The organism is Psychrobacter immobilis (assembly GCF_904846185.1).
Taxonomy (GTDB): Bacteria; Pseudomonadota; Gammaproteobacteria; order Pseudomonadales; family Moraxellaceae; genus Psychrobacter; species Psychrobacter immobilis_B.
In genome coordinates, this window is the sequence record NZ_CAJGZQ010000023.1 from 1 (window position 1) to 57,671 (window position 57,671).

Annotated in this window: 46 protein-coding genes, 1 tRNA gene and 1 other RNA gene; 20 read left to right on the forward strand and 28 right to left on the reverse strand. The window is 43.1% G+C overall.

What is annotated here, in order from left to right:
• Window positions 1-108 precede the first annotated feature (108 nt).
• The 4 genes from JMW94_RS11880 to JMW94_RS11895 form a co-directional block, all read right to left on the reverse strand.
• Window positions 109-1,515, reverse strand: a complete 1,407-nt coding sequence (locus JMW94_RS11880; RefSeq protein ID WP_201604553.1) for a hypothetical protein — start codon at window positions 1,513-1,515, stop codon at window positions 109-111.
• Between the two features lie 87 nt (window positions 1,516-1,602).
• Window positions 1,603-3,948: a TonB-dependent receptor gene (locus tag JMW94_RS11885; protein ID WP_201604554.1), complete on the reverse strand. Its 2,346-nt coding sequence runs from the start codon at window positions 3,946-3,948 to the stop codon at window positions 1,603-1,605.
• 759 nt (window positions 3,949-4,707) lie between these two features.
• Complete coding sequence (locus JMW94_RS11890; RefSeq protein ID WP_265088322.1) at window positions 4,708-5,148, reverse strand: helix-turn-helix domain-containing protein; 441 nt, start codon at window positions 5,146-5,148, stop codon at window positions 4,708-4,710.
• A 324-nt stretch (window positions 5,149-5,472) separates the two neighbouring features.
• Window positions 5,473-5,549, reverse strand: a tRNA-Val gene (locus JMW94_RS11895).
• 308 nt (window positions 5,550-5,857) lie between these two features.
• On the opposite strand from JMW94_RS11895, the gene JMW94_RS11900 reads away from it, so the two are divergent.
• Complete coding sequence (locus JMW94_RS11900; protein ID WP_201604555.1) at window positions 5,858-6,835, forward strand: glutathione S-transferase family protein; 978 nt, start codon at window positions 5,858-5,860, stop codon at window positions 6,833-6,835.
• A 104-nt stretch (window positions 6,836-6,939) separates the two neighbouring features.
• Here JMW94_RS11900 and hemB read toward each other — a convergent pair whose 3' ends face one another.
• The 5 genes from hemB to JMW94_RS11925 all read right to left on the reverse strand — a co-directional run bounded on the left by hemB (window position 6,940) and on the right by JMW94_RS11925 (window position 16,305).
• Window positions 6,940-7,947: a porphobilinogen synthase gene (gene hemB, locus JMW94_RS11905; RefSeq protein WP_109589282.1), complete on the reverse strand. Its 1,008-nt coding sequence runs from the start codon at window positions 7,945-7,947 to the stop codon at window positions 6,940-6,942.
• A 241-nt stretch (window positions 7,948-8,188) separates the two neighbouring features.
• Complete coding sequence (locus JMW94_RS11910; RefSeq protein WP_201604556.1) at window positions 8,189-10,000, reverse strand: efflux transporter outer membrane subunit; 1,812 nt, start codon at window positions 9,998-10,000, stop codon at window positions 8,189-8,191.
• A complete protein-coding gene (locus JMW94_RS11915) occupies window positions 9,997-13,227 on the reverse strand; it encodes an efflux RND transporter permease subunit (protein ID WP_201604557.1) in 3,231 nt (1,076 codons plus the stop codon). Before JMW94_RS11915 ends, JMW94_RS11910 begins: the two co-directional genes overlap by 4 nt.
• Window positions 13,228-13,261: 34 nt before the next feature.
• Window positions 13,262-14,659, reverse strand: coding sequence for an efflux RND transporter periplasmic adaptor subunit (locus tag JMW94_RS11920; RefSeq protein WP_201604558.1), 1,398 nt, complete (start codon window positions 14,657-14,659; stop codon window positions 13,262-13,264).
• Between the two features lie 620 nt (window positions 14,660-15,279).
• On the reverse strand, window positions 15,280-16,305 hold the full coding sequence (locus tag JMW94_RS11925; protein ID WP_227685506.1) for a polyprenyl synthetase family protein: 1,026 nt from the start codon (window positions 16,303-16,305) through the stop codon (window positions 15,280-15,282).
• Window positions 16,306-16,856: 551 nt separating this feature from the next.
• On the opposite strand from JMW94_RS11925, the gene rplU reads away from it, so the two are divergent.
• The 3 genes from rplU to lolA all read left to right on the forward strand — a co-directional run bounded on the left by rplU (window position 16,857) and on the right by lolA (window position 18,657).
• Window positions 16,857-17,168 (forward strand): 50S ribosomal protein L21, encoded by a 312-nt coding sequence (rplU, locus tag JMW94_RS11930; protein ID WP_010199185.1) that lies wholly within the window; start codon window positions 16,857-16,859, stop codon window positions 17,166-17,168.
• A 91-nt stretch (window positions 17,169-17,259) separates the two neighbouring features.
• Window positions 17,260-17,517: a 50S ribosomal protein L27 gene (rpmA, locus tag JMW94_RS11935; RefSeq protein WP_055123782.1), complete on the forward strand. Its 258-nt coding sequence runs from the start codon at window positions 17,260-17,262 to the stop codon at window positions 17,515-17,517.
• A 453-nt stretch (window positions 17,518-17,970) separates the two neighbouring features.
• A complete protein-coding gene (gene lolA, locus JMW94_RS11940; protein WP_201604559.1) occupies window positions 17,971-18,657 on the forward strand; it encodes an outer membrane lipoprotein chaperone LolA in 687 nt (228 codons plus the stop codon).
• A 165-nt stretch (window positions 18,658-18,822) separates the two neighbouring features.
• Here the strand turns inward: lolA and scpB are convergent, their stop codons facing one another.
• The 8 genes from scpB to mrdA all read right to left on the reverse strand — a co-directional run bounded on the left by scpB (window position 18,823) and on the right by mrdA (window position 26,793).
• A complete protein-coding gene (gene scpB / locus JMW94_RS11945; RefSeq protein WP_413786198.1) occupies window positions 18,823-19,368 on the reverse strand; it encodes an SMC-Scp complex subunit ScpB in 546 nt (181 codons plus the stop codon).
• A gap of 136 nt (window positions 19,369-19,504) precedes the next feature.
• On the reverse strand, window positions 19,505-20,311 hold the full coding sequence (locus JMW94_RS11950; RefSeq protein ID WP_201604582.1) for a segregation and condensation protein A: 807 nt from the start codon (window positions 20,309-20,311) through the stop codon (window positions 19,505-19,507).
• Window positions 20,312-20,469: 158 nt separating this feature from the next.
• Window positions 20,470-21,570 carry a tryptophan--tRNA ligase gene (locus JMW94_RS11955; RefSeq protein ID WP_201604561.1) on the reverse strand — a complete coding sequence of 367 codons (1,101 nt, stop codon included), beginning with the start codon at window positions 21,568-21,570 and terminating at the stop codon, window positions 20,470-20,472.
• Between the two features lie 155 nt (window positions 21,571-21,725).
• Window positions 21,726-22,817, reverse strand: a complete 1,092-nt coding sequence (locus JMW94_RS11960; protein ID WP_201604562.1) for a lipid A biosynthesis acyltransferase — start codon at window positions 22,815-22,817, stop codon at window positions 21,726-21,728.
• Between the two features lie 231 nt (window positions 22,818-23,048).
• On the reverse strand, window positions 23,049-23,435 hold the full coding sequence (gene rpsI, locus JMW94_RS11965) for a 30S ribosomal protein S9 (protein ID WP_045451158.1): 387 nt from the start codon (window positions 23,433-23,435) through the stop codon (window positions 23,049-23,051).
• Between the two features lie 10 nt (window positions 23,436-23,445).
• Entirely contained in the window at window positions 23,446-23,874 is a 429-nt protein-coding gene (gene rplM, locus JMW94_RS11970) for a 50S ribosomal protein L13 (protein ID WP_045447009.1), read from the reverse strand.
• Window positions 23,875-24,084: 210 nt separating this feature from the next.
• On the reverse strand, window positions 24,085-24,771 hold the full coding sequence (rsmD, locus tag JMW94_RS11975) for a 16S rRNA (guanine(966)-N(2))-methyltransferase RsmD (RefSeq protein ID WP_201604563.1): 687 nt from the start codon (window positions 24,769-24,771) through the stop codon (window positions 24,085-24,087).
• Between the two features lie 36 nt (window positions 24,772-24,807).
• Window positions 24,808-26,793 (reverse strand): penicillin-binding protein 2, encoded by a 1,986-nt coding sequence (mrdA, locus tag JMW94_RS11980; protein ID WP_087815528.1) that lies wholly within the window; start codon window positions 26,791-26,793, stop codon window positions 24,808-24,810.
• A gap of 478 nt (window positions 26,794-27,271) precedes the next feature.
• On the opposite strand from mrdA, the gene JMW94_RS11985 reads away from it, so the two are divergent.
• The 6 genes from JMW94_RS11985 to adk all read left to right on the forward strand — a co-directional run bounded on the left by JMW94_RS11985 (window position 27,272) and on the right by adk (window position 34,265).
• Window positions 27,272-28,606 carry a hypothetical protein gene (locus JMW94_RS11985; RefSeq protein ID WP_201604564.1) on the forward strand — a complete coding sequence of 445 codons (1,335 nt, stop codon included), beginning with the start codon at window positions 27,272-27,274 and terminating at the stop codon, window positions 28,604-28,606.
• Window positions 28,607-28,859: 253 nt separating this feature from the next.
• The gene (locus JMW94_RS11990; RefSeq protein WP_201604565.1) at window positions 28,860-30,890 is read left to right on the forward strand and encodes a heme lyase CcmF/NrfE family subunit; all 2,031 of its coding nucleotides are present in this window, start codon (window positions 28,860-28,862) and stop codon (window positions 30,888-30,890) included.
• Between the two features lies 1 nt (window position 30,891).
• On the forward strand, window positions 30,892-31,551 hold the full coding sequence (locus JMW94_RS11995) for a DsbE family thiol:disulfide interchange protein (RefSeq protein ID WP_201604566.1): 660 nt from the start codon (window positions 30,892-30,894) through the stop codon (window positions 31,549-31,551).
• Window positions 31,552-31,616: 65 nt separating this feature from the next.
• Window positions 31,617-32,111 (forward strand): cytochrome c-type biogenesis protein, encoded by a 495-nt coding sequence (locus JMW94_RS12000; protein WP_372862127.1) that lies wholly within the window; start codon window positions 31,617-31,619, stop codon window positions 32,109-32,111.
• Window positions 32,108-33,388 (forward strand): c-type cytochrome biogenesis protein CcmI, encoded by a 1,281-nt coding sequence (gene ccmI / locus JMW94_RS12005; protein WP_193008326.1) that lies wholly within the window; start codon window positions 32,108-32,110, stop codon window positions 33,386-33,388. The genes JMW94_RS12000 and ccmI overlap by 4 nt, the downstream gene beginning before the upstream one ends.
• A 220-nt stretch (window positions 33,389-33,608) precedes the next feature.
• Window positions 33,609-34,265 (forward strand): adenylate kinase, encoded by a 657-nt coding sequence (adk, locus tag JMW94_RS12010; RefSeq protein ID WP_055123793.1) that lies wholly within the window; start codon window positions 33,609-33,611, stop codon window positions 34,263-34,265.
• A 241-nt stretch (window positions 34,266-34,506) separates the two neighbouring features.
• On the opposite strand, the gene secB is transcribed toward adk, so the two are convergent.
• The 4 genes from secB to rsgA all read right to left on the reverse strand — a co-directional run bounded on the left by secB (window position 34,507) and on the right by rsgA (window position 37,457).
• Window positions 34,507-34,959 (reverse strand): protein-export chaperone SecB, encoded by a 453-nt coding sequence (secB, locus tag JMW94_RS12015; RefSeq protein ID WP_045446997.1) that lies wholly within the window; start codon window positions 34,957-34,959, stop codon window positions 34,507-34,509.
• A 168-nt stretch (window positions 34,960-35,127) separates the two neighbouring features.
• Entirely contained in the window at window positions 35,128-35,391 is a 264-nt protein-coding gene (gene grxC, locus JMW94_RS12020) for a glutaredoxin 3 (protein ID WP_045446994.1), read from the reverse strand.
• A gap of 318 nt (window positions 35,392-35,709) precedes the next feature.
• Complete coding sequence (locus JMW94_RS12025; protein WP_045446990.1) at window positions 35,710-36,165, reverse strand: rhodanese-like domain-containing protein; 456 nt, start codon at window positions 36,163-36,165, stop codon at window positions 35,710-35,712.
• 188 nt (window positions 36,166-36,353) lie between these two features.
• The gene (gene rsgA / locus JMW94_RS12030; RefSeq protein ID WP_201604567.1) at window positions 36,354-37,457 is read right to left on the reverse strand and encodes a ribosome small subunit-dependent GTPase A; all 1,104 of its coding nucleotides are present in this window, start codon (window positions 37,455-37,457) and stop codon (window positions 36,354-36,356) included.
• A 219-nt stretch (window positions 37,458-37,676) separates the two neighbouring features.
• On the opposite strand from rsgA, the gene orn reads away from it, so the two are divergent.
• Window positions 37,677-38,264, forward strand: a complete 588-nt coding sequence (gene orn, locus JMW94_RS12035; protein ID WP_045446983.1) for an oligoribonuclease — start codon at window positions 37,677-37,679, stop codon at window positions 38,262-38,264.
• Window positions 38,265-38,397: 133 nt separating this feature from the next.
• Here the strand turns inward: orn and JMW94_RS12040 are convergent, their stop codons facing one another.
• Window positions 38,398-39,252 carry a UDP-2,3-diacylglucosamine diphosphatase gene (locus JMW94_RS12040; RefSeq protein ID WP_201604568.1) on the reverse strand — a complete coding sequence of 285 codons (855 nt, stop codon included), beginning with the start codon at window positions 39,250-39,252 and terminating at the stop codon, window positions 38,398-38,400.
• Between the two features lie 35 nt (window positions 39,253-39,287).
• Window positions 39,288-39,803, reverse strand: coding sequence for a peptidylprolyl isomerase (locus JMW94_RS12045; RefSeq protein ID WP_095849316.1), 516 nt, complete (start codon window positions 39,801-39,803; stop codon window positions 39,288-39,290).
• 273 nt (window positions 39,804-40,076) lie between these two features.
• On the opposite strand from JMW94_RS12045, the gene JMW94_RS12050 reads away from it, so the two are divergent.
• From JMW94_RS12050 to JMW94_RS12070, 5 genes are all read left to right on the forward strand, one after another.
• Window positions 40,077-41,816, forward strand: a complete 1,740-nt coding sequence (locus tag JMW94_RS12050) for a glutamine--tRNA ligase/YqeY domain fusion protein (protein WP_201604569.1) — start codon at window positions 40,077-40,079, stop codon at window positions 41,814-41,816.
• A gap of 146 nt (window positions 41,817-41,962) precedes the next feature.
• Window positions 41,963-42,724, forward strand: coding sequence for a phospholipase D family protein (locus tag JMW94_RS12055; RefSeq protein ID WP_201604570.1), 762 nt, complete (start codon window positions 41,963-41,965; stop codon window positions 42,722-42,724).
• Between the two features lie 240 nt (window positions 42,725-42,964).
• The gene (locus JMW94_RS12060) at window positions 42,965-43,603 is read left to right on the forward strand and encodes a peroxiredoxin (RefSeq protein ID WP_201604571.1); all 639 of its coding nucleotides are present in this window, start codon (window positions 42,965-42,967) and stop codon (window positions 43,601-43,603) included.
• A gap of 234 nt (window positions 43,604-43,837) precedes the next feature.
• Window positions 43,838-44,500, forward strand: coding sequence for a glutathione S-transferase family protein (locus tag JMW94_RS12065; protein WP_109589253.1), 663 nt, complete (start codon window positions 43,838-43,840; stop codon window positions 44,498-44,500).
• Window positions 44,501-44,807: 307 nt separating this feature from the next.
• Window positions 44,808-45,788, forward strand: a complete 981-nt coding sequence (locus JMW94_RS12070; RefSeq protein ID WP_201604572.1) for an META domain-containing protein — start codon at window positions 44,808-44,810, stop codon at window positions 45,786-45,788.
• A 129-nt stretch (window positions 45,789-45,917) separates the two neighbouring features.
• Here the strand turns inward: JMW94_RS12070 and ruvC are convergent, their stop codons facing one another.
• Window positions 45,918-46,502 carry a crossover junction endodeoxyribonuclease RuvC gene (gene ruvC, locus JMW94_RS12075; protein ID WP_045446965.1) on the reverse strand — a complete coding sequence of 195 codons (585 nt, stop codon included), beginning with the start codon at window positions 46,500-46,502 and terminating at the stop codon, window positions 45,918-45,920.
• A 259-nt stretch (window positions 46,503-46,761) separates the two neighbouring features.
• Between ruvC and JMW94_RS12080 the strand changes: the two genes are divergently transcribed.
• Complete coding sequence (locus JMW94_RS12080) at window positions 46,762-47,370, forward strand: FxsA family protein (protein ID WP_201604573.1); 609 nt, start codon at window positions 46,762-46,764, stop codon at window positions 47,368-47,370.
• A gap of 140 nt (window positions 47,371-47,510) precedes the next feature.
• Here the strand turns inward: JMW94_RS12080 and ssrS are convergent.
• Window positions 47,511-47,706: non-coding RNA, 6S RNA (ssrS, locus tag JMW94_RS12085), on the reverse strand.
• A 260-nt stretch (window positions 47,707-47,966) separates the two neighbouring features.
• On the opposite strand from ssrS, the gene gpmI reads away from it, so the two are divergent.
• Window positions 47,967-49,625, forward strand: a complete 1,659-nt coding sequence (gene gpmI, locus JMW94_RS12090; RefSeq protein ID WP_201604574.1) for a 2,3-bisphosphoglycerate-independent phosphoglycerate mutase — start codon at window positions 47,967-47,969, stop codon at window positions 49,623-49,625.
• A 352-nt stretch (window positions 49,626-49,977) separates the two neighbouring features.
• Window positions 49,978-51,480: a S41 family peptidase gene (locus tag JMW94_RS12095; RefSeq protein WP_201604575.1), complete on the forward strand. Its 1,503-nt coding sequence runs from the start codon at window positions 49,978-49,980 to the stop codon at window positions 51,478-51,480.
• 75 nt (window positions 51,481-51,555) lie between these two features.
• Here JMW94_RS12095 and JMW94_RS12100 read toward each other — a convergent pair whose 3' ends face one another.
• From JMW94_RS12100 to JMW94_RS12110, 3 genes are all read right to left on the reverse strand, one after another.
• Window positions 51,556-53,271 (reverse strand): sigma-54-dependent transcriptional regulator, encoded by a 1,716-nt coding sequence (locus tag JMW94_RS12100; RefSeq protein WP_201604576.1) that lies wholly within the window; start codon window positions 53,269-53,271, stop codon window positions 51,556-51,558.
• 100 nt (window positions 53,272-53,371) lie between these two features.
• Window positions 53,372-55,165, reverse strand: a complete 1,794-nt coding sequence (locus tag JMW94_RS12105; protein ID WP_201604577.1) for a sensor histidine kinase — start codon at window positions 55,163-55,165, stop codon at window positions 53,372-53,374.
• A 194-nt stretch (window positions 55,166-55,359) separates the two neighbouring features.
• A complete protein-coding gene (locus tag JMW94_RS12110; RefSeq protein WP_055123802.1) occupies window positions 55,360-55,995 on the reverse strand; it encodes a response regulator in 636 nt (211 codons plus the stop codon).
• A gap of 427 nt (window positions 55,996-56,422) precedes the next feature.
• Here JMW94_RS12110 and JMW94_RS12115 point away from each other — a divergent pair, with 427 nt between their 5' ends.
• A complete protein-coding gene (locus JMW94_RS12115) occupies window positions 56,423-57,511 on the forward strand; it encodes a serine hydrolase (protein WP_045451193.1) in 1,089 nt (362 codons plus the stop codon).
• The last annotated feature ends 160 nt before the right edge of the window (window positions 57,512-57,671 follow it).

A 57,671-nucleotide genomic window follows, 5' to 3' on the forward strand; every position in this document is an offset into this window, starting at 1 on the left:
CTGATCTAAATCCTATCGAGAATAAGTGGGCACAGGCTAAATTTCTACGCCAAGGATGGATGGAAAATAATCTGCCTAAACTATTTCATGATATGGGCTGTATCGATTTTATATTAAACTGACTATATGTTCATCATCATGCCCAGCTTTCACACCAAACCAAGTCACATGAGAGGGTGTGAAATTCAGTGTTATTTTTGACTCGATTTTACCATCATGAGGATCAATCTCGATAATTTGCTGGTTTGAGTCATCCATCATATAAACCATTTGCGTGTTTGGGTTAACAATAAATGAGGGAACCGCTTTGCCTTCGATGCCATTAGGGAAAACATTTAATACGGCGGTTTGCTTATAATTTTGTGCAACATCGAGTATATATAGTTTGCCGGTATCATCGAGTAGCATTAAATGCTCTCCATGGGCATCAAAATCATAGCTGACAATACGGCGACTGCTGTCTGTTGTCCAGACAATCGGTGTCATGTTTTTACTGACAGGATCAACACGGTAAGGCTGTCCACAAGCAGTGCCAATGACATAGTCATGATGGTGGTTAGTGATGAATGAGCCAATTCGAGCAGGACTACTGCTTGTACTATCACATTGAATATTGGTTAGGCTGCTGGGATAGGTAATTTTTTCGGCGCTGAAAATGTCTCCGGTTTGTTTGACGCTTAAGACGCCATCGCTACAGGCAAAGATGCTGTAATCGGTCATGCTGCCACTGCCATGCAACCCCATGCATTTTGTCTCAAAGGTTTGGCTTATATGATAGTCATCACCATGCTGTTCAAATACAGAGAGCGTATCAGCCAGTGAGCTACCGGTTGTCTGATAACGCTGTGAGGCAATCACATAATTGCCTCTAGGTTCCGCTGTACCGTGCATGCTGGTATTAAGCTTTTGATAAGGCAGTGTACCGTCAGCTATACCGGTATCTGTTACAAGTACAAATCCAGCTTCTTGTACAGGGTTTTCTATGGGATTGCCTGTCGCACCTAAGCCGTCAAAAAACAGCCCTGCTTGTTCTCCAAAAGTTTGAAAATGTACTGGGCGGGTATAGTTGAGCTGTAATGGCATTTTTGCCGCATCACGAGCATATGGGTGATCATGATCGCCATGGTTTTCAATATCAAGCCCACTATGATAAAAATTGACCGCGTTGTTAGTACGATCCATGATGACGGCGTAATGACCATCTGGACTACTTTGTACGGCATCGGCTTGACCTGTCAAAGGTAGGGTTTGTATCACTTTATCTTGAGCAAGGCTATAAATGTAAGCTTGACTGCCATCTTTTGCAGTGATGAATAAACGACCTTGTTCCATTTCAGTGCTGACAGCAGATTCATCATCATGGTCATGATCGTCTCCATGGTCGTGGTCGTGTTCTGAATCTATGATTGGTGTTTTCCTATCATCTGATGATCCGCAGCCGCTAAGTGCTGAAACGGCGATTAAAGAAGAGAAGGCGAGCGCGATGGCACGGCTCAAAGGATTTATTTGATTCATAAAGGACTCCAGTCATAAGTTATGAGGCTTATGACAATTGATTAAGGATTGCTAGTTACAAGTGACTAATGAAAAGAGAGTAGGCTGTTAGAAGTTATAGGTGATACCTGCGTTTAATGAGCGTTCTGGCATTGTCACTTGTTCAGCCAAATAAGAGGCATGATTATAAGCAAGCTCGTTCAGAATATTTTCGACTTGAAAAAAAGCGGTGTAATCATGAGCGCTCGAACTGTGATAGACAAGCTTGGCATCAACCATGTTGTAGCTAGGCGTATTGGTTTCAAAATCAGCAATGTGATCTTGCTCAAAACGATGGTATCCAGACAGCACCAAGTCAAACTGACCAAATTGAGAGGTAATATCACCACCAATACGGGGCGCTACCAATCTTGGTGCGTATTTCCGTGTAAGGCTTGTATCATCTAGCGTGATGAGCGCAATGTCGGCAAAGCTGCCAATACTAATATTGTCATTAAGATAATAGCGTGATTGAATTTCACCACCATAATGTTTGGCATCGCTTTGGACATAATCCACTAAACGAAAACCAGCAGACTCTCCTTCAGTGGCAATGTCTTGAGTTTTGGCATAAATATAATTTGTACTGTCGTTATAAAAGACAGAAATACTACTATCAAAACGATTGCCATTGTCGTAACGCAAAGTGAATTCTACGCCATCAGTAGATTCTTCCTCTAATTGCCCATTGCCACGCTCCCAAGTATTGGTTGCAAGATGGGCGCCATTAGAAAATAACTCTTGTGGAGAAGGCAATCTTTCAGAATGACTGATTCTGGCTGACAACTGCGTATTAGGCGTAAGATATTTGCTACCTTCTAAACTGACAGATGTTCCGGCATGTGTTTTTTCGATGTTATTGTCGTTATCTATTAGATTTTGAAAATCTTGACGACCGCCAAACTCAATATACCAAGGACTTTTGCCTTGTTTTCTTAAAATACTAGACGTATCGAGGGGAGCACTGGTGGTAGCCGTTGTCTCACCATGATTATGACCAGCATGGGCATCACTTGCAGATAATGATTGACCTGCAAATTTATCAGAATTCTGTATTTTTGCGCCAAAATAATCTGGCGTGAGTCGTTCAATAAAGAACAAACCGACCTGTGTACGATCAGTTTGCGGCAAATAACCTTCTAGCCCAACAGCAGAAAACCGGCTGTTTGTGTAATCTAGACCGACCACACCTTTCATAAAGCCTAGATTGCCTGTTTTATACGTGCTATGTGTGGCTTGAGCTTGAGCACTAATGGCTTTGTTTTCAAAAGTTGTGCCCACAGCGCCTTCATCTATTTCATCGTGACGATAATCGGTATAGCTGAGTTTCGTATTGATGCTATCGACGCCTATCATGGGTAATTTTCGCTCTGCATGGAGCTGATAGACGTTTGACATCATATCGACATAGGGCGCTTCACCATGATCGTGGTCATGTTCGTGATCCGCCTCACAGCTCAGTTGGTTGGTCAGTACGCTATCAGGTGAGCATTCATTATGCACATGAAAGGGCAAGCCATATTCTGAGGATAGGCGCTGATATGATGCACCGATATAGCCCATATCAGTCACATAAGACAAGACAATGCTACCATTGTCTTGCGTGTACCAACTGTTGGCAATCTCATCGGTATCCAAATGTGGTACTTGGATATTGCCTTTATCCGTCTTTTGGTAATACCCACTCCATAGCCAGTTTTCACCGATACTGCCATTGAGTTCTGCATAACCCAAATAACCGTCTGTGGCTTGTTGACCAATCAATGCCAATTTTCCGCTGATGTTTTTTTGTCGCCTCTCCTTAGGGATAGTGTCATTGACGATATTGACCACACCGCCTATAGCACCGCCGCCATACATCAACGCTGACGTGCCTTTGATTACTTCAACTTGTTTGGCACCTAGTACAGGTACCGCCACTTGATGGTCTGGTGAGATTTGTGACGCATCTTGTACGCTCAAACCATTTTGCATGACTTGGACGCGCGGTGCGCTTTGCCCTCGAATAATGGGTTGGCTCGCACCTTGCCCAAAACTATCAGTAGACACGCCAACTTCATTTGCTAGTGCATCACCAAGCGTACTGCTTGTCTGAGTAGTGAGCGCATCGCCAGTAACAATACTGGTTGCGGTTGCCATTTCATTCGCTTGTGGCAATAAAGGGTTAGACGTCACCACTATGGTGTCTAGAGTCACCGAAGGGTGGGTCGTATCAGGAGAGTTTAGGTGAAAAGATGAGGATGTCATAGGTTTGATATCTACCATCGTATCCTTCGCATTTACTGACAAACTTGCCATACCTAAAGCTGTCGTTACTGAGAATACAGTCGTTACCCGGCGAATACTAAAATTAACTGAAGACACAGAAGTATAATCAGGTTCTCTTAATCTGTTGATATGAAAAATTGGAGACATGAGATTACCAAAATAAGAAGTTATATAGGGATAAATAACGATAAGAGTAAATATTTTCGTTATGTTATAATATAACATAAAGATATACAAACTTTATATTTTAGTAAGGTGTGCATATTAGCTATGCTTGCACGAGGTAACTTCAATATTTGACTTTCTTTGTGAGTGATAAATGTGACAGTCATTCAATGAATGTGTTGGTACTGACATAATAATGAGTATGTCAAAAGTTAGAAAAATGAATGTGTTAAGAACTATGGTTCAGGAGAATATCAATCATAAAAAGCCTTATAGATCTCTGGTCAATGAATTGATACGTCTGAAATATAGAGCACTTTGTAAGCCAGTCTCTGAAGAAACAAGAAATAAAAAGTAAGAACGGTAGGCAATAAATCAACAATAGATCGTCTGGTCTAATGACAGTTTGCAGGGATTCAGCACCAGAGTTTAGGATTTCATATGGCTGAAGATGTTATGTTTTGGAAGTTTAAAATCAACTTTGAGTGATAACTTGAATAAAAAATAGCTAGTTTAGCTTTAACGGCAGTTGCGAAGAACAAACATCGTATGAAGGGGCAGGCTTTAGAGTAGGTTTGTCTTTATTTACGAATGCTATTCTATACGTTTGGCGCAATTGAATAGCTGGCTGTAGGCTATTAATATCAGTAATCTAGATTTTTTGGATAATCGCAGTGTATTTGTTAAGCAGTTCAATATTCTTTGAGTAGTCTAGTCACCTAGTAAAATCGGCTCTATTGCTTATTTATGCAAGGTGTTACCTTTAATAGCGCCAGTGGCTGCTAGATTCATTAGACGTCGAAACCTCGGACACTCTAAGTGGCTAGGCGCTGTACAAGTTGCCGCATGTTGCAGTCCAACACGCATGGCGCTTAATTTTTGAATCGTTTCATCCAGTTCAGAGGCTTTGTTCAGCAACAAATCTCGATCAACATCTAGGGTTTTTCCAAACCCTAATATCCCAGTAATCTCATCCAATGAAAACCCTGCAACACGTCGTAAAGCAATCAAGGACATACACTCTAATATATCTTTGCTGAAAACTCGGCGGATACCGTGCCGACCAACAGAGCGAATTAGGTATTTTTTCTCATAAAATCGTAACGTTGAAGCAGGAACACCAGACTGTTTAGCACCCTGCGAAATATCTATAATGCCCACTTGACTTAAAATTGTATGCAATCATCACATTGATATTGAAACTAGTAAGAGAGTCATCATGGATAACGTCGTTTTTATAATATTAATCGGTATTGGTGCTACCGCTGTGATGGACTTATGATCATTACTCAGGAAGTATTTATTTAATATTCCACTGAGCAACTGAGCAACTGAGCAACTGAGGAATGTTGAGGCGTTGGATTGCTTACATGGGTCAAGGGCAGTTCCGTCATGACGCTACTGCAAAATCTAATACTATTCATGGTGATCTTTTTATTGGGTGGAGAGCCAATATTTTACAGACAAAAAAAGCCCCAATCTCACGATTGGGGCTTTCTAAATATTTGGTAGGCATAAGCAGACTCGAACTGCTGACCTCTACCATGTCAAGGTAGCGCTCTAACCAACTGAGCTATACGCCTATTTAGGTTGAGTATTCTATCAAGTTTTTGAGACTTTGCAAGCTTTATTTCTAATAAATTTTTTTATTAGCATAATAATGATTATCACACTTTATACTAAATGACTTTTAATATTTTTTTTATGTAGTTATATTAAATAGTGATTGAAATCGGTTTATTTTTTTATTGTCAGTAGAACTACAAACCCTAATAGCTAGGCAGTATATAACTGGTATCATTCTCAAAATAAAGTGAGGATTGTGATAATAGTTTCACAGTACTCATAGTTCACAAAAATTATATCAAAATAGAATGTTGAGGAGAGCGGAATGGGTCTATTGGTTGATGGTCAATGGCAAGACAAATGGTATGACACAGAGGCGAGCGGTGGACGCTTTGAGCGAGAAGATGCCGGTTTTAGAAATTGGGTCACGGTCGATGGCAGCGCCGGCCCATCAGGTGCTGGCGGTTTTAAAGCCGAAGCTGATCGCTATCATTTATATATCTCGCTTGCATGTCCTTGGGCACATCGTACCATTATTTACCGTCAGCTCAAGGGTTTGCAAGACCTGATTTCGTTGTCAGTGGTGCATCCATTTATGGGCGATAAGGGCTGGACGTTTGCAGAGGGCGAGGGCGTGATTGCTGATCCTATTGTAAATGCTAATTACTTATATGAGATTTATACGGCGGCAAAGCCTGACTATACAGGACGCGTGACGGTGCCCGTATTATGGGACAAAAAAACCAATACCATCGTCAGTAATGAGTCCTCTGAGATCATTCGTATGTTTAACTCAGCTTTTGATGAGGTTGGGGCACTAGCAGGTAATTTTTTACCAACCGAATTATTAGCAGAAATCAATGCAGTTAATGAGCTCGTTTATTCTGCGGTTAATAATGGCGTTTATAAAGCAGGATTTTCGACCACACAAGAGGCTTATGAAGAAGCGGTGACGGAGCTATTCGATGTATTAGAGACGCTAGAGGCACGTTTGACAGACCAGCGTTATTTGCTAGGCAATACGATTACTGAGGCGGATTGGCGCTTATTTACTACGCTGGTGCGTTTTGATGCGGTATATGTCGGACACTTTAAATGTAATATTCGCCGTATTGTTGATTATCCCAATCTTTGGGGCTATCTGCGTGATTTATATCAAGTGCCAGGTATTGCAGAGACGGTAAGCATCGATCATATCAAGCAGCATTATTATACTAGCCATGCCAATATCAATCCCACGCGTATCATTCCTGTTGGTCCAGTGCTTGATTTTAATGAGCCACACGAGCGTACACGTTTATAATTTTTAGTGAAGTTTTAATATAAGGCAATAAAAATCGCGCCAGCTGCTTGATCACAGTTGGCGCGATAGATTGACGGTATAAATAAAAAGCTGCTTAATTTATATTACGCATTATTCAACTGACGAGCGGCTTCTAGCGCAAAATACGTCAAAATCCCATCAGCGCCTGCACGGCGGAAACCAATCAACGATTCTAAAATCACCGCGTCGGTTAGCCAACCATTTTGAATCGCAGCCATATGCATCGCATATTCGCCAGACACTTGATAAGCAAAGGTCGGTACGCCAAAGGTATTTTTAACTTCACGAATAAGGTCTAGATACGGCTGACCCGGCTTAATCATGACCATGTCTGCACCCTCGGCTATGTCCATAGCCACTTCATGCAGCGCTTCAGCACGATTACCGAAATCCATCTGGTACTGTTTCTTGTGTCCGCCTTTTAGGTTGCCAGCACTGCCGACTGCATCACGGAACGGGCCATAGTATGCAGAAGCATATTTGGCAGAGTAAGCCATGATAGCGGTATTCACAAAGCCTTCGGCTTCAAAGGCGTCACGCATGGCTTTGATACGGCCATCCATCATATCACTAGGCGAGATGATATCAGCACCAGCGCGAGCGTGTACCAATGCTTGTTTGACCAATACTTCAACCGTTTCATCATTAATCACATAGCCTGAATCATCCAGCAGTCCATCTTGACCGTGCGAAGTATAAGGATCTAACGCCACATCGGTCATTACTACCATTTCAGGCACAGCATCTTTGATCGCTTTTACGGTACGAGCAGTAAGGGCATTTTCATCATAAGCTGATTTACCGTCGGGTGTTTTTAAGGAATTATCAATAACAGGGAAGATGTCGATGGTAGTGACGCCTTCGCTTAATAATTCTTTGGCATAGTTGATCAGTAGGTCAATCGATAAGCGTTCAACGCCTGGCATACTAGCGATTGCTTCGCGCTTGTTTTTGCCTTCTAGTACAAAGACAGGGGCGATAAAGTGCTTAGGATGCAGCTCAACTTCACGAATCATCGCGCGTACGTTATCGTTGTAGCGTAATCGGCGTAGACGAGTTTCAGGGAATTGACGGTTAAAGGTATAAGTCATGATTTGTCCTCATTAGATTTTAGTCATTGTTATTTATCAGCTTGATTAAATAAGCTGTTTTGAAGCATATGTTTTTTTATATCACGGACATTAATAAGTGGATAAAAGTATGTGTAAGCTAATTTGTCTACTATAACTAAAAGCGCCTTACAAAAGCAAAAAGCCCTACCAAGTCGGTAGGGCTTTTTGTACTTATCGACTATCAATGTGAAGGAATTCACCTCACACTATTTATGAGTGTTTAAGGCTCAACGATCTGCGTGACCGGTACTTGCTCAACGCTGGTTTCGTTATACGTCGTCTGTTTGGTAACGACTCCTATGGCAGCATCTTTTTTGCCATCATTATTGACATCAACGACAGCGGTTGGCTCAAAAGTGGCCGTTTCCGATGGTTGCGCTTGTTTAATGGCATTTGCTTCTTGTGCAGAAGCAACTCGCGCTGAGCTAGCCGCATCGATAGCATTTGCCGCTTTTGCTTTATTGCTATTGGCAGGTAGATTCACTAGTTGCACTAAGTTTTTATGCGGTACAGGAATCGCCGTTGGTACATCCAGATTGGCACCGCCACCCAGCACTTGGTATAGCTCGACTTGGCTCACAATTTTTTGTAGCTCTAAATCCAAAATACCTTGCTGCGTTGAGAACAATGAACGCTGTGCATCTAGTACATCTAGATAGTTGGCAATACCTGCTTTAAAGCGTGCATCTGCTATCTGGAACGTTTGTTCAAAGTTATCTTGTAGACGGTATTGTGCTTCGAGCTGCTCACCCAATGTGGCTCGTGTCGCGAGTACGTCTGACACTTCACGGAATGCGGTTTGGATAGATTTCTCGTAGCCTGCGAGCGTTTGTTCACGCTCAATTTTAGCCACATCGTAATTGGCATCTAAGCGACCAGCGTCAAAGATAGGCACGCTAATGCTTGGACCAAACGACCAACCGACAGCGCCGCTTTTGAATAAGTCATCTAAACTGCCGCTACTAACCCCAATGCTACTGGCTAAGCTGATAGACGGGAAATAAGACGCGCGTGCCACTTCGATATTGGCACCAGCGGCTTTTAGGTTGTATTCTGCTTGCAGTACATCTGGGCGATAACGTAGCAACTCACTTGGTAAGCCTGCACTAAATATCTGCTGGCTAGTGATGTTGCTGACTGCTGGTGTTGGAATTAGATTGGTTGGAATCGGTCCACCCACCAAGAACTGCAAGGCGTTACGTGATTTTAAAATGCTGCTTTGTGCCCGTAGGACAGCAAGTTTGGCATTTTCTAATGATGCACTGGCTTGCAAAGATGGCAGCTTCGGATCAATGCCTGCTTCAAAGCGTTTATCAGCAATAAACAGGGACTTTTCACGACTTTCAACCGTGGCTTCTGCCAGCTTTAACTGCGCTAAGCTATAGCTCAAGTTGGCATAGCTCTGAGCGATATTACTAATCAAGCTGATTTGGGTCGAATCTTTGGCCGCTGTAGTGGCTAAGAAATTCTGTAGCGCTTGATCTTTTAAGCTAGCAATTTTACCCCAAAAGTCCAACTCGTAATTAGCCAAGCCTAGGTTGACGTTATAAGAGCCACTGGAGTTTTTATTTTTTGCGTTTTGTGCTGAGCGAGTGTATCCACCACTACCATTAATCGCTGGTAGATCATTAAGATCGGTAATTTGATACTGTGCGCGTGCTTTCTCGATTGCTAAACGAGCACTCTCAAAATCTTTGTTGTTCTCTAGCCCTAAAGCAATCAAGCCCTTTAAGCGCTCGTCACTATAAAAATTCTGCCAGCGTTGACCCGCAATACTTGCTTGATCAGCGCTACTAACCGTTTCTTTATCGAATGCCCCATAGGTTTGTTCGATAGGGATATTTGGCTCAGCAAGCACAGGGCGCATATCTGCTTTTGGAATCGTGTTACAAGCAGCCATGCTCATCGCTAAAACGGTCAAGCCGATTAGGCGACCAGCATTTCTGCGCATATGTGAGCACGCTGGTTGCGCAGTGATAGCAATATTTGCTACCGCTGCTGAGTTGGTGTTATATGTTTTCTGAGCACTCATTGTGTATTGTCTCCAAAGCTTGCAGGCTGATAATTCTCAGAAGGCGTTGGGTTTTGCGGGTCAGGCGTACTATTATCATCATCTTTATCATTTGGTTTATTATTCTCGTATTTGTACGGGAACATACTACGTACCCAAATATAAAACATGGGAATAAAGAAGATACCTAACAATGTCGCGGTCACGACGCCACCTAGTACACTGGTACCAATGGCATTTTGACTGCCTGAACCAGGACCTGTGGCGATAAATAATGGCACAACACCCAGTCCAAAGGCAAGCGAGGTCATGATAATCGGGCGCAAACGTTGACGCGCGGCTGTCATGACGGCTTCTCTCAGACTATAGCCTTCCTCTTGGTGCTCTTTTGCAAACTCAATGATCAAGATAGCATTTTTAGCGGATAGACCAACGACTGTGAGTAGACCTACCTGCAAATAAATATCGTTATTAAAGCCACGTAGCCAAGTAAAGATGACTGCACCTAACACCCCAAGTGGAATGACCAATAGCACAGAGAAGGGGATAGACCAGCTTTCATACAAGGCTGCTAGACATAAGAATACCACCAAGATTGAAAGCGCGTATAGCATCGGCGCTTGAGCACCTGACTTTTGCTCTTCAAGTGACATACCCGTCCACTCATAGCCCACACCTTCGGGCAGATTCTCCATCATTGCTTCCATTGAACTCATCGCTTCACCCGTACTTAGACCGGGTGCAGCACTACCTTGAATATTCATCGATGGTAAGCTGTTATAACGGGTCAGACGCGGTGAGCCAGATTGCCATTCGCTGCTAGAGAAAGCATCAAATGAAATCATTTCACCTATATCGTTACGCACATACCACTTGCCGATATCTTCAGGATTAGTACGACTGCTCGGTTCACCTTGGATAAAGACGCGTTTAATACGCCCACGATCGACGAAGTCATTAATATAACTTGAGCCCCAAGCGGTAGAAATAACGCTATTAATACTAGCAAGTGACAAGCCATAAGCAGCAGCTTGCTCTTGATTAATATTCACTTTTAACTGCGGTGCATCTTCTTGACCATTTGGACGAACGCCTGCGACTTTGTCGTTTTGCGCAGCCATGCCAAGCAGCATATTACGTGCTTCGAGTAGACCCTCATGTCCAAGGTTACCCGTGTCTTGAATCATTAAGTCAAAACCACTGGCGTTACCAAGTTCGGTAATGGCTGGCGGTACAATCGCAAATACTTGGGCTTCATTTAATTGGGTAAAGAAGTAACCCATGGCGCGATCAGCGACAGCCTGTGCAGTGTTTTCTTCACCGGGACGATCAGCCCAATCCGATAAACGTACAAAGGCCAGTCCCATATTCTGCCCTTGTCCTGCAAAACTAAAACCTGCAATCGTAAAGACTGAAGCGATATTATCGCCTTCTTGGGTACTGTAATAATCACTGACTTTATCGAGCACTTCTTGCGTTTCATCAAGCGTCGCGCCAGCAGGTAACTGAACCAAGGTAAACATAATACCTTGATCTTCTTCTGGTAAGAACGAGCCGGGAATACGTAAGAATACCACTGCCATAATACCGATAATGGCAGCATAAAGAATTAAGTATAGCCACTTCAAGCGGAAACTTTTGCCAACTAAATTCTCGTAACTACGACTGACTTTATAAAACGAGCGGTTAAACCAACCAAAGAAGCCTTTTTGCTCTTCGGTATTGCTCTTATCATGGCTCTTACTACGTTTTAGTAAGGTTACACAGAGGGCAGGGGTAAAGATAAGCGCCACTAAGGCCGACAGCACCATACTGGTAATCAAGGTGATAGAGAACTGACGATAAATCACACCTGTTGAGCCACCGAAGAATGCCATCGGTACGAATACGGCAGATAGAATCAGCGCAATACCAATAACGATTTTACTAATCTCGCCCATCGATTGTACGGTAGCATCCTTAATAGAAATATCAGGATCTTCTTCCAAGATACGCTCGACGTTTTCGACGACGACGATCGCATCATCGACCAACAGACCGATGGATAGTACCATTGCAAACATGGTCAAGACGTTAATACTAAAACCAGCGATGTAAAGTACAGCGAAGGTGCCAAGTAGTACGACAGGTACGGCAAGAGTAGGAATGATAGTCGCACGCCAGTTCTGTAAGAAAACGAACATAACGATAAATACGAGAACAATTGCCTCAAGCAGTGTCATAACCACTTGTTCGATAGACAAGCGCACAAATGGTGTGGTGTCATAAGGGATAACGGATGTTAGACCTGCTGGGAAGTTTGCTTCCAGCTCTGCCATACGAGCCCCAACGGCTTCACGAGTTTCCAGTGCGTTTGCACCACCTGCCAATGAAATACCAAGACCAGCTGCTTCTTTACCATTGTATAGCGACACTACGCCGTAGTCTGCACTACCAATCTCAACCTCTGCCACATCACCTAAACGCACTTTTGCGCCAGCGGTATCGGTTTTTAATAGAATGTTTTTAAATTCATCAGGCGTTTGTAGGTAGCTTTGAACCGTGACAGTCGCATTGATAACCTGTTGACTGGTATCAGCAGGTGCTTGACCTAGCTGACCGGCAGATACTTGGGCGTTTTGTGCACGTACTGCCTCAACTACATCCGCTGGCACCATATTATAGCTACGTAAGCGCGCCGGATCTAACCAAATGCGCATGGCATAAGCAGAACCGAAAACTTGTACTTCACCAACACCTTCCACACGGCTTAACTGGTCAACAACGTTTGAGTTGACATAATCGGCGATATCCGCACGATCCATACTGCCATCTTCAGAAATAAAACCTTGCACCATTAAAAAGCTGCTAGAGGATTTATTAACGTTGACGCCTTGACGCTGTACCGACTCGGGTAGTGAGCTCATGGCGGCTTGGAGTTTGTTCTGTACCTGTACCTGTGCAGTATCAGAATCTGTACCATTTTCGAAAGTGAGCGTAATGGATGCAGCACCATTCGAGGAGCTCGATGACGACATATACATCAGCCCATCAAGACCCTTCATGCGTTGCTCAATAATCTGAACGACTGAATCTTCAACCGTTTGAGCATTAGCACCAGGATAGCTTGCGCTGACTGAAATCGTCGGTGGTGCAATACGTGGATACTGCTCAATCGGTAAGTTAATGACCGATATCACCCCGATGAGCATGACTAAAATAGCCATAACCCATGCAAAAATAGGGCGATTAATAAAAAAACGTGACATAGTATATTCCTAGTCTTCCTATCTTTGAATGGAATTAGTTAGCGGTAGACTCTGCTGGTTTCTGAGCAGTGGCATCTTTGCTAGCTGGCTTATCCATCGCTTTAGCAGCTGGCGGCGGCGTCTGGGCATTAGAGGCACCTTCTTTAGCTGGTACTGGGTTTGGATTCTCTAATGGCTTAACGACCACCTCTTGTTCAGGCTTAACTTTTGAGCCGCCGATAACAACTATCTTGTCCCCTGCTTGTAAGCCGTCAGTGACAACCCACTGGCCTTTATAAGTGCCATTAATAGTGACAGGACGTACTTGGATTTTATTATTTTCATCAACGATGTAAACTTGCGTCTCACTTTTCGGTGTACGCATTACGGCGCTTTGCGGTACTAATGCAGCATTGGTGATGACGCTTTGCGTTAGACGTGCCGTGACATACATCCCTGGTAACAAGATATTGTTACTGTTCGGGAAAATAGCACGCAAGGTGACAGCACCCGTTGACTCATTAACTTTAGCTTCAGATAGCGCAAGCTTGCCGCGCACTGGATATACCGAGCCATCCTCTAGCACCAATTCAACAGAGTTCATTCCTGGCTGTGCTTTGCCTTCAGAGATTTGTTGGCGTAGCTTTAGTAGCTCAGATGATGACTGACTAATATCGACATAGATAGGGTCTAAGCGAGATATGGTCACCAACGGATCGGGCTGACCTGCGCTCACTAGTGTACCCGCCGTCACGCTTGAGCGGCCCGTGCGACCCGTCAATGGCGCACGTACGATGGTACGGTTGAGGTCTAGCGTGCTGGCTTGTAGCCCAGCCTTAGCCGTTTGAATGCCTGCTTTGGCACTCTCGATGCCCGCTTGGGTCTGTCCGACAGCGGCCGCCGCGCTTTGTACAGCAGCTTGTGCGGTGCGTACCGCGGTTTGTGCTTGTTCGTATTGCTGCTTGGAGATGGCGTCGATATCGACCAGCCCTTGCAGACGTTGTAAGTCGTTTTGCGCCTGCGCCAATGATGCTTGGCGGCTGGCTAGCTCAGCTTTGGCATTGGCGTTGTTAGCCAGTGCTGTCTGATAGTTGGCTTGTGCTTGCTGCACCGCGGCTTGCCCACTGGCGACAGAAGACGCATAGTTGTCAGTATTGATACGATAAAGGCGCTGGCCTTTTTTGACGTTACTTCCTTCACGGAATAGTACTTCGTCGATGACACCATTGACCTGTGGGCGGACGTCAGCGGTTTGATACGCGGCGGTACGTCCGGAGAATGTCTGTACTTGAGGGACGGTATCAAATGTGACGGTTTGGACGTTGACGACCGCAGGCGGCATCTGCTGCTGAGCGGCTTCAGCGCCAGCGGCGTCCTCGTTTTTGTCACAGCCAATCAGTACAGCTCCAGATAGTACAGATGCTATTACAAGCGCAAGAGTAGAGTGCTTCATCAATGTCCTCGGCAATAGGTATAAAATAAGTAATGACAGTATAAAAAGTTTATCAATAAATCTAAGCGTATTGAATATAAAAATGAGTATTGATTCTAATGATCTTTACTTTCTCGGCTAAATTTGTTCTTAATAATATGAATTTAGCCAAACATTACTATTAGAACCTCTAATAGCGATATAAGTATCAAGTATCGGTGTAAGAATCTTAAGCATCAAAGCTGTAGCCAAACCACAACCTTGATTAGTAAAATTAACGAGTAATTATAAACTATCGGGATAACCCCACAGTCAAGTAGTTGAGCGCAGGATTTATGGTTAGAAATCGTAATATCAGCTTTTATGAATGCATTAAATGCTGTCATGGCAAGCGCCATCTTCATTAACAGCTAATGTACAGTCATACAACGATCAATGAGAAATAATTGTAAACTTTTGTGAAAACAGCATAACCATATAGATTGTAAGGTCTTTAATGAATGATAAATAAGGTTTGCCAACAAAACAAAAACTTTAGCAACTATTAACTGTGACCATTAACACAATTACTCATTAATGGTCTTTACCAACAGCTAATGGCTGCTAGCCGCAAGTATTGACAGCTGTTATGACGATACTGACTACAGCAAGCGTGCGCTAGCCAATTCAGTCAATTGATACAAGCCTGTGCGATAACGATTGTCAGGTAGCGTACTCAGTGCTTGTTGCGCCAGCTTGGTTTCTTCCCAAGCCCGCTGCTTACAGTAATCTAATGATCCTGAGCGGCGCACTAACTCAATAAGTTGTTCAGCGTTCGGTGTCTTTCCAGTTTGTACAGCGACACGCAACTGCTCATAGCCTTCGACATCGTTGTCTCTTAGCAGCTCAAGCGCTTTGATGGTCGGTAGGGTTGGCTTGCCTTCAGCAAGGTCGTCTCCTAGGTTTTTGCCCATCACCTCACTATCACCACTATAGTCGAGCACATCATCGATAATTTGAAAAGCATTACCAAAGTGCTGACCAAAATCGCCTAAAGCCTGCATATGCTCTATTCTGTCTTGTAAAATTGCAGCGCCTTGAGTCGCCATCATAAACAGCCGCGAGGTTTTACCATCAATAATGCGCAAGTAATCCTCTTCTGTCGCGGCAGGGTTGTGCTGATGCTGGAGCTGCAATACTTCGCCTTCAGCGATATCGCAGGTGCCATCTGAGAATACTTGCAACAGTGGTAAGCTTTGGAAGCCAACTAATAAATTAAAGGCGCGAGCAATCAGATAGTCACCGACTAGTACCGCGGTGGCATTATCCCAAGTGGCATTAGCAGTCGGCTTACCACGGCGCTGTCCTGACTCATCAATCACATCGTCATGAACCAAGGTCGCTGTATGCAGCATCTCAGTAATAGCGGCTAGATGCATGGCTTTTTCTGAGGGCTTGTCCTCAAACATGCGTGCACATAACAAAGTAATCAGCGGGCGCATGCGCTTACCACCAGCATTAATTACATGCTGTGAGACGCTCATTACCAGCTGAACTTTGGAATTAAGATTACCGAATACTTGCTTGTCCATAATCTCAAAATCATCCGCCACGATACTTTGAATATCAGCATAATTAGGCGTTGATTGAGTCATTGAATCTGTTTTATGTGAAGGGATGCTGGTCATAATAAATAGTCATATTAATAAGAATAAAGAGAATTTTTTATAGCCTTAGTTTTATAGATAGGTCAGGCATTATTTTCTATAATAGCATAGCTATGCCTTTAGATTGTGGGTTAAAACGTGCCTAAAACATCGCGCCTATCTTTTAAATAAGATTTACTATATATAGAAATTGACATAAAAACTGTAAAAATTGGCTGAAATTTCACTAGAATTAATGGTCATTTATCGGCGACATTTAAGCTCATTTAAGAGATGTATAAAAGGCTGTAAGTCGCTGATTATATAAGTTATAATAGCCGCTATTATTATATAGTGTTTTTTTGTTGGAGTAGCATCTTGGATGCGCTCTTAATCAGCAGTAGATATAATAAAAAGTGAGGTGGTTATTCGTGTAACTGCCTTACAAAAACCAGTCAAACAAGTGAGATAGACGGCTTGCTTTTATGAGCAAAAAGCCGTAAAATCTTGCCTTTAATTTTTCCCTGTCGTGTTCGTCGTAAAAGCGTTGGTATAACATCAGCCACGGCACACGGGTTAAACGGAGTCATACAATGTACGCAGTAATCAAAACTGGTGGTAAACAGCACCGTGTAGTTGTCGATGAGTTGCTTAAAGTTGAACTACTAAAAGCAGAAACTGGCGCAACAATTAAATTCGAAGATGTATTGATGATTGTTGACGGCGAAACTGTCAAAATCGGTCAGCCTATCGTTGAAGGTGCTAGCGTTGAAGTTGAAGTGGTTGAACATGGTCGCGGCGAAAAAATCCGTATCGTTAAGCACAACCGTCGTAAGCATTATCACAAAGAGCAAGGTCACCGCCAATGGTATACCTTGTTAAAAATCAAAGCTATTAATGCCTAATTATCCACTTAGCAATTACTGCTAAATAGTGCACTAAATGCTTAAGAGTTATCGCATCAGCGATAAGTCAAATTAACAAGGAGATTTTCCCATGGCACATAAGAAAGCTGCCGGTTCAAGCCGTAATGGTCGTGATTCAAACCCAAAAATGCTAGGCGTTAAAATCTTTGGTGGCCAAGCTATCACAGCTGGTAACATCATCGTTCGTCAACGTGGTACAGAATTCCACGCAGGCGAAGGCGTTGGCATGGGTCGTGACCATACTTTATTTGCACTGAATGACGGTGTGGTAAAGTTCGCGACCAAAGGTAAGTTCAACCGTCGTTATGTAATGGTTGAAAGCGCATAATTGCCCATCTAGGTTGTTTTAGTCAAAGACTAAAATAATCCGATGACTAAAAAGCCTCTATTACCGTTTGGTAGTAGAGGCTTTTTTTAGTTATTTTCGTAGTGGTTATGGATACTAAATTGGCTTTATGCTGCTAAACAATATTAGTAAATAACGTTAGGAAATAATGAATAGGTAAAAAACTCACCATCCATGCGGTTTATTATTATGTAGCCGCTTATGATCACAAAAAAGGTCAAAAGAGTAGTTACAAGCGTGTATGGCAGCGGTAGTAAAGATTGCAAATCATGACTAGGCGTGTAATAAAAAAACTGGCACACTGTTGTCATTGTTTATGAGCACCCATTTTATGGCTGCTAGATAAACATTTATGGAAAACAAAAATTTTAATAAGATGTCTTATTTTTAAGCGACAATTTTTAAGCGATTATGCATTTTTAGAGAGGATTTATAATGACTTTACTAACCAACAAAACAACTTTAAAACAAAAAATGATGGGCGGTGCTTTAGCTGGTGTATTAATGACATCGCTTGGTGTCGCAGCCCCAATGATGGTATTGACACAATCAGCTACTGCTGCACCAGCTGATAATTTGACCGCTGCCAAACGTTTAAACAAGCTGTTGACAAATACCAAAAGCATGACGGCTAACTTTAGCCAAACGACCAAAGGTGCCAACAGTGGTACTTTTACGGGTACGATGAGTGTACAACGCCCAAATAATTTCCGCTGGGAAACAAAGTCGCCGTCACAGCAACTGATCGTCGCTAATGGTAACTCCATGTGGGTTTATGACAAGGATTTAGAACAAGCGACCAAGCAAAACGTTGACAGCCAAGTCGGTAATACGCCAGCACTGCTGTTATCAGGCGACCCAAGCCAAATAGACAAGAATTTCAAAATTACCCAGCCATATGATAATAAAAACTACTACGTGCTGTATCCAAAATCAGACAGTGCCAGTTTTAAGAGCTTATCAATGAGTTTTAGCGGTGGTAAACCAGTGATGATGGTGCTAAATGATAGCCTTGGTCAGACCACGTCCATCAAATTTAGCAGTATTAAGCTAAACCCAAGCGTCAGCAGTAGTCAGTTTAAGTTTACGCCACCAAAAGGCGTTGATGTTATCAATCAATAACAGGCAGTTATCAAGAGCCAATTCTTGAGAGCCAATCAAAGACTTTCTTGATTAAATAAAAAAGACAGATCCTATGCGGTCTGTCTTTTTTTTAAGTGAGATTATCTGAAGAATAATGCTCAATCTCTCCCATATTATGTTTCAAAGATTTAACGTTTTAAAGGCTCAAGACATCGCTTTGATGGCATTCATATCTGGCATCGGTGGTAACTCGCTCAACTCATTCAGTCCAAAGACATCTAAAAATTGTGGTGTGGTGTGTAGCAATGCTGGGCGACCTAGAGTATCTTTATAACCATCCTCTTTAATCCATCCTTTATCAAAAAGCTGGCGCAATATATTGCTGGATAGCGTTACACCGCGCACGTGCTCTATGTCGCTACGAGTCACTGGCTGCTTGTAAGCAATCACACTAAGCGTCTCAAGTAAGGCTTGGCTCAGGCGTTCTTGGCGCTGCGGGAAGACGCGTTGAATTAAAGCACTATAGTTATTCGCGATTTGCAGTCGATAACCGCTGGCAGTTTCGTGCAAGCTTAGCACGCCCATATCTAAGCGTTGTCTTAGTATCGCCAAAGCCTGTGTTAGCTCTTTAGCCGTTAAAGACAAGTGTTTTCTTAAGACAGTGGCGGTGAGGGGCGCTTCTGACGCATGTAATAGCACTTCGATATGCTTGCTTAAGTCTTCTAGATGCTGTCGCTGCTCATCGGTCAATGACAGTAAAGCGGTAGATAATGAGGATGGTTTGTCATGATCTTGCTTGGTATTGTCAGTATCTGTCATTAGAAAGCGACTCTTTTTAAATGATAATGTGTATCGATATTTATAGGAATAAACAGGTGGATAATAACTATGCCAACCACTGTAACGTTAAGGGTTTAATATGACGGTCTTCGGCATCATTATTGTCAGTGGTAGGGTGACTTTCTAAATCAGTATTTACGATACCAACCAACTGTCGTTTTATCAGCTCTAGTATGGCGACGAAGCTGACAACCACACCTATTTTACCTTGTGTTTTATCTAGTAGCTCATAAAAAGCGTGCTCACCATCCGTACTGAGCTGTCGGCTAATACTGGCAATACGATCAGCAAGGGGAACAGCATCGGCTTTAATGGTATGCATTTGATAATCGGGCTGCAGTTGCATTTTAAATAGGCTGTCAATCAAAAGGTTTGGCGAATAGCTAGGTAGTTCCGCATTCATGACGTCTTGACTGGGCATACTGACCATTGCCAAAAACACATCACGCTCAAGACGCACCAGATTATCTAAGCGTTGACTGGCTACTTTGATTTGCGCATATTCTTCAAGGCGCTCAATCAGTTCTGCTTTTGGATCACGCTCATCGCTCGGAGTTTCAGGCTTGGGCAGCAACAGCTCAGTTTTAATGGCAATCAACGTGGACGCCATCAACAGATAATCGCCTGCCAATTCAAAATGCTCGGTATCTAATTCACTGATGTAAGCCAAATACTGCTCCGTTATGGGTAGTATCGGCATTTGGGTCAGATCAACGTTATTTTTTTTGACCAAATATAATAAAAAGTCTAATGGTCCGGCAAACTGCTCAAGCCAAATGGCAAAGGCTTGCGGCGGCACATAGAGATCTTCTGGTAGATGTTGTACGGATGTCTGGTAAATGCGTAAAGACATAGCATTGATAACTGAGCCGTCGTGCGCGCGCTTAATATCTAAAGAATCAGAGGCTTGAGGCACAGTTAAAAGAAGAGCGGCTTTTGGTAAAGCCGCTTGTTCATTTTTTAGCTCAGTCTGCACGCTTAGTATCCATCTTGGTTAACATAATCAAATGATTATTTAAGTTTGGCAAGTGGACGGATACCAATGGCACGGCGCGCTTTATCTAACTGCTTACGGCTATGACGACGGGCTTTTTCTGCCCCCATTTGTAAGATTTCTTCTAACTCTTTTGGGTTGGCCATCAGTTCTTGATAACGCGCGCGGAAGGGTGCTATTTCCGTATTTATTTTCTCAAACAACGCTTGCTTGGCATCGCCCCAGCCGATACCAGCGGCGAACTGCGCGCGCATATCAGCAATTTCTGTAGGGGTCGCAAAAGCTTTGTAAATCTCAAAAATAGCCGAATCGTCAGGGTCTTTTGGCTCGGAAGGCAGTTGTGAGTTGGTCACAATTTTCATGATGGCTTTATGCATCTGTTTTTCTGCATTAACTTGTGGATTAGAATCACCAAATAGCGGAATGGTATTGCCATAGCTCTTGCTCATTTTGCGACCATCCAAACCCGTTAGTAATGGGATATCGTCATCTACAACGGCAGATGGTAAGGTAAAGAGCGTTTTATAGCGATGGTTAAAGGTACCAGCAATATCACGTGCCATTTCGACATGCTGAATTTGGTCGCGACCGACAGGTACATGTGTGGCATTAAACATCAAGATATCTGCTGCCATGAGTACAGGGTAGCCAAACAATCCCATATTAATACCTTGATCAGGATCGACGTCTTCTTTTTTCATATTAATATCAACAGCTGCTTTATAAGCATGAGCACGATTCATTAAACCTTTGGCACATGAGCAGTTCAAAATCCAAGCAAGCTCTGGTATTTCCGGCACATCTGATTGACGGTAAAAAGTGACGCGCTCAGGATCAAGTCCACAGGCAAGCCAAGTCGCTGCAATGGCTTTAGTCGATTCATGAATAATAGCAGGATCATAACAGCCGATAATGCCATGGTAATCTGCTAAAAAAAAGAATGCTTCGTCATCACTGTTTTGGATAGACTGAATGGCTGGACGAATCGCGCCAACGTAATTTCCTAAATGCAAGGTACCCGTCGGTTTGATGCCCGTCAAAATGCGCTTGGCTTGCGTTGAGTGATCAGGAGCTTGGTTGTCAGAACTTTGGTTATCAGAAATATGAGTGTTATTCATGGTAAATCCATTATTTGGTTCATCAAGGTTTTATTTATAAAAGTTTTGTTTTTCAATTTATTATAAATTCATTGTTATTTATATGTAGGTAATATAAAAAATATAAGCTGCAAAGTATAGCAAATTTTCTGGCGATCTTTCGTAGCAATACACGCTTACTTATAGATATCAGTACGACCATCAGGACCATTTTTGAAACGACGATGGAACCACATCCACTGAGTGGGATCAATACGAATCAACCCCTCTAGCAACTCATTGACTCGCGTCGCATCAGCCAATTCATCGTTACTTGGATAGTTTTGAATTTCTGGGGTAATCGTTAGATGATAGTGCGGGCGTTTGCCTTTGGGTAAACTGTCTGGTGTCTGCCGGTAAGTATGCAGCGCCATTAATGCGGGTGGATGTGTCTTATCGCCCAATTTTGCCATGCGCCGTGATGCTGTAATAGTCGCTGCTGGCACACCAAAGAATGGTGCCATGACACCTTGTTTTAGACCATAATCTTGGTCAGGTGAGTACCAAATCACATGACCGGCTTTAATTGACTCAACAAAACTACGCATGTCACGACTGGCTATTTGCTTGCTAAGAATACTGGCACGACCATTATAAACAAACCAATCAAGTAGCGCGTTATTCTGCGGTCGATACATCCCATCCATCGGAAAAAATTGCGTACAGAGCATGCCGCCCAGATCAAGCATCGTATAATGAGCGCCCAGTAAAATGACAGGACGACCCTCATTCTGTGCATTGACAACGTGCTGTAATCCCGAAATTGAAACGGTACGAGTAAAAACATTTGGACGATACCAAGCACATAAAGTTTCAAACACACCAATGCCCTGATTGACAAAGACTTGTTTTGCCATCAATTCGCGCTCAACGTCTGGCTTCTCTGGAAAAGCCAGTTTTAAGTTGATAAGCGTATCACGCCGACGTGAGCCTGCTACTTTATAGATAAATATGCCCAGCTGACGTCCCAGCCAAAACTGCCAACGTAGCGGCAAATATATGATGGGTAAGATCATTGCTGCCAATAGCCAAATGCCCCAATATTTAGGCAACAAAAACTGCCATTGAAAAGGCTTTTTTTCTATGGGTGCTGTGCGCTTATGATTTTGGGTAATCGTTGGCATGCCAGCAGGTATCGCTGGGGACTTAGCAGGCTGCTGCGTACTTGGCGGTGGCAGGCTGCTTTTGGTAGGTGGTTTGCTGGGGTCGTATTGTTCAGGCGCTTTCATAAAATTGTTACTAATAATGAAAAGTTATCATCATGATGGGGTAGTCAGCATTGCTTTGCAAGGTAGTTTACGCACAAAATCACGAGCAAATGCAAAAGTCATCAGCCATAAAAAAACCTTATAAGCTGCGGACAGCTTATAAGGTTTTGCAAATCTACTCTTTTCTTTAAGATTGTGACTGTCGCTCTGAGATAAAGACAACAGCCGCAAAAAGATAAGAGATAGCTTTGATTAACGTTTCGAGAATTGTGGACGTTTACGTGCTTTACGTAGACCCAATTTCTTACGTTCAACTTGACGTGAGTCACGAGTAACAAAGCCAGCTGCTTTTAGTGCAGGTTTGTTGGCTTCGTTTAGCTCAATCAATGCACGCGTGATGCCGTGACGGATTGCGCCAGCTTGACCACTAATACCGCCACCTTTTACAGTGATGTAAAGGTCATAAGCAGTAGGTGAGTCAAGTAATTCTAGAGGCTGACGAACAACCATACGTGAAGTTTCACGGCTAAAATACTCATCAAGTGGCTTACCGTTAACAACGATGCTACCAGTACCTTTAGCTAAAAAGACACGAGCAGTAGACGTCTTGCGGCGACCAGTTCCGTAATTGCGTTCCATAAGTATATCCTTAGATGTCTAGTTCTTTAGGTTGCTGTGCAGTATGTGGATGTTCAGTACCCGCATATAGCTTCAGCTTCTTGATCATCGCATAGCCAAGAGGGCCCTTTGGAAGCATACCCTTAACTGCTTTGTGTAGAACATCTTCAGGCTTATGTGCAAGCAACTTACTGAAGTTGGTTTCCTTGATACCACCTGGGTAGCCACTGTGACGATAGTATTTTTTATCTTGCGCTTTTTTACCCGTTACCGTGATTTTATCAGCATTGATGACAACAATGAAGTCACCAGTGTCAACGTGCGGCGTAAAAGAAGGCTTATGCTTGCCACGTAAGCGACTAGCGATTTGAGTGGCTAAGCGACCAAGGGTTTTGCCGTCAGCATCTACGACATACCAGTCATGGGTCACTTCAGCTGGTTTTGCACTAAGTGTTTTCATGATAAAACCTTAAAATTAGAATTCGTTGAGAGTTTAGCTGGGAACGGGGCTCTCAAAAAACAGACTGCACATTATAAGCAGTAGTGCCTACGCTTGCAAGCTGCATTGGGGTTTATTTTCGCCTTATATACATTAAACTGCAGCGTTGGCCAGTTTTTAGCGGTTCTAAACATTGGTAAAATTTGTTAATGGCAGGCATTAACCCGACAATTATGACGATGATAAACGATAAAGTCCAGCAACAACTTGTCCAACCTTGGTCTGTTTCACACATTCAAAGCGGATTGTTTGCTGAATAGTACCTGATTGGCTATCTGGATTTTTATTAAGCGTCTCTTCCAGTTGCTTCAATTGGCTTTCTAAATCTTTATCCGCTTCTAGATAAATCAGTGTTTCACTATCAATTAACGACTGGGTAATCAGTGCTATTAAAATAGGTTGCCACAGATCTTGAGCATACGGTGGATCGATGAATACAATATTGAAAGGGCGCGGAACAATCTGTTCTTGCATCAATACTCTTTCTGCAGTGCCTTGGATAATTTGATGGGTATCAGTGCTCAGATGCAACTGTTCAGCACTTTGCCGCAGCATATTACTTTGCGCAGGATTTATTTCGATAAAGGTGGCGTGCGCGGCACCACGAGACAGTGCTTCAAAACCTAAGACACCGCTACCAGCACAGCTATCAAGCACATAAGCGCCATGAATATCAGGAAGTAGCCAGCTAAACAGCGTCTCTCGCAAGCGATCTGGGGTCGGACGTAGACCCTCTGCGTCAATAAAACGTACAACACGGCGTTTAAACTGACCACCAATGATCCGCACGTCGCCCGCAGCTATATTTTTGCTCTTATGATTGTTCCTATGCTCGCGGCTGCTTATAGATTTTTTCATAATATTTATATTTACCGTATCTCGTTTAGCGTACTTTTACTCAGAGGTTGTGGTGGCTGTGGCTGCTTCCACCTCTGCCTTTTCTTCTAGCGCTTTTTCTTCTTTTTCACGCTGGGCATCACGCATCAATTTTTCAAAAGCTTTTTGGCGTTTGATGACTTTTAGTTGATCAGCCGTTGGTGGCAAGATAGGGTCGTTTTTGCGCTGTAATATCCAGTAGTCAAATAGTGCGCGACCGATAGGTGCTGCAACCACACTACCACCGCCACCGTTTTCGACCAGTACTGCAAGCGCAATCTCAGGATTTTCTACGGGTGCAAAACCATTGAACCACGCGTGATCCCAGTGACGTTTGTCTATGGCAGATTTATCATAGCGTTTGCCTTGCGCAATGGACTTGACTTGCGCAGTACCCGTTTTGCCCGCAATACGATAGCGAGGCGTATAAATCCCACGTCCGGTACCTGCCTTGACGGTTTCTTCCATCGCATCGTGCATACGTAGCCAGTCAGACGGTTTGCCGTTATATTCGATTTTACCATCGGGTTTGGTGATTACGTTAACTTGTGCTGCACCATCGCTACTTTTTAGTAAATGCGGAGTAATGTGATAGCCTTTGTTCGCTGTCATGGCGGTTGCATTGGCAATCTGTAATGGTGTGGCTAAGAAATAACCCTGCCCGATACTGACTGAGATGGTTTCACCCGGCAACCAACCTTTATCGTAGGTGTCTTTTTTCCATTTTGGTGACGGCATAATTCCTGATTTTTCATTGGGCAAATCAATACCTGTTGGTTCACCAAATCCAAAACGTGCCATCCAATCATGTAAGCGCTGAATACCCATCTCATAGGCCAACTTATAATAATAGGTATCCACTGACATCACGATAGATTTTTTGAGATCTACCGTACCGTGACCACCGCGTTTCCAGTCACGGAATCGATGTGAGTCTCCTGGTAAGCTAAAGTAACCGGGATCATAGATAGTGGTTTCCCAATTGCGCAGCCCATAATGAATGCCGCCTAAGCCTTCAAAAGGTTTAATCGTAGAGCCGGGTGGGTATGTCCCTTGTAGCGCACGATTATAGAGCGGCTGATCCAGATCTTCACGCAGATTGCCATAATCCTTAAAAGAGATGCCTGAGATAAAAGGGTTGGGGTCATAGCTTGGATTACTGACAAACGCCAATACGTCGCCATTTTTTGGATCGATTGCCACGATAGCGCCGCGACGACCGTCTAGCTGCTGCTGGGCGACTTGCTGTAAGCCATAATCCAAGCTCAGCGTAATGTCATTACCAGCTACAGGTGGTTTAGTGTCTAATTGACGCAAAATATTGCCAAGAGCATCGGTTTCTACCGACTGATAACCCGGTTGCCCTAGCAATATGTCCTCGTAATAATCTTCGATACCGATTTTACCGATAAGGTCAGTGCCAGCGTAGCGATCTTTGTCAATGCGTTTGGTTTCTTTATCATTGATACGCCCAACATAGCCGATGACGTGTGCGAATAGCTCGTCATAAGGGTATGAACGTGTCAGCTTGCTTTGAATGGTCACACCGCGAAAAAAGGGTTTGCGCTCACTAAACTGTGCCAATTGGGCATCGGTTAAGTCAATTTTGATGGTCACAGGATCGTTTTTGCTTTTACTCAGTCGCGCTAAAATATCGGTAATATTCTCATCTGTTAGCTCAAAAATAGGCGCAAGCAAATTTAGCGTACGCTCTGGATTTTCGACTTCATCAGGGCTTAACATGGCCGTAAATACGGGCTGGTTGTCTGCCAATATGATCCCATTGCGATCATAAATATAGCCGCGGCTGGGCGGTGCAGAGATCAGTTTAATACGGTTATTGTCTGCTTGGGTCGTATACTTATCGTGCGCATAGACTTGCAGGTAACCATAACGCACGATCAAGCCGCTCAATCCAATAAATATCAGAATTCCAAGGATAATAATACGACTGGTGAAAACACGATTGACCTGTTCAGTATTGGGGGTTAGCGGTTTATTCATAGAAAGTAAGAGCCCAAACGGTCAGTGAGTCAATAAAAGAGAGTAAAAGGGCAGGGTCGTTCACCAAAGTGCGGCGAGCATAAAGGATAATAATAAGAATTTCAATTACATGGACTGATATGAGTTGAAATAATAATCCCTCAATCTATATACAGCGATGTGCGGTCATACAATCACAAATTATAACAGAACAAATGAGCCGCCGCAGTACACCGCCATTTATTTTGTGGTCGTTATTATCTAAAGCGCCTGTAGATGATATTAATATTGTTACTATCGAAAGTAATAGTAAAACGTGTCATCCCTAGTCACAACTTACCTAGGCTCGACGTGTGCTAATGAATGGCAAGTATGCTAAAATCAGGCGATTTATTTGATAATAATTATCATGGGCAGAGCGGCTTTTTGTTAAGCGTTCTAATTTGCTAATCCTTTTTAATTAGCGACGACAATTAACCTGTCAGGGGCAAGATAAGTCATGGATGCAACTTCATTGTGGCAGACAATAGCTGAACACCCAGAGTTTTTTGCCATGCTGACTATTCCGCCTGTGACCGCATTTGTCACATGGATACACGTGTGGATGGCGCTTAAAATGCTGTTCTATCCGATTAAGTTTCGGGGTATTCGTATTCCAAACTTCCCGTTTTTTGGGTTGCCGGGTATTGGCTGGCAAGGTATCGTCCCACGAAAGGCTGGCAAGATATCAGGCGTTATCGTGGATCAAACGCTGTCAAAGCTTGGCTCGCTTGATGAGTTTTTTCAGGCGATGGAGCCTGAGCAGATGGCGGTATTTATCACGGATACCGTGGACAAAAACCTTGAAGCATTGATTGATGAAATCATGTTGGACCATTCGCCAGCGCTGTGGGGTAATCTGCCTTATGCGTTGAAGCGCCGTGTCTACGCTCAAGCGCATCAAGAGCTGCCTAATATCATGCAGTCTTTGGTGACTGACTTGACCCATAACGTCGAAGACTTGGTTGATATGCGCAAAATGATTGTTAACACGATGGAAAGTGATCGTCGTTTAATGGTCAATATGTTTTTGAAGGTTGGTCAAAAAGAGATCGATTTTATTTGGCATATCAGTGCTTTGATTGGTTTGGTCTTCGGTATTATCCAAATGTTTATATTTTTGGTGATGCCGCAGCATTGGACAGTGCCGTTTTTTGCCGCTATTTGGGGTTTTCTTACCAATTGGATTGCTATTTGGATGGTGTTTAACCCTGTAGAGCCGCGATTTATTCCTTATGTGAAGTTTTTTGCCGTCCAGAGTCGCTTTCCCTTTATTAGACCGCAATTACCACATATCGCCCAGTACCGTTTGCAAGGCGGTTTTATGAAACGCCAAGAGGAGGTTTCTGAGGTTTTTGCTGAGATTGTCGTAAAAGATTTGGTGACGCTTGAGAACATCATGAATGAGATGATGTATGGCGACCGTGCTGCGCAAACGCGTGAGTTGATGAAGTCGCATTTATATAAAGTGCTAGAGTCGCCAGTGATTAGTACGACACTGCGCCTAGGCTTGGGTCGCCGCGAATATGGACAGCTAAAAAACACCATCATTGATAAGTCAATTGTTGCGACAATGGTGCCATTGCGAGATCCTGAGCTCAATGAAAGCCGTGCCAGTAAAATTTTTGGGCTGTTTCGTGACCGTATTCGCGCGCTGACGCCAGATGAGTTTCAGAACTTATTACGTCCCGCTTTTCGTGAAGATGAAATGACATTAATCGTGTTGGGTGGTTTGACAGGGTTTTTAGCAGGCTGGTTGCATCTGGTCTTAGTGTTTTTTCCTGCGATTCAGTAATGACGCATTTTTTATGTCCTTTATACACATCGCATACAGAGTGGATACAGAAACGTGACAAGTTGACGCTAATGTACCTTGCTGTAAGCGCCCTCAGCTGCAATGGCTAATGGCGCTTTTATAATAAATAATACTAATAAAGATCAGCAGTATAAATACTCGTAGTAACGATTACTGGATGCTTTCGAATATCCTAAAAAACCAATCCCTAAAATAAACAATGACCGTATTAAGGTAAACAAGGTTAGACCGTATGTTAATCACAGAATTGGGTTATTTTGCCTTGCTAGCCGCCTTTATATTGGCGATTTTGCAGGTGGTATTACCAACCGTCGGTATTATGCGTGACCACGTTGCGTCGCAGCGTTTGGCACCAAGTCTGGCGTGGGCACAATTTGCTGCCATGATCACATCATTTGCCGCGCTGATGGCAGGATTTTATTACAATGACTTCAGCCTCGTTTATGTCACTCAGCATTCTAATACGCTGTTGCCTTGGTATTATAAGCTGTCGGCAACTTGGGGTGGTCATGAGGGTTCATTGCTGCTTTGGATGACCATCATGGCTACTTGGTGTGCGCTGGTCTCTTACTTTAGCCGTGGCTTGCCACTGTCTATGCGTGCGCGAGTGTTGGTAATTTTGGCTGGCGTGCAGATGATGATGCTAGCGATGCTGATTTTTACCTCGTCGCCATTTGATCGTACATTGCCAAACTTACCTGTTGATGGTGCGGATCTAAATCCTGTGCTACAAGATTTCGGTTTGATTATTCACCCACCGATGCTGTATATGGGCTATGTGGGTTTGGTCGTGCCGTTTGCCTTTTGTATGGCGGCATTGTGGGAAGGTCGTTTAGATGCAGTGTGGACACGCTGGTCGCGTCCGTGGGCATTGGCGGCTTGGGGCTTTTTGACCGTTGGTATCGCGCTTGGCTCATGGTGGGCCTATTATGAGCTTGGCTGGGGTGGTTGGTGGTTCTGGGATCCAGTAGAGAACGCTTCATTGATGCCATGGCTGGCTGGTACCGCACTGTTACATTCGCTTGCCGTCACAGAAAAACGTGGTGTCTTTAAAGCATGGACAATTATGCTGGCGATTTTTGCTTTTGCACTCAGTCTATTGGGCACCTTTCTCGTGCGTTCTGGCGTTATTACCTCGGTGCATTCGTTTGCCGCTGACCCAACGCGTGGTCTGGTCATTTTAGTTATTCTCGGTGTGATCATCGGCGGTGGCTTGTTGATGTTTGCGGTACGTGGTTGGCGTTTAACGGTCGAAAGTCAGTATCAACTGATTTCGCGTGAGTCATTTTTAGTCATTAACAACGTTATTATTTTGATTTCGACTTTGGTCGTACTACTCGGCACGCTCTATCCTATCATTGCTGACTCCTTTAATTTAGGTCAGGTTTCTGTCGGCCCTCCTTACTTTAATGCGCTATTTGTACCGCTAACGTGGCTGATCTTAGTGGCAATGGGTATGGGCTCGAACATTCGCTGGAAAAAAGACAGCCGTCCGCTATTGGGCGCTGGTATGGTCATTGCCGCCAGTAGTTTAGTGCTTGCAGCAGTTATCACGTATTTTGTGAGCCCGTCTGCGATGCTTAATATTGGCGTTACCTTGGCGGTCAGTTTTTGGGTACTGCTATGGATGGTGGTTGATTTTAAAGACAAAACCAAAAACGCACCCAATTTTGTTAAAGGGTTACGCCAGTTACGTCTGAGCTATTGGGGTCAACAGACCGCTCATATTGGTGTCATTATTGCCGTCATCGGCGTTGCATTTACCAGTACGTTAAGTATTGAACGTGATGTTGCGCTTGGACCAAACGATAGTGTTCATGTCCAAGGCTATGACTTTACCGTTAAAGGCTTTCGTGAAGTCAAAGGCAGTAATTTTGATGCCACCCAAGCTGAGGTTGAAATCAGCAAAGATGGCCGTGCTGTGACTACGCTGTATCCTGAAAAACGTAATTACATCATTAGTATGATGCCAGTCACAGAAGCCGCGATTGATGCTAGCCTCATGCGTGATGTTTATGTGGCACTGGGCGAACCTATCGCCGAAGATAGCAACGAATGGGCAGTACGTATTTATGTGAAACCGCTTATCCGCTGGATATGGCTAGGCGCTCTGATTATGGCGTTTGGTGCAGTATTGAGTATTCTTGATCATCGGTATCGTATTAAGAAAACCAAGACACCTGCACAAATTGCAGCGAATAAAGCAGCCTTTACCACCGTCGCCGATTTGGATGCGTCAGCATTAAAGACAGGGGATAATTAATATGAGCACATCAAAGCAATCCCCCGAACAAAATGCAAAGCAAGAAAAGGTAGGTGGCACGAAAACCATGAATAAAAAGCAACTTAAGCTATGGTTTTTGATTCCACTGATCGTTTTCATTGGCTTAATCATCATGCTGTATCTGCGTTTGGGTAAGCCGACGGATATCGTTACCAATACGGCACTTGAGCGCCCAGTGCCCGCTTTTGAGCTGCCTTTATTATCAGATACCAGTCGTATCATGACCAATGAGAATCTGCCTGATAAGCCCTTTTTGATGAATATCTGGGGCTCTTGGTGCCCAACTTGTATTATTGAGCATCCTTTTCTTATGCAATTAGAGGAGCGCGGTGTCAATCTGGTCGGGGTCAACTATAAAGATGACATTGGCGATGCACTAGGCTACTTAAACCGAGGTGGCGATCCGTTCTCGATGTCCATTCAGGATTTATCTGGTCAGTTTGCTTTGGACTTAGGTTTGACGGGTGCGCCTGAGACCTTCGTAGTCGATGGTAATGGTGTTATTCGTCAGCACATCATTGGTGAGATCAATGAAAGCAACTGGCAAAGCCGTATTACGCCTTGCTTGATGGTGCTCAATGAAGCCAATAATAACAACGTCAGTCCAGATCCGACTCAGGTTGCGGAGGCGTGTAAATGATAGCCAATAAAATAACAGCCGTTACGTTAAAAGTCTCGAGCTTATTAATAGCTTGTCTAATAAGTATGGCAAGCTATGCTGCTATTGAGGTCTATGACTTTGATTCTGTGCAGCAAGAAGCCCAATATCGTGGTCTCATCGAAGAGCTGCGTTGCCCAAAATGTCAAAACCAAAATCTTGCAGGATCGGATGCGCCCATTGCTCAAGATTTAAAGCAAAAAACGTATGATTTGATAAAAGATGGTCGTAGTGATGGCGAGATTCGTGCTTATATGCAGGAACGTTATGGCGATTTCATCACTTATAAGCCGCCTGTCCGTCCATCAACGTGGATTTTGTGGTTTTTTCCGCCACTATTACTCATCAGTTTACTCATAGGCTGGTTCTGGCAAAGCAAACGACGTCAGCTTGTCGCTAGTGGTGAAAGCGGGGTAACGGTCAATAGTACGGCTGCTGCTCTGTCTGCTGCTGAAAAAGCCGAGATTGATCGTCTGTTATCACGTGCTTCGAGCGATGACAAAAACGACCATGATATTACAAGCCTCAAGGACAAAAAATGACCATATTCTCTACTGTGGGCTTATTTATTGCTCTAAGCTTACTCATCGCCTTAATACTCGCTGTCATTACCATCATGCCTTGGCTGCGAGCGTCACGCTCGCCAGAAAAGCCTATGGACAATCAGCTGTTGGATATCAACGTTGCTGTGTTCCGTGAGCGTTTAGCAGAACTAAAAACAGATAAAGACAATGGCACTATCGATGACAGCCATTACCAGAACCAAAAACTGGAGCTTGAACGCCAGTTATTGGATGCTCAGCGTGAAGTCACACCGATGGTCGCACCTGGTATCAAAAGCCGCCTGATCATTACTGTCTGGGTGCCTGTCTTGGCAGCGATGGCGTATTTGATGGTCGGCGATCGTACGCCTGTGTTCGAGCTTTGGGCAGCTGAAGACAAAGTGGGTCAAGTGGCTGATGACTTGTTAACGGGTAAGATTGATCAGCCGCCTGCTTGGGCGATTGAAGATGGTCAACAGCTGATTAGTGCCATGCAGACCAATGTCTATCGTCACGCTGATGATCCAGATCGCTGGATGCGTTTATCAGAATTATTCTTATCATTAGAAGCAACGGATTCCGCAATTGAAGCCTTGTCGCGTGCTTATCGTTTGTCACCAGACAATGAAGAGATTGCAACCACTTATGCCCAGATTAGTTTCTTTGCCAATAAAGGCCAATTAGACGCTAATAGTCGCCGAGTGCTACAAGACGTGTTGGCTAAAAATCCAGAGCATGAGGGCGCGCAAATGCTTATGGCAATGGGTGAGGCACGGAGTAGTAATTTTGATCAAGCACAAGGCTGGATTAAGCGTCTACGTGACAGTATTGCGGCTAAACCTGGTGATCATACAAAAGCATTGGCGAGTCTAGATGAGCTAAGTGCTAATGTCACCGCTCAGCAACAGCAAGCCTCTGAAGGTGTTGAAGTGACTGTTACGATTAATGCTAGCCTGCTGCCGTTAGTCAAAGCCGATGATGTGTTGTTTGTCGCCATACGTGATGTCAATGGTGGACCACCATTTGCTGCCAAACGTTTGCCTATCAGTGTCATCAAGCAAGGTGAAGCCAGCATTAGCCTAAGCGATTTGGATGCCATGATGCCTGAACGTACTCTGAAATCGGCGCGAGCGGATAAAGTTCAGTTGGCTGTCATCGCTCGTATCAGCCATAGTGGTACTGCCAGTGCAGAGTCAGGGGATTTGTCAGGTAATCCTGTGGTGATTAGTGCGGAACAAAATCAGGTCAATGTTGAAATCAATCAACAAATTCCATAGTATTTATATCTGTTGTTGTCAGCACCTCTGACGTAAGCGCTGTTGTCCGATACAGCAGCGCGCAACAGCATTATATGAACAGATAAGTCATGACAACTTATCACTGCAAATAATGAAAATACTTGAGCTTTGCCAAGCCACAAGGTAAGGTAGCTTGGCAAACAACCAATCCCTGAGTTTTATTAGTCCTAAAATCCTATCTATTAAGGAGAATCGTGTAATGATGCGTATTATTTTGCTAGGTCCACCAGGCGCCGGTAAAGGTACCCAAGCCCAGTTTATTTCTAAAGAATATGATATCCCGCAGATCTCAACTGGCGATATGCTGCGTGCAGCAATCAAAGAAGGCAGCGAGCTTGGCAAAAAAGCCAAAGACATCATGAATGCTGGTGGTTTGGTTTCTGATGACCTCATTATTAACCTAGTGAAAGAACGTATCGCTAAGCCTGATTGTGCCAATGGTTGTATTTTGGATGGTTTTCCGCGTACGATTCCACAGGCTCAAGCACTTGCAGATGCTGACGTTGCTATCGATCATGTAATCGAAATCAGCGTGCCGGATGACGAGATTGTCAAGCGCTTATCTGGTCGTCGCCAACATCCTGGTTCAGGTCGCGTTTATCACGTTGATCACAATCCACCCAAGGTTGAGGGTATCGACGATGTGACAGGTGAAGCGCTAATCCAGCGTGAAGATGATAAAGAATCTACCATTCGTGATCGTCTAGCGACTTATCATGAGCAAACATCAGCGCTTGTTGGTTTTTATCAAGACAAGGCCAAAGAAGGTGCCGATGCCCCTAATTATGATAAGTTTGATGGCACGCAAGGCATCGATGATGTTAAGCAACAAATCTTGTCAGCGTTAAAAGGTTAATCATCGATTTTGAATAATTGATGACGCGATTGAAGACCCTGTTTATTAACAGGGTTTTTTTATGTCTGATGCTTTTAACTGTCTGTCTTACAATATTACTAAGCAGAACTCTCATTGCTCAACGATTCTATTGAATAAGCGCTTAAATAGCATCCACAACAAAGCCGCTCACTCCTGATGAGTAAACGGCTTTTTTATTAAAATATACTGCGAATAAAGCTAACACATTTTTGCTTAAAACTTATGCATTACCTTCAGCATCAACTTGTGCTTGTTGCTGGCTTTGCGCGTAAGCTTGGTCAAAGTTGACAGGGGCTAGCAATAACTGCGGGAAGCTACCACGCGTTACGATGTCGCTGATGACTTCACGAGCATATGGGAACAAAACGTTCGGGCAGTATGCACCTAAGATTTGACCGATTTGGTCTTCTGGGATATCTTTCAATAAGAAAATACCTGCTTGATGCACTTCAGCGATAAATGCCGCTTCTTCCGCATTTTTTGCTGTAACGCTCACCGTTAAGATGACTTGATAATGATCATCATCCAGTTTTTCAGCGTTGCTAGACAAGTTGATATCAAGCTCTGGGTTCCACTCTTTGGTGAACACACTAGCGCCTGGGACTTCAAGTGACATGTCTTTTACGTAGATACGCTCTAGCGCTAATTGTGGTTGTGCTTGTTCTTCAGCCATGATAAATCCTCTAAAAGTTGATCAAGTAGTTGGACAAACTGTCATTTTAATAAAAGTTCATTGTAATATAAATCGAGATAAAATCTGGATGTTTTTATTACTCTCTTTTATCTTTGCCGCTGTCTATCATTGCACAGGCAAAGACAGACAGCAACGAAAAGTAGCAGATTAACCTGCTAATAGCTCGTCAAGTTTGCCTTGTTGGTTCATTTGATTGAGCTCATCAAAACCACCGACAAAGGTCTCACCGACGAAAATTTGCGGCACAGTGCGATAGTTATTGGTTTTTTTCATTAATTCTTGACGCTCTTCGCGGCTCATATCGTGCATGCCAATTTCTTCGTAGTCAACGCCTTTAGTTTTTAAGAGTTGTTTGGCATTTGAGCAATATGGGCAGATAGGCGTCGTATAAACTTTAACAGCGACAGTCATGGTAAATCCTTATTTATAAGTTTAGAAGGTAACCGTTTTATTATAAAAAGTATTATAAATAATTATTTGATAAAAATTCTTATAATCCGTTACCAGCAAGTAAATTGAAGATAGATTCGATGATGCTCGTTATTAAAGTGGGGATGAGCAGAGCAAATTCAAGATGTTTGAGTATAAAAGCGCTGACGGTAGCATAAATGCCACAAACAAAAAAACACCTATCGATAAGGTGTCTTTTTTATTTGTGAATATTCAACGCGCCTCAATCATATATCAATTGATACGGGCTAAATATTTTTTAAACAGCAGTATAGCGGACTACTTATGTAGACTTGGTTTGGCTTTGCCTTTATTTTTAGGCTTTGCATCTTTCAGACCGACCAATGGCATGCCTGCTGCTTGCCAGCCGCCGATACCACCTTCTAAGCGATAAACACTGTCCTTGCCGATCATCTGAATCGCCGCGCCTGCTTGCACACCCATATCACAAATGATAATCACTGGCTGCTCAATTGCACGGATTTCTTCTAAGCGGTCTTTAAGCTCAGTGAACGGTATGTTACGGCTGCCTTGGATGTAACCGGTCTCAAACTTCTTTTTGGCACGAATATCGATTAGCTGCGCGTTTTGCGAGTTAACCATCATACCTAAGGTATTGGGCGATATTTTTCTGCCACTACGTTTGTTTTCAATCGTAAAAAATAGCACGGCAAGTACGGCTAATATACCAAATAAAAACGGGTGGTTGCCCACAAATTCCAGCGCACGATCCAAACCATACCTCCAAAAAAATAAGTGTTCGGTTAAGCTGAGAAGACAGCCTAACGATACTGAACAAGGCGCTATTATACCGATTAGACCATCCATAGTAAACGGGCGATGGTCAACCAAGCGATTAACGACCCACAAGGCAGCGATTAATAAGGCGGATACTAATACTGCCAATATTAATACTGCCCGTATTAATAGGGCTTAGTATCTGCCTCTTCTCTTAGGGTAACGAGATTTTCCACACGGCGCTGCAATACCACGCCGTCAGCAACCGCTTGCCATAGTGCGCAGCCTTTGCTGTTGTGAGTATGACGACAATCACGGAACTGACAGTTGCCAGACAACGGCGCAAGCTCCACAAATCCTGAAATGATATCATCGGGTGTGAGATGCCAAATACCATACTCGCGGATACCTGGGGTATCGACGATACCGCCTTGGGTCAAGTCGGTTGGGTTAAATGGTAATAAGCGACTGGTGGTGGTGGTGTGTTGACCAAGTTTTGAGTTGTCAGAGATGATATTGACGCTTTGTGCCGATTCAGGGAGTAGTGCATTAATCAAACTGCTTTTACCGACACCAGATTGCCCAGCAAAAATGACCAGTTTTTTATCGATATAACGTTTTAATTCATCCAGCCCTTCTTGCTCATCACTATCCGCGACGTTTTCAGGGCAGTCGACTGAGGTCAAGACGCTCTCATAACCCAGAGAAGCATATTGTGCGAGTAATTCTTTGGTATCGACGCCGTTTTCTTCTGCCAATAAATCGGCTTTATTAAGCACCAACAGCGGCTTTACGCCAGCATGATGACAGACGACCAAATAACGATCGATGAGGGTTGGCGCGGCAGCAGGTAGCGGCGCGAAGACAATGGCTAAAATATCGACATTGGCGGCGACAGGTTTAAGTTTATGATAACGATCAGGACGCGAGACCAGAGAGGTACGCGGCTTGACCGATTCAATACGTCCAAAGCCAGTATTAGGATCAGCACTCCAGCGTACTTGGTCGCCAGCGGCTAGCATCGGTAAATTGGTACGCACATGACAACGCCAAATATCGCCTAATGCCAGCTCTTGCCAAAACGGCTCAGGATCATCGGGTGCAATCTCTGGCTGCACGGGTATCACCGCAGGCAAGCTGGTCACTTGTACTTCCAACTGCTTGCCATAATGCGCCATGACCACGCCATCCATCAAACTGTCATCGATGCTGTCTTGACTTGCCAGCTGTTGTTTGTCGATGCGACGAATCTGTTGCTTAGTCAGTTTGCGTTGCCGAATTAATGCCATGGGTTTTGAACCTATTAAAAAATATTGCTAAGTGTAGCGTGAAAGTTTGATAACATACAGCCTAAAGCGCCTGCTGCAGACAGAGATTTTGTAACGTTTTAAGGGTTATAAATCAGTAGATGCAATGTTTTGCTACTTATGCATGAACATTGACGGGCGATTTATCTAATTAATATTGTTCCAAAGTTGTTTTAAACTTTATTGACCATAGGATATTTTATGAGTACCGGTGACCACCCCAACAAGATTAAAATCAGAAACCAAGGCAAAAAAGGGCTGGTATGGATTGATTTAGAAATGACCGGACTGGATACCTTGAATGACGAGATTATCGAGATTGCTACCGTTGTCACTGATGAAGATTTGAATGTCCTTGCCGAAGGGCCAGTGTTCGCTATAAAAGTATCGGATCAAACGTTAAATAAAATGGATGACTGGAATACTAAGCAGCATGGTCAGTCAGGATTGGTCGATCGTGTCCGCCGTAGTACCGTGACATTGGCAGAGGCCGAAGCCGAGACGATTAAGTTTCTCAATAAATGGGTCGATAGTGGTAAGTCGCCAATGTGCGGCAATTCCATCTGTCAAGATCGCCGCTTTATGGCGCGTCAAATGCCGGAATTAGAAAAATTCTTCCATTATCGCAATCTGGATGTCTCGTCAATTAAAGAGCTTTGCTTCCGCTGGCGTCCTGATATTCTCAGAAACTTTGAGAAAGGTGGCAGTCACCTAGCGTTAGATGACATCCGTGATTCTATTCGTGAATTAAAGCATTATCGCCAGCATTTCTTTAAATTAATACCGTAAAGTAAGAGTTGAGCGATCAATAGTTTGACACTTAAATTCGTGTCAATCATGCAGTGTCATTTATACTAAAAAAGGTCTGTTGATAATTCAACAGACCTTTTTTATTGTTCAGAGGCGCTCAAAAAAAATGACATTAAATGAGCGATTTAAACTCAACCAATCTAAATTCAGCAGCATTACTACTAAAACTGTCATTTGAATGCTCGTCGCCTGTCACTGCGCCAATCACCGCACTGACTTTTGGCTGGCGAGTATCTTTATCTAACAATCTCCAGTCGCCAAGTACATAGCGTTTTTTATCAGTGGTCGCTTGATGAATAGCTGGACGATGGGTATGACCATGTAGTAATGCATCGCTATCAGCCACTGCTTGTATCACTGCATCTTTATTGACATCCATGATATGCGCCGCTTTATTGGCATTATTCTGCTGGCTCTTTTGCCGCATTTTATCGGCGATTGCCAAGCGTTTCTCTAACGATTTATTGAGCAAATACCACTGGGTTAACCGATTACGCATGATTTTTCGAAAAAACTGATACTTTTTATCATCAGTACACAAGGCATCACCGTGCTCTAGACGATAATTTTGCTGACCGACAGTCAAAGTATACGGCTCGTAAATAAGCTCGCCACCAAATAGATTGCAGAATGGCTGACCTAACAAAAAATCACGGTTGCCATGCATGACCAAAATCTCACAACCAGCTACCCGTAGTTTTTTTAATTTAACGATAAGCGGAGTGAGCCAATGACTTTGTCGTTCCTCGTCGGATAAAGACAAATAAAAATCATCACCGAGCCAAACTTCAAACCAATCACCTAAGATAAACAAGCGTTTGAGCACAGGCAGAGCAAGGCAATCATCAAGCAGCGCCAAAAAAGCCTGCACTAAGGCAGGCTCTTCAGGCGATAAATGCAAATCGCTAATCAATACTTGCCGCACCTCATGAGGGCGGGTGGTAATTAGGTGGTCAAAACTTTGCATTTATCTTTATCCTCGTCATTTATCATGAGTAACGATTATTCAGAAATAATAGTCGCTGATTTGATAACCACTGGCTCTTTTGGCACATCAGCATGCATGCCGAAACGACCAGTAGGTACGCCGCGCATTTTTTCGATGACATCCATGCCGCTGGTTACTTTACCAAATACGGTGTAGCCCCAACCTTGCATGTTTTTGCCAGAATGGTTTAGGAAATCGTTGTCTTTTACGTTAACGAAAAACTGGCTGGTTGCTGAATGCGGATCTTGCGTACGTGCCATTGCAATCGTACCAGCGTCGTTTTTTAGACCGTTGTCTGCTTCGTTTTCAACTGGAGCATTGGTTGCTTTTTCATTCATTTCAGCGTCCATTCCGCCGCCTTGAATCATAAAGCCGTCAATGATGCGATGGAAAATCGTACCGTCATAATGACCAGATTTTACATAGTTTAAAAAGTTTTCAACGGTTTTTGGTGCTTTTTCTTCATTGAGTTCGATAACGATCGCACCCATATTGGTGTCTAGTTCTACTACTGGTGGCATGTCTACCATGTGATATTCCTCTTTGATTGCAGCGCCTAAAATGACGCTGTTAAGTGGTGGCTAAAAAGTTGGTGATTAAAAAATTATGGCTAGTCTAACGGCTTTTTTATCTCGTGTCATGTATCAGGCTGTTAATGCGTTCGCAAAAGCTGATAGAATAACGCAACTTTAGCTTTTTATTATCATTTTTAATAACTTGTTTTTAATGATTTGGTTTGAATTTTCCATGCTGCGTGATGGCACGTAGCATGAACTGACAATTTGCGTTAGGAGCAATGCCCGATGAGTGAGCACTCAAGCAACAATGCACAAAAAGACGAACAAAAAAACGATTTTATTCGCAATATCATTCGTGACGATGTCAAGGCGCAAAAATACCCACAAATCGTGACGCGTTTTCCGCCAGAGCCAAACGGCTACTTGCACTTGGGGCACGTAAAATCTATCTGCCTAAACTTTGGCGTGGCCGAAGAGTTTGACGGTGTTTGTAACCTGCGTTTTGATGACACTAACCCAACCGCAGAAAAGCAAGACTTCATCGACAATATCGAAAATGATGTGAAATGGCTTGGATTTGAGTGGGCAGGGGACGCACATCATGCGTCAGGCTACTTTGACCAGTTGTATGCATGGGCTGTGCAGTTGATTGAACAGGGTGATGCCTATGTAGACTTGCAGTCGCCTGAGCAAATTAAAGAAAACCGAGGCTCATTCAATGAGGCAGGCACAGCGTCACCACATCGTTCTGCCAGTGTTGAAGAAAACTTGACCCTCTTTAATGACATGAAAGAAGGCAAGTTTGCAGAAGGAAAAGCGGTTTTGCGCGCCAAGATTGATATGGCAAGCCCAAACATGAATATGCGTGACCCTGTCATTTACCGCGTCATGCATCAAGCGCATCATCAAACAGGCGATAAATGGTGCATCTATCCGATGTACGATTTTGCCCATCCGCTCTCTGATGCACTCGAAGGCATTACCCATTCATTGTGTACGCTGGAGTTTGAAGATCATCGTCCATTTTATGATTGGGTCATTGACAAAATTGGCTTTGATGTACCACCGCACCAGTATGAATTTAGCCGCTTAAATGTCGATCATACCTTGACCAGCAAGCGTAAGCTTAAACAGTTGGTTGACGAAAATATCGTTAGTGGTTGGGATGATCCGCGTATGCCGACGATCGCTGGCATGCGTCGCCGTGGTTACACACCAGAGGGTTTACGTGATTTCTGTGAACGTGTTGGTGTAACCAAAGTAGACAGCGTCGTTGACTTTCGCTTATTAGAATTTAGTATTCGCCAATCATTAGAGACGACCACAGGTCGTGGTATGGCAGTGCTTAAGCCATTAAAAGTGACCATTACCAACTTTGCCGAAGCGGTCAGCAGTTGGGAATCGCAAAAAGCGGACAGCGTCAACGCTCGCTTTGATGATGCTTCGCAAACCTTATGGCTCACGCAGCCAAAACATCCTAATGTCGATATGGGTGAGCGTGAGATTCCTTTCACTGAGACTCTATACATCGATCAAGGCGATTACGAGATTGAGCCGCCAGCAGGGTATAAGCGTCTATCACCAGAAAAGAATGAGATTCGTCTGCGTAACACCTATGTGTTGGCAGTGACCGAACATGTGCTAGATGATGCAGGTAATGTCGTTGAACTAAAAGCGACGATTGATCCGGCGACTTTGGGTCAAAATCCTGAAGGCCGTAAGGTTAAAGGCGTGATTCATTGGGTATCAGCTAGCCAAGGCATCCCAGCAACGGTGCGCATGTATGAGCAGTTATTTAGTGTCGAAGACCCAAGTGGCGTCGCTGACGTCCATCAAGCATTAAATCCTAACTCGTTGACTGAACTCAATGCCGTGGTTGAACCGTCATTGGTGAATGCGGACGCTGGCACACGCTTCCAGTTCGAGCGTGAAGGTTACTTTATCTCTGATAGCGAAGACCATAGCACTGACAAACCAGTCTTTAACCAAATCGTCAGCTTGCGTGACAGCTATAAGCCAGCTTAATTTATCACTATTAACGGCATTAGCGCTTATTTGAAAAACTACTGAACAATAGTGGTTTGCAAGCTTGCCCATTTCTAGTACGCTAGGGATGGGCTTTTTTGTGCATGATTATAAAGTGATTGATCGTAAGATTTGAGGAAAGAATAATGGCAAAATTTTTAAACAGCAGTGGCACGACTTACCATTTAGAAGAATTGATTAAAAGTGCGTCTGATAGGTTGATTATCATCAGTCCCTATCTAAAGCTGAATGAGCGTATTAAAGAGTTGCTAGAAGATCGTAATCGTCTCAAAATTGATATTAGAATCGTTTATGGCAAGAATGATTTGCACCCAGAAGAAATAAACTGGCTCAAAAATCTGACTTTTATTCGCACCAGCTTTTGCAAAAACTTGCATGCAAAGTGCTATCTAAATGAAAACGAATGCATTATTACCAGTTTGAACCTTTATGAGTTTAGCCAAGTCAATAATAATGAAATGGGTGTGCTGATTTATCGTAATGAAGATGCCAAACTATATGCCGATACTTATGAGGAGGCACAGCGCATTATTCGTATCAGCGATGAAGTGCGCATGTCGCTTGAAAAAGTGACCGAATCTGATGGTAGGACTGATAATACTGCTACTGCCAGTCATACAATGCCCAGCAATAATGCTAATACAACGGTCGCACCTACTGCTATAGAAGCGGCAACGCCTAATTACTCTAAGCTGACCACAGCAAAGCTTGCCAAAGAGCTGGGTTTTAAGACACAAGAGTTAAATGATAAGTTGCTTGCAGCGGGATATTTACAAGAGCAAGAAGGAGAGCTTACATTAACAGATGCTGGGCGTGCAGCAGGTGGCACCAGTAAAAAAGGTAAATTCGGTGATTTTTGTTTGTGGGATTCTGGAATGGTGATTTGATTCATTGGTTAGGTCTATGCTAGATTACTTAGTAATAAACAGAATAACCGCATTACAATCTTTCACAAGACAGTCATAACCAGTTTGCTAAGATAAAATAGAATTTTTACTGACGTGCTTTGAGTTATTGTGTAATATCTGATAGGGCACGTTGATAATAAAAAGTACGTTGATAATAATAGAGCACGCGAATATCTTTGGATATTAGTGCTCATCACTAACATAGCTAAGGAATTAAGCATGGCACATTTACGTTTAGGCGATACCGCACCGAATTTTGACGCTGCAACCACAGAGGGTAATATCAATTTCCACGAGTGGGCAGGCGATAATTGGGTCGTTTTTTTCTCCCATCCAGCTGATTTTACGCCAGTATGTACTACTGAGCTTGGTCGTGCTGCGGCATTGAATGGCGAATTTCAAAAGCGTGGTGTCAAGCCAATTTGTATCTCTGTTGATGGTATCGATGACCATCATGCGTGGGCAAAAGACATTGGTGAGACGCAAGGTACTGAGCTAAATTTTCCAATCATTGCTGATCCGAACAAAGAAGTCGCTGAGCTATATGATATGATGCATCCAAATGCAGATAGCACGCATACGGTACGCAGTGTCTTCATTATTGATCCAAAGAAAAAAATCCGCTTAACGCTGACTTATCCTGCGAGCTGTGGTCGTAATTTTGACGAGATTATCCGTGTCATTGATGCTCTGCAACTGTCTGATGAATATAATATTGCGACACCAGTTGACTGGAAAGACGGTGATGATGTCATCATTCCACCAAGTGTTAAAAACGAAGATATTGCGGCTAAATACCCTAAAGGTTATACAGAAATTAAGCCTTATTTACGTACCACGCCTGCACCCAATAAATAAGTAGTATGATTGGATGAATGCAATGAAGCCTCATGACGTAACGTTGTGGGGCTTTTTGTTGTTTAGTCTCTGATCAAAAAAGCAAGCCTAATAAGGCTTTGCTATGATGAGCAGAGTAGGATATAACTGTTGTATAAATGATGGTTAGTCTTCATTTATCATCAACAGCGTGATAATCATAATAAAACTAGATAGCGTTGAATCGCTTTTGTTCAATCTTACAAGGAGTTTGCCATGAAAAAACTATACGTCACCCGTACTGCACCCAATCCACGTAAAGCCCTTATTTTGTTAGCATCAAAAGGCATCGATGTCGATGATATGGATGATGTGGACGTGATTGACATTGATTTTGCTGCCAATGAGCAAATGTCAGACGAGTTCACCAAAATAAATCCAATGCAGACCGTGCCAGTTCTAGTACTAGGGGATGGCACGGTACTTAATGATTCACAGGCTGTATGTGAGTATCTCGACCGTGTCTATGGTGAGCGTTCGGTGATGGGTAATGATGTAATACAACGTGCGCAAGTGTGCGCTATGCGCCGCATTGCTGAGTTTGAGGTATTGTATAACTTTATGCTGGCTTTTCAGCACAGTCATCCGTCCAAAGCCCAACGCGTTGAGCAAGTCCCAGAGTTTGTCGCGCCATCTGTTGCACGAGCTGTTAAAGCCCTTGCTTATTTTGAAAATATTTTAGAAGGTCGTGAGTATTTGGTCGGTGAACAATTAAGCTTTGCTGATATCGTCTTATATCTCGGTTTGGATTTTGGTAAAGTCCTTAACGTGAATCCGAATGAGCAGGGCGAAAATCTTGCGCGTTTTTATCAAATGATGAATGAGCGTTTCAGTATTAAAAATATGGCAAAAGCCAAAATTGCTCATACAAACGAGTAAGACTAGCGAGTAAGACTAGCGCGAAAAATTAAAAATGCGACATCACTGATGGTCTTGAATAATTGATGAAATTTTCAATTATCTGAGACCATTGATTTTTTATGGTACTTTTAAATATTAAAATAGCAGTTACGATGAATTCATAAAAATAAACACTTTGTTACAACCATAGTAATCAACGGCGCTATAGTGGTGAATTGTGACGCTTTAATTAAGTGGATATCATCAGCCCCTTATTGTTAAATATTTAACCTGATTTTTTAAATACTTTGACTTAAAAAAGGGATAACCACAAGGTATAACTGCTATGACCTCATCTGTTAAAAAACGGCCAATTCGATTCACTTTACTACCAAGTTTGTTGGCACTAAGCTTGGCATTAAATGCTTGCCAAGATGCTTCTTTACCCAATGAAAGTGACGTACAAGAAGGTAATCAGACAAGCGCTGATGCAATAAATGATGATGGCATAGATATGAATGCTGATGCAGTAACGGATGATACTCAGATGGATAAGATGAGCGATGAAGAGAAAATGATTTCCAATCTTTCACGTTATCGTTGGACATTGATGTCTGTAATGGACAAAGGCGCACAGCCATTAAACATGCTGACGGATATTAAAGACCAAGTGCGTTTGTCTTTTAATCAATACCAAGGTGAGAATACGTTAAGTTATAGCGTTGGTTGTAATACCATGAGCGCCGGTTACCAATTGCAAGGTCATACTTTGACTGTTGAAGAGGGTATGAGTACGAAAATGTCTTGTGGCGAGCTTGATAAGGCTGAAAATAGTTTAAGTCAGCTGATGCAAGGTGAAAGCCAGTTAACATTAATGAAAGCTAACAGTGCCAAAGATGGCGACGTTAAAGACAACAACTCTCAGGATGATAGTCTCAAGGGTGATAAGCCAATATTAACCCAAGTCACCAGTGATGGAGCAACGTTGGTTTGGCAAGGTAGGCTTACCTCACAAGCCAAGTATAATAGTAAAGGTGAGACCGTATTCTGGGCAGTAAGCTCGAAAATGATACCTTGCACCGATAATGGCTTAGAGATGTGTCTACAAGTGAAACCCATTACCTATGATGACCAAGGTATTAAAACGAGCGAAGGCAAGTGGGCAGTCTTTACGGGTGAAATCGATGGCTATCAGCATGATGGCATGCATGATGAAGTATTACGTCTACAGCGCTACCCATTAGACAGTGACGATAGCAATAGTACAGAAGGCGAAGAATATGCTTATGTGTTGGATGCAGTGATTGAAAGTGCCGTCGCAGAGTAGTCGGTTTAAGCCGTTGCATTTTTATAGTAAAGCGATTTTATAGCAAAACGATAGTGTAAATAACTTAGACAGTTCGAAAAACACGCGGCATTCGAACGCGTGTTTTTTATGCTTGTGTTATAAGCGTTCTTAACGCAAGTTCCCCAGATCTTCTTCTGTTAAACGCCAGCGACCTTTTTTCTTAGACGCACCGCGCCCACGCATGGCACTGTTTAATATTAATTTATTCATGGAATGGCTTGAATGCGCATGACAGATGGCGCAGGCAAGACCATCGGCGGCATCTTGTTGCGGCACGACATCCAAAGATAGTATACGGCAGACCATCTCTTGCACTTGCTCTTTTGCCGCTGCGCCATAACCGCAAACGGCTTGCTTAATCTGGCGCGCGGTATATTCCGATACTTCTAAATCTAGAGCAACCATGGCGGCAATAGCAGCACCTCGCGCTTGCCCAAGTTTCAACGCTGAGTCAGGGTTTTCTGCCATAAACACTTGCTCAATAGCCGTATAGATAGGCTCATCAGCATATTTCAAATGATGCTGTGTGATGCGCGTTAAGCCATTAAAGATGCGCTTTAGACGTTCAGGCATCTCTTTGGTGTCGGTACGTATGGTACCTGCATCGATATAGGTGAGTTTGTCGCCCGTCTGTTGGACGATGCCATAACCGGTCATGCGCGAACCAGGATCAATTCCAATAATAATTGCCATAATATCCCATCTTGCTTATATTTTATTTTATATTCAATACTATATAAATTGGATACGGTGTCAGACTCGCTCAGTCTACTACTCGTAGTACTTTTACTCATCTTCCTTTTATCCAAATTATATTGTACCGACTATATGGCTTAAAAATCAGCCTTAAGTTTGATAGTATAGCAATCAATCCCCATATACATCATATGTTAGCCATCTTAATTTGCATGGCGCTTAATTTTTTAGATTTTATTTTATAGGACGACACTTTATGGGTCAGATAGTTGGTATTGCCATCGTTTGGTTTATTATCGAAATGCTACTTTGGTATTTGCTTGCTCAGTTTATGAGTGGTTGGTGGGTATTTATGTGGTTTATTATCGCCGCAGTCATTGGTATTTCCCTCTTGCGTAAAGGGATGGCTGCCCTCAATCCAATGGCACAGCAGATGAAAGCAGGTGGCATGATGAACCCATCAATGCGTCCGCAAGAATCAACCATGATGAAAAGTGTGGCCATGGCAGCGGCTGGTATTTTGCTACTCATTCCAGGTGTGCTGAGCGATTTACTCGCATTATTGGTGATATTGCCACCCGTGCAAAAGAAGCTCAAAGACTTTGCTAATAATTATGTCATGAATAATCAGCAAAAAATGATGGAAATGATGGCCAAGCAGATGGGCGGCGGACAAAATCCGTTTGGTGGCATGGGCGGTCAAAACCCATTCGGCGGCGCAGGTGGTATGAATAATCAAAATCCGTTCGGTCAACAACAAAACCCGTTTGGTGATGGGTTTAAACAGCATACAACGATTGATGGGACAGCAAAAACCATTCCCAAGGATGTGAAAAAAATCACCAAATCTGCCAATGACGAATAATTAAATTAATAGGCAAGCATAAGAAAAGCCCCTTTTATCAATGATAAAAGGGGCTTTTTAATGGTTATTACTAAGTCTTTATGAAATGGTGGATTATAAGTAAACCTACCAAATATTATTAGAATAATAATTAACCGAATAGAACAACCGAAGTGCCGCTGTAAGATGGTGACCCATGAACCGTGAAGTTCAGGGCGGATGCGTCACTGCCTCTGCAGGTTTCCTGATACACCGCAAGCGGTGCAGGCATACACAATGAAGCAATAGGTACCACATCCTGGTAAAGCATTATCGGCTCAGGGAATAAACATCTACTAGCCAACACTTCAGAATATAATTATATTAACGAATGGTTTGAATGATTGCAAGTATGATTTACAGATTGATACGTAGATTTAGAGAGTGGCATTATTGCTATTAAGTTTAACCGCCTTTTCTACTGTATAAATGTGCTTTAAATAAGTATGCTTTAAACGCTTAAGAATGGGCGTAAAATGACGATTTTTCAGCTATTTTAAGATGTGTGTTAATATAGAGGGCTTTAAACATCCTAATATAGCATTATAGGCGTTCATTCACTTGAGGAGCGGTAATCCATGACCAATACCCAGCAACAATCAGCATTTATCGATGATAATCAGGCTCAGCTCAATAGCAAGCAGGATGGCGATCAAAATAAAAAAGTGCCGCATGTCTTAATGATATTAGATGGTTTTGGGCATCGTGAAGACGATAAGGATAATGCGATTGCTGCCGCCAATATGCCAAATTTGGATAGGATTTATCAGCAATATCCGCATGGATTGATATCTGCTTCTGGAGAAGATGTTGGTTTGCCAGATGGGCAGTTTGGCAATTCAGAAGTTGGGCACATGAACTTAGGCGCGGGTCGCGTTCTGTATCAAGATTCGACTCGTATCTCAAGTGAAGTGGCCAATCGTGAGTTTTATAAAAACGAAGCCTTAGTCAAGGCGGTTAAAGCCGCGAACGAGTTGGGTGGTAACGTCCATATCATGGGTTTGCTGTCAGATGGTGGTGTACATTCGCATCAAGATCACATAGAAGCGATGTGTCACTCGGCGTTAGTGCACGGCGCTAGAAATGTCTTTGTACATTGCTTCTTGGATGGACGCGACACCCCACCTAAATCAGCAGATAAGTATATTAATCGTCTGCGGGATCATATCAATAAGCTTAATGCTCATTATGAAGGCGGCCGCGTACAGATTGCCAGTATCATTGGGCGCTATTATGCAATGGATCGTGACAATCGCTGGGATCGCGTGCAAAAAGCCTATGAGCTTATCACTGAAGGTAAAGCCGATCGTCTGTCTACGCGTGCAGATGGCGCAGTACAAGCTGCTTATAAGGCACGTGAAACCGATGAATTTATCAACCCGACCGTAGTCATTGGCCGTGATGAGGTGCCATATACCGTTGATGACAATGACGCGCTTATCTTTATGAACTTCCGTGCTGACCGTGCCCGTGAGCTGGCGCAAGCTTTTGTCTTGCCAGATCATGAGTTTTCAGGGTTTGCCCGCAATAAGCAGCCAAAACTTGCGGCATTTGTGATGCTGACCAAATATTCTGACGTTTTAGCAGACAATCCCAAAACTAGCGTTGCTTATTATCCCACGTCGTTGACCAATACACTTGGCGAGTATTTGCAAGACAATGGTAAAACTCAGCTGCGTATCGCTGAAACTGAAAAATACGCGCATGTGACGTTTTTCTTTAGCGGTGGTCGTGAAGAAGAGTATGAGGGCGAGACACGTATTCTCGTACCCTCTCCAGATGTGGCGACTTATGATCTGAAACCAGAGATGAGTGCGCCTGAAGTGACCGATAAATTAGTGGCTGCCATTGAATCAGGCAAATATGACGTGTTAATTGTCAACTATGCCAATGGTGATATGGTAGGTCATACAGGGATTTTTGATGCGGCTGTAAAAGCAGTAGAGGCACTAGATGTCTGTGTTGGCCGTATTGAGTCAGCGGTACGCGCTGCTGGCGGTGATATGCTTATCACAGCAGATCATGGCAACTGTGAGCAGATGCAAGATTACGAAAGTGGTCAAGTACATACTCAACATACCACTGAACATGTGCCACTCATTTATGTGGGTGAGAAAAACTTACAAGTACGTAGTCGTGGTAAGTTGAGCGATGTCGCACCGACTATTTTGGCGCTGATGGATATTGAGCAGCCTGCTGAAATGACGGGCGAAAGCTTACTGGTTCCAGCGGTGTAAGTCAGGCATTTAATACTATTATATTGACAACTTACTAGCGTTGTTAGAAGTAATAGAAAGGGGAGAGATATTTATTGTCTCTCCTTTTTTTGATCTGTTTTTAAAGAGATATTTGGCTGACTTTATTTATCTTTAAATGTTTGAATAGTGAGAAAAATAAGGGCAAGCATGATATTTCGCCTGCTAAAAAAAATTGACACCGCTACTCATCATTTGATGAAATCATATTAGTTGTCGTGAATGTTACTTGCAATACTCTCCTAGTCTTAGACTGGCTCTTGATGCTATCTTATGAGATAAATATTCATCCATATATCTATAAAAATAATTCTATTATTAAACGAGTTCTCTTATGCGTTCTATTTATTTTATGCGCTTACCAGTGACGAAGCGATTGGGCAAACAAGCAATGAAGATATTCACTGCGCCGACTATTTTTAAAGCTGCATTGATGATAGGTCTGCTTGGGCTCAGCACTGCTAGTATGTACGCACAAGCAGCGAGGTCACCAGCTAATGCGACCATCAATAATCCCACCGCCAGTCTACAACTGATTAGCTTAAATACCGATGAGATAGCCACAGAAGATGACACTAATAATTTATCAGATGTCGCTGATATGCTTGAGTCGGCCGACCAAGTTGACGATTCGATAGACAGTGTCGCAGATGAGAGTGCCTTGACCGATGATACGAATGAGATCGATGTCAGTATTCCACCTGAGGTTGCGCAAGTATCATTGAATGCCATTTCTCCAGAAACGCTCAAGACGTTTGTTGCGGTAGTGGATTTGGTACGCCGTGAATATGTAGATGCGGTCAACGATGAAGAGCTGTTCAATAATGCGTTGAGTGGTATGTTGACTAAGCTAGATAGTCATGCTGAATTTTTAGATGCTGAGGCTTATGAAAATCTGCGTGCCTTTACCGAAGGTGATGTGGGTGACGTCGGTATCAAAGTCAATTATCAGCCTACAGATGGCTATTGGGTGATTACAGAGGTTATTGACGCATCGCCTGCAGATAAAAAGGGCATTGCGGTTGGCGATTATTTACATCAAGTCGGTGATTTCAAGCTTGATGAAGATAAAGAAAGTAACGATATCGAGCAACTTTTGACAGGGATTGCGGGTACGCAAGTAGATGTTGTCACCTCAAAAGCTGGTCGCCGCAAACATACTACGACCTTGCAGCGTAATAACAGCCACCCTCAAACGGTCGAGGCAAGTCTCATTGACGGTGTTGCTGTTATTAAGTTACCTGCCTTTCAAAATAATAGCCGTGAAAAACTCTTGGAAGGCTTGATAGATCTAGACGCACCTATCACAGGTATCTTGCTAGATATACGTGATAATCCAGGCGGGGTGCTCACGTCGGCGGTGAGCGTGGCCAGTTTGTTTATGAGCGACACTGATGTGGTACAAGTAAAGGGTCGTCAAAGTGACACGCGTACGCTATCCACTCAAGGTCTAGCGATACTTGAATCATTGCCAGTGGTGGTGCTGCAAAATCGCTATTCGGCGTCAGCGGCAGAGGTGCTTGCTAGCAGCTTACAAGCACAAAAACGTGCCACAATCGTTGGTGAAGTCAGCTATGGTAAAGGGTCGGTACAGTCAGTCATCCCACTGAATGATGAGCAGGCTGTCAAACTCACCGTCGCCAACTATATGACAGCGTCAGGCAATAAGATCGACGGAATCGGGGTAGAGCCTGATATGACCTTGTCAGGAAATGAAAGTACATGGGAGCAGCAAGCGCTCGCTTTACTAAAAACAAAAGCACTTGATTCGGGCATTCGTTTTGTCCGAAAACCTGCCAAAGTCGATAAAGCAGTGGCAGGCAATAGGGTTCAGTAAAGCTCGCTTAAAGATAGGCTATTGCGATGTATTAACGTTAAAATATCATTTGTCATTATTCAAAAATGGCAAATGCTATGGCTCGAATTGATCCTCAGCTATCTCTAGTTTTTTCATGCGATAGCGTAACGAGCGAAAAGTGGTGCCTAGTAGTTCAGCTGCTTGCGTTTTATTCCAAGCCGTTTGTTTTAGCGCGGTAATAATCAACTGTCTTTCTTGTTCTTGTAGGTAGTGTTCTAACCCTTGAGAGGGCAACTGACCATCCTTTAATTTGCTTAGAATTGCTTTTTCATCACTTCCTTGCACAATAGATCGATGGGTGACAGATTCTTCGTGATTGTGACGGGCTGTATGGTTGGGGTTTTGTGCATGATGGCTTTCTGAACGCTGTATCATAGAAGGGTAGTGCTGAGCGTTAGTACGATAAGGATGCAAGTTGGACGTCGCTTGCTTGGCCTGTGGCGCTATAGTCTCATCCATAGATTGAATGACTTTTTCTCTATCTTCTATCGATTGAGCGACCATTTGGTTGTTTGTTTGACGCTCAGAATGTTGAGTATTATTGACAACCGCAGGCTCACTCTTCTGATCTTGAGAGACTGCGCGGTGATGGGTTATATCCATATCAGGCAAACCCAAGTGGCTGATGTCAATGTGCGGTGTCTCTGCTAGGGTTACTGCACGTTCAAGGACGTTACGCAGTTCACGAACATTGCCCGCAAAGTTATGATCTTGCAAACGTTCGCATGCCTCAACAGTGAGTATCGGTGGGTTCTCTAACTGCCATTCATCAGCAATTAATGCTAAAAAGTGCTTGGCTAATACAGGGATATCATCACGACGTGCATTGAGCGTTGGCAGTTTTAACTCAATCACATTGATACGGTAGTACAAATCTTGTCGAAACGCACCGTCTTGCACCAATTGGTTTAAATTTTTGTGGGTGGCGGACAAGATACGAATATCTACGGGAACCTCTTTGGTATCACCAATGGCTCTCACCGTTTTTTCTTGAATGGCGCGCAGTAGTTTTACCTGCATGGCTAAAGGCAAATCAGCCACTTCGTCTAAAAATAACGTGCCGCCATTGGCTTGCTGAAACAGCCCTTGCTTGTCAGCGACAGCTCCCGTAAAGCTGCCTTTTTTATGACCAAAGAACTCTGACTCCATTAGCTCTGATGGTATTGCTCCACAGTTTACTGGTACAAAGCTACCATCACGGCGTGGGCTTAAATCATGAATCAATCGGGCAACCACTTCTTTACCAGTACCCGAAGCGCCTGACAAAAATACAGGTGCTTGTGAGCGTGCCAATTTTAAAATAGTATTTTTCAGTGGGTGCATCACCGCAGAATGACCAATGAGCCTACTGTCCAGCAGTTTTTGTTCAGGTGAGCATTCGGCTGTGGCTTTTGCTTCATTGTCTTGATGAATAACTCTTAAAGCATTTTCCACCAGTTGACGTAGGCGCGGTAACTCAAGAGGTTTATTCACAAAGTCAAAAGCACCAAGCTTCAATGCTTCAATGGCGAGATCCATACTGCCGTGAGCAGTAATCACGGCAATGGGTGTACTAGAGCTATTGCTAATTTCTTTTACCAACTCTAGTCCTGACCCATCAGGCAGCTTTAAATCGGTCAGACAAAAATCGTAATCATTGTCTTGCCAGTATGATCTTGCTTGTGACAGAGTATATGCTACATCACTTTTAATGCCCATTTTGGTCAAAGTAATTTGCATCAATCGGCACAGATCCACTTCGTCATCAACGACTAGCGCGGTTGTTGTCATACATCATCTCATCGTATTCAATAGCTATAAAATGTTAAAAACCAAGAGGCCTTAGTGGCAAAGTATTCTATGTAATGTTAATACTTGGTAACGTTAATATTTATAAAATAGTGGTATTAACATTATGTTCAGTTTTATTTACATAAGTATCAGCGCCAATAGCAGGTGCTATCAAGCGAAAACAGGTTTTCTCATGTTCAGGAATATAAAGCAAACGAGTTTGGTTGGCCTCACAAAAAGCTTGTGATAGATACAGTCCCAAGCCTGTCCCTGCTTGATCTGTCGTAAAAAATGGATTAAACAAATATTCTAAGTCTTTGGTGCTAACCCCGCGACCAGCATCCAAGATATCAATTATAACATCGTTATCCGCACAATAAATCTCGATTTCCACATAGGCATGAGGGTGGGCGTAGCTACTGTAGCGCAAGCCATTGTTAATTAAATTGATTAAGACTTGCTCTAGTTGATGTGTGTCGAATGATATGGTCGGTTGTGTTTTTACGTGTAGAAAAACATCGTGTCCTTGAAAGTAGTTCTCTAAAAATGTTGGCATCCAGTCTGCCAGTATAATCGATTGCTGGTTTGCGGTTTGCTGACGAGACAATTTTAGTACATCTTCGATAATACGATTCACACGTTTTGTTTGTGAAAATATCATTTGATAAAGCTCATGATTCGCTGCCATATCGTCATTTGAGATAGTCGCCGTTATCGTATTATCTACTGTATCGACTTCTAGATTGGCTTCTATAACATCTTCCATTAATAATTGGCTGGCTTGTGATATCGCTGCCAAAGGATTCCTTATTTCATGGGCGATGCTCGCCGTCAATTGCCCTAAAGAAGCCAGTTTCAATTGTTGGGCACTGGCTTGTTCGCGGCGTAAATCCTCTAACATTATCAATTTACTGTCATCTTTTAATGGAATAATTTGTACGCGCAGTTTACCGAATATGGAAGCGTTTGCGACTGTAGGCAAATCATAAATAAAGGTGCGTGATTGGCCTGCCGCTACTGACAAACAGGCTTTAAATAGCTGCGTGTGTTGTTGACCAAGCTGCTGCTGGAAGTTAGACAAGAGTGCACTGCGAGTATTGTTCCGAGTATCTTTTGTATCAATAGAGGTGTTGTACAATGATACGGAAGGGGTGTGCGAAAGGCTAAGTAATTGGTGAGCGGCAAGGTTTGCCAAAACGATATGCTGTTTATCGATGACGATGACACCATTAACCATTTGCGTGATGACTTCTTGGTTGATGACGTTTAATCGATCAACTTCTTTAGCATGACTCGCTGCTACTTTTTCAAGTTGTACCAAACGCTGTGAAATTGACCAGCTCAAACCACCAACCGCTAAAAAGCTGGCTGACATGAGCAATGCGTCCCCTAAATTTGCTAAGCTCATGCTATTGACAATGGCATAAAAGAATTGCTGATAAATGACAAAAATAATAGCGAGTAGAGTAATAATTAAGGCTTGTGAGCCGTGTAGCAACATAAAACTCGCTGCGACGACCACCATATACAACATGGTCAACTGTAAATCAGGCGCACCCGCTGTATATAGTAATAAGCTTAATATAATGACGTCTAATACTAAACCAAAGGCTAACTGCCGCCGCATTTGCTGATTAACGACATAAAATAAGCCAAGTAAAATAAGGCTAAGCAGGAAATAAAAGCTAAGCGTTGTTTGTTGTAAAAAGCTTGGTAGAGAGAGGCTGTTGTCAGAGTGAGCGGTGATATACACCATCAGTAGAGAAAACAGACTAACAGCAAAGCGGTAACTGCTATAAATAAGCCCCAACCTGCGCAATTGAGGTGGAGATAGCGTGTCATCACGATGCAAATAGTGAGTAACAGCAGAGACGATATTAGTAGCAGGCTTCATAGATTGACCGCAATAAGGGAACAGTTGCTAGGGTGTATCTTCATTTTAAAATAGAGATAAAATGAGATAAATTACAATCAAACAAGGAAGATATCGCCATTAATATCAGGATATTTGACGATACTTGATAAAATTTAGCCATTTTCAGCTCATGTAGATGTCCATCAATTGAACTGAGGACATGCCCTAATGAGTTATGGCTGAATTAGACCATGACGAATGGCCAAATGTGTTAACTTCACATCGCTATCAACCCCAACTTTCTCATAAATACGATAGCGGTAAGTGTTGATGGTTTTGACACTCACAAATAGCTGATCAGCGATTTGCTGCGGGCTTTGACAGTTAACGACCATCATTGCCACCTGTTTTTCGCGATCACTCAGTAAGTCAAAAGGTGAGTTGGCATTATCTGACAGCAAAACATCAGCCAGTTGCTCAGCGACATCTTGGCTAAAATAACGACCACCTTGATAGATTTTTTTGACAGCGCGAATCATCTCATCGAGCGGCGTGCCCTTCGTAATATAGCCATTGACGCCAGCTTTGATAAGCATCGAAGGATACGGCTGCGCTGACATACTACTGACGGCCAATATTTTGATACCCATATCCAGCTGAATTAAGCGTTTGGTTGCTTCAAGCCCACCAATATTAGGCATATTGACATCAAGCAAAACCACATCAGGGCGTAATTGTTTGGCCAATTTGATGGCCATGTCACCGCTGTCCGCTTCGCCGATTACTTCGATATCGATACTATCTGACAACATGCGGCTAATACCCATTCTCACCAAATCATGATCATCTACTACCAGTACTTTAATCATAACGATACTCTTTGTTGTTTGTCAGAATGAAGGCTTTTACTGACGCTAAATGACAAAAAATAAAATCATTAGAGTCGTTTTTTTAGTTTTTGAAAAAAATAAAATATTGCTAATCTTTTAGATAGATAGCATTGTTTAATATAACAAAAAACGAATAATTACAGTGTTCAAAGTTAAGATATATTGCTGCAATGTGAGTCAATGTTTCTGTAATATAAAGTGGTTGTAGTAAAATTTGAATTACACCAAAATAAATTATTAAATCAGCTTGATACATTAAACTTAAATGCAAACCATGATACACTAAAAATACAAAAACTCTATACGAGTACTTATAAACCCATTCATAAACGCTACGTACGTTGTTGCTATTGGTTAGTATGTAACTGATTCTCTAATTAACAGCATCGTGACAGCAGGAGGCATAATGAAGCAACTACCATTAACCAAACAGCAATTAATCGCTGCTATGATTTCATTGAGTTTGGGCAGTGTTGCACAAGCCGCACTTACTATTAATGGTAGCGCTGACACTAGCTCTAGTGCTCGCATGAGTTGGGGCGGTGCCGATAGTTTGTCTGAAGCACGCAATATTATGTACAAATCCAAAGGCTCAGCTATCAAGAAAGTTGATAGTGGCAATGGTACGACCAGTATCACCAACGCCAATAGCTTCGGTAGTAGTAATAACAGTTACAATAGCAGTAATAGCTACAATACAACGTATCGTGGCTCATTTGGTAGCAGTAACATGATACCGATCAGCACTGATTCGCGTAGTGTTGCGGTCATCGATGCTGAAACGGGCGAATCTATTTATGAAAAAGATGCTGACATTGCGCGTCCAATGGCCAGTATCTCTAAAGTGATGACGGCCATGGTCGTATTGGACGCCGGTCTCGATATGCGTGAAGAGCTCACACTCGATCCAGAAGATTTCGTCGGCCCTAAGCGTGCCAGCTCTAACCTTAAATCAGGCGATCGTTTGAATCGTGCCGAGATGTTGCTCATGGCATTGATGAAATCAGAAAACCCAGCAGCAAAGAGTTTAGCGCGTAATTATCCAGGTGGCTATACCGCCTTTATACGTGCCATGAATCGTAAAGCCCAAGATTTGGGTATGACCACGGCTTTCTTTGGTGATCCAACGGGTCTTGATAAGCGCAACGTCGCTTCATCAAATGACTTGGTTAAAATGGTTCGCGCGGCGGGTAACTATGACGTGATTCGTCGTTTCTCGACCACCAAGAGCTATGACTTTTATGTTTCTAACTACTCAAGTGGTAACCGTACTTATAAAGCCAATAACACCAGTAGCTTGGTTCGTGCCGGTGATTATCCAATTGGTATCTCAAAAACAGGTTTTATCAATGAAGCTGGTCGTTGTGTGGTCATGGAAACGCGTGTGAATAACCGCCCAGCAATTATTGTCATCTTAGGAGCGAACAGCTCAGCCACACGTTGGGGTGATGCCAAAAATATTCTAAACAGTTTAGCGACACGCCGCACGGTATAACTTTACTGTTTTAGCATTTATAAAAAGGCTGTTATTCGATATAACAGCCTTTTTATTGTGTTGAATTTAAGGTGTGTCTTCAATTTAACCAATGGACTTATACATGGGCTAAAAAATTATCTCATTTTTATCTCCATTTTTAAAATGAGGACACACTCTA

What these genes read in the sequence shown, in the direction of transcription:
- JMW94_RS12065 (WP_109589253.1), top strand. Translation starts at nt 43,838, where the DNA reads ATGAAAAAACTATACGTCACCCGTACTGCACCCAATCCACGTAAAGCC.
- JMW94_RS12105 (WP_201604577.1), bottom strand. Translation starts at nt 55,165, where the DNA reads ATGAAGCCTGCTACTAATATCGTCTCTGCTGTTACTCACTATTTGCAT.
- ccmI (WP_193008326.1), top strand. Translation starts at nt 32,108, where the DNA reads ATGACCATATTCTCTACTGTGGGCTTATTTATTGCTCTAAGCTTACTC.
- JMW94_RS11990 (WP_201604565.1), top strand. Translation starts at nt 28,860, where the DNA reads ATGTTAATCACAGAATTGGGTTATTTTGCCTTGCTAGCCGCCTTTATA.
- JMW94_RS11885 (WP_201604554.1), bottom strand. Translation starts at nt 3,948, where the DNA reads ATGTCTCCAATTTTTCATATCAACAGATTAAGAGAACCTGATTATACT.
- JMW94_RS12050 (WP_201604569.1), top strand. Translation starts at nt 40,077, where the DNA reads ATGAGTGAGCACTCAAGCAACAATGCACAAAAAGACGAACAAAAAAAC.
- JMW94_RS11955 (WP_201604561.1), bottom strand. Translation starts at nt 21,570, where the DNA reads ATGAATAACACTCATATTTCTGATAACCAAAGTTCTGACAACCAAGCT.
- hemB (WP_109589282.1), bottom strand. Translation starts at nt 7,947, where the DNA reads ATGACTTATACCTTTAACCGTCAATTCCCTGAAACTCGTCTACGCCGA.
- JMW94_RS11915 (WP_201604557.1), bottom strand. Translation starts at nt 13,227, where the DNA reads ATGTCACGTTTTTTTATTAATCGCCCTATTTTTGCATGGGTTATGGCT.
- ruvC (WP_045446965.1), bottom strand. Translation starts at nt 46,502, where the DNA reads ATGGCAATTATTATTGGAATTGATCCTGGTTCGCGCATGACCGGTTAT.
- rsmD (WP_201604563.1), bottom strand. Translation starts at nt 24,771, where the DNA reads ATGAAAAAATCTATAAGCAGCCGCGAGCATAGGAACAATCATAAGAGC.
- JMW94_RS11985 (WP_201604564.1), top strand. Translation starts at nt 27,272, where the DNA reads ATGGATGCAACTTCATTGTGGCAGACAATAGCTGAACACCCAGAGTTT.
- JMW94_RS12110 (WP_055123802.1), bottom strand. Translation starts at nt 55,995, where the DNA reads ATGATTAAAGTACTGGTAGTAGATGATCATGATTTGGTGAGAATGGGT.
- secB (WP_045446997.1), bottom strand. Translation starts at nt 34,959, where the DNA reads ATGGCTGAAGAACAAGCACAACCACAATTAGCGCTAGAGCGTATCTAC.
- JMW94_RS11910 (WP_201604556.1), bottom strand. Translation starts at nt 10,000, where the DNA reads ATGAGTGCTCAGAAAACATATAACACCAACTCAGCAGCGGTAGCAAAT.
- rsgA (WP_201604567.1), bottom strand. Translation starts at nt 37,457, where the DNA reads ATGGCATTAATTCGGCAACGCAAACTGACTAAGCAACAGATTCGTCGC.
- JMW94_RS12115 (WP_045451193.1), top strand. Translation starts at nt 56,423, where the DNA reads ATGAAGCAACTACCATTAACCAAACAGCAATTAATCGCTGCTATGATT.
- JMW94_RS11880 (WP_201604553.1), bottom strand. Translation starts at nt 1,515, where the DNA reads ATGAATCAAATAAATCCTTTGAGCCGTGCCATCGCGCTCGCCTTCTCT.
- rplM (WP_045447009.1), bottom strand. Translation starts at nt 23,874, where the DNA reads ATGAAAACACTTAGTGCAAAACCAGCTGAAGTGACCCATGACTGGTAT.
- gpmI (WP_201604574.1), top strand. Translation starts at nt 47,967, where the DNA reads ATGACCAATACCCAGCAACAATCAGCATTTATCGATGATAATCAGGCT.
- JMW94_RS12045 (WP_095849316.1), bottom strand. Translation starts at nt 39,803, where the DNA reads ATGGTAGACATGCCACCAGTAGTAGAACTAGACACCAATATGGGTGCG.
- JMW94_RS12070 (WP_201604572.1), top strand. Translation starts at nt 44,808, where the DNA reads ATGACCTCATCTGTTAAAAAACGGCCAATTCGATTCACTTTACTACCA.
- JMW94_RS12060 (WP_201604571.1), top strand. Translation starts at nt 42,965, where the DNA reads ATGGCACATTTACGTTTAGGCGATACCGCACCGAATTTTGACGCTGCA.
- lolA (WP_201604559.1), top strand. Translation starts at nt 17,971, where the DNA reads ATGACTTTACTAACCAACAAAACAACTTTAAAACAAAAAATGATGGGC.
- adk (WP_055123793.1), top strand. Translation starts at nt 33,609, where the DNA reads ATGATGCGTATTATTTTGCTAGGTCCACCAGGCGCCGGTAAAGGTACC.
- JMW94_RS12095 (WP_201604575.1), top strand. Translation starts at nt 49,978, where the DNA reads ATGCGTTCTATTTATTTTATGCGCTTACCAGTGACGAAGCGATTGGGC.
- JMW94_RS11950 (WP_201604582.1), bottom strand. Translation starts at nt 20,311, where the DNA reads ATGTCTTTACGCATTTACCAGACATCCGTACAACATCTACCAGAAGAT.
- JMW94_RS11925 (WP_227685506.1), bottom strand. Translation starts at nt 16,305, where the DNA reads ATGACCAGCATCCCTTCACATAAAACAGATTCAATGACTCAATCAACG.
- rpmA (WP_055123782.1), top strand. Translation starts at nt 17,260, where the DNA reads ATGGCACATAAGAAAGCTGCCGGTTCAAGCCGTAATGGTCGTGATTCA.
- JMW94_RS12000 (WP_372862127.1), top strand. Translation starts at nt 31,617, where the DNA reads ATGGCAAGCTATGCTGCTATTGAGGTCTATGACTTTGATTCTGTGCAG.
- JMW94_RS11920 (WP_201604558.1), bottom strand. Translation starts at nt 14,659, where the DNA reads ATGAAGCACTCTACTCTTGCGCTTGTAATAGCATCTGTACTATCTGGA.
- JMW94_RS11995 (WP_201604566.1), top strand. Translation starts at nt 30,892, where the DNA reads ATGAGCACATCAAAGCAATCCCCCGAACAAAATGCAAAGCAAGAAAAG.
- rplU (WP_010199185.1), top strand. Translation starts at nt 16,857, where the DNA reads ATGTACGCAGTAATCAAAACTGGTGGTAAACAGCACCGTGTAGTTGTC.
- JMW94_RS12100 (WP_201604576.1), bottom strand. Translation starts at nt 53,271, where the DNA reads ATGACAACAACCGCGCTAGTCGTTGATGACGAAGTGGATCTGTGCCGA.
- orn (WP_045446983.1), top strand. Translation starts at nt 37,677, where the DNA reads ATGAGTACCGGTGACCACCCCAACAAGATTAAAATCAGAAACCAAGGC.
- JMW94_RS12080 (WP_201604573.1), top strand. Translation starts at nt 46,762, where the DNA reads ATGGGTCAGATAGTTGGTATTGCCATCGTTTGGTTTATTATCGAAATG.
- JMW94_RS12055 (WP_201604570.1), top strand. Translation starts at nt 41,963, where the DNA reads ATGGCAAAATTTTTAAACAGCAGTGGCACGACTTACCATTTAGAAGAA.
- JMW94_RS11960 (WP_201604562.1), bottom strand. Translation starts at nt 22,817, where the DNA reads ATGAAAGCGCCTGAACAATACGACCCCAGCAAACCACCTACCAAAAGC.
- grxC (WP_045446994.1), bottom strand. Translation starts at nt 35,391, where the DNA reads ATGACTGTCGCTGTTAAAGTTTATACGACGCCTATCTGCCCATATTGC.
- rpsI (WP_045451158.1), bottom strand. Translation starts at nt 23,435, where the DNA reads ATGGAACGCAATTACGGAACTGGTCGCCGCAAGACGTCTACTGCTCGT.
- JMW94_RS11900 (WP_201604555.1), top strand. Translation starts at nt 5,858, where the DNA reads ATGGGTCTATTGGTTGATGGTCAATGGCAAGACAAATGGTATGACACA.
- JMW94_RS12040 (WP_201604568.1), bottom strand. Translation starts at nt 39,252, where the DNA reads ATGCAAAGTTTTGACCACCTAATTACCACCCGCCCTCATGAGGTGCGG.
- mrdA (WP_087815528.1), bottom strand. Translation starts at nt 26,793, where the DNA reads ATGAATAAACCGCTAACCCCCAATACTGAACAGGTCAATCGTGTTTTC.